This is a genomic window from Bacillus sp. TH25 (assembly GCF_016650935.1).
Classification (GTDB): domain Bacteria; phylum Bacillota; class Bacilli; order Bacillales; family Bacillaceae_G; genus Bacillus_A; species Bacillus_A mycoides.
In genome coordinates this window covers 115,344-173,014 of record NZ_JAEKEU010000008.1, presented here as the reverse complement: position 1 = coordinate 173,014, position 57,671 = coordinate 115,344, and the positions used below count along the sequence as shown (strand labels likewise).

General features: G+C 34.2%; 55 protein-coding genes and 7 pseudogenes (1 of these 62 only partly in view). 15 read left to right on the top strand and 47 right to left on the bottom strand.

The window, feature by feature from the left end:
• Window positions 1-218: 218 nt before the first annotated feature.
• Window positions 219-1,133 (bottom strand): class I SAM-dependent methyltransferase, encoded by a 915-nt coding sequence (locus JFT89_RS03875; RefSeq protein WP_201039470.1) that lies wholly within the window; start codon window positions 1,131-1,133, stop codon window positions 219-221.
• 311 nt (window positions 1,134-1,444) lie between these two features.
• A complete protein-coding gene (locus JFT89_RS03870) occupies window positions 1,445-1,918 on the bottom strand; it encodes a DUF4188 domain-containing protein (protein WP_042889608.1) in 474 nt (157 codons plus the stop codon).
• 610 nt (window positions 1,919-2,528) lie between these two features.
• Here JFT89_RS03870 and JFT89_RS03865 point away from each other — a divergent pair.
• Together JFT89_RS03865 and JFT89_RS03860 are read left to right on the top strand one after the other, a co-directional pair.
• Complete coding sequence (locus JFT89_RS03865) at window positions 2,529-3,617, top strand: LPXTG cell wall anchor domain-containing protein (RefSeq protein WP_016095794.1); 1,089 nt, start codon at window positions 2,529-2,531, stop codon at window positions 3,615-3,617.
• A gap of 533 nt (window positions 3,618-4,150) precedes the next feature.
• The gene (locus tag JFT89_RS03860; RefSeq protein WP_002066197.1) at window positions 4,151-5,500 is read left to right on the top strand and encodes an FAD-binding oxidoreductase; all 1,350 of its coding nucleotides are present in this window, start codon (window positions 4,151-4,153) and stop codon (window positions 5,498-5,500) included.
• A 77-nt stretch (window positions 5,501-5,577) separates the two neighbouring features.
• On the opposite strand, the gene JFT89_RS03855 is transcribed toward JFT89_RS03860, so the two are convergent.
• The gene (locus JFT89_RS03855) at window positions 5,578-6,249 is read right to left on the bottom strand and encodes an ABC transporter ATP-binding protein (RefSeq protein ID WP_016095795.1); all 672 of its coding nucleotides are present in this window, start codon (window positions 6,247-6,249) and stop codon (window positions 5,578-5,580) included.
• Entirely contained in the window at window positions 6,249-7,313 is a 1,065-nt protein-coding gene (locus tag JFT89_RS03850; RefSeq protein WP_016095796.1) for an ABC transporter permease, read from the bottom strand. Before JFT89_RS03850 ends, JFT89_RS03855 begins: the two co-directional genes overlap by 1 nt.
• A gap of 184 nt (window positions 7,314-7,497) precedes the next feature.
• Here JFT89_RS03850 and JFT89_RS03845 point away from each other — a divergent pair, with 184 nt between their 5' ends.
• Window positions 7,498-8,121, top strand: coding sequence for an ArsR/SmtB family transcription factor (locus JFT89_RS03845; protein ID WP_042889643.1), 624 nt, complete (start codon window positions 7,498-7,500; stop codon window positions 8,119-8,121).
• A gap of 69 nt (window positions 8,122-8,190) precedes the next feature.
• A complete protein-coding gene (locus JFT89_RS03840; protein WP_016095798.1) occupies window positions 8,191-9,450 on the top strand; it encodes an MFS transporter in 1,260 nt (419 codons plus the stop codon).
• Window positions 9,451-9,750: 300 nt separating this feature from the next.
• Here JFT89_RS03840 and JFT89_RS03835 read toward each other — a convergent pair whose 3' ends face one another.
• From JFT89_RS03835 to JFT89_RS03820, 4 genes are all read right to left on the bottom strand, one after another.
• Entirely contained in the window at window positions 9,751-10,509 is a 759-nt protein-coding gene (locus tag JFT89_RS03835; RefSeq protein WP_016095799.1) for an alpha/beta fold hydrolase, read from the bottom strand.
• A 661-nt stretch (window positions 10,510-11,170) separates the two neighbouring features.
• Window positions 11,171-12,547: a sensor histidine kinase gene (locus JFT89_RS03830; RefSeq protein WP_016095800.1), complete on the bottom strand. Its 1,377-nt coding sequence runs from the start codon at window positions 12,545-12,547 to the stop codon at window positions 11,171-11,173.
• Between the two features lies 1 nt (window position 12,548).
• Window positions 12,549-13,226: a response regulator transcription factor gene (locus tag JFT89_RS03825; protein WP_201039469.1), complete on the bottom strand. Its 678-nt coding sequence runs from the start codon at window positions 13,224-13,226 to the stop codon at window positions 12,549-12,551.
• Between the two features lie 229 nt (window positions 13,227-13,455).
• Complete coding sequence (locus JFT89_RS03820) at window positions 13,456-14,295, bottom strand: YitT family protein (protein WP_201039468.1); 840 nt, start codon at window positions 14,293-14,295, stop codon at window positions 13,456-13,458.
• A gap of 523 nt (window positions 14,296-14,818) precedes the next feature.
• On the opposite strand from JFT89_RS03820, the gene JFT89_RS03815 reads away from it, so the two are divergent.
• The gene (locus JFT89_RS03815) at window positions 14,819-16,174 is read left to right on the top strand and encodes an RNA-guided endonuclease TnpB family protein (protein ID WP_307838601.1); all 1,356 of its coding nucleotides are present in this window, start codon (window positions 14,819-14,821) and stop codon (window positions 16,172-16,174) included.
• 471 nt (window positions 16,175-16,645) lie between these two features.
• Here the strand turns inward: JFT89_RS03815 and JFT89_RS03810 are convergent, their stop codons facing one another.
• Window positions 16,646-16,915, bottom strand: a complete 270-nt coding sequence (locus JFT89_RS03810; protein WP_002084575.1) for a 2TM domain-containing protein — start codon at window positions 16,913-16,915, stop codon at window positions 16,646-16,648.
• 201 nt (window positions 16,916-17,116) lie between these two features.
• Complete coding sequence (locus JFT89_RS03805) at window positions 17,117-17,758, bottom strand: F0F1 ATP synthase subunit alpha (RefSeq protein WP_016095801.1); 642 nt, start codon at window positions 17,756-17,758, stop codon at window positions 17,117-17,119.
• A 311-nt stretch (window positions 17,759-18,069) separates the two neighbouring features.
• Between JFT89_RS03805 and JFT89_RS03800 the strand changes: the two genes are divergently transcribed.
• Window positions 18,070-19,101, top strand: coding sequence for a S66 family peptidase (locus JFT89_RS03800; protein ID WP_201039467.1), 1,032 nt, complete (start codon window positions 18,070-18,072; stop codon window positions 19,099-19,101).
• 236 nt (window positions 19,102-19,337) lie between these two features.
• Window positions 19,338-19,733: a DUF3224 domain-containing protein gene (locus tag JFT89_RS03795; RefSeq protein ID WP_000454079.1), complete on the top strand. Its 396-nt coding sequence runs from the start codon at window positions 19,338-19,340 to the stop codon at window positions 19,731-19,733.
• Between the two features lie 231 nt (window positions 19,734-19,964).
• On the opposite strand, the gene JFT89_RS03790 is transcribed toward JFT89_RS03795, so the two are convergent.
• The 6 genes from JFT89_RS03790 to JFT89_RS03765 form a co-directional block, all read right to left on the bottom strand.
• Window positions 19,965-20,342 carry a hotdog family protein gene (locus JFT89_RS03790; protein ID WP_201039466.1) on the bottom strand — a complete coding sequence of 126 codons (378 nt, stop codon included), beginning with the start codon at window positions 20,340-20,342 and terminating at the stop codon, window positions 19,965-19,967.
• Between the two features lie 115 nt (window positions 20,343-20,457).
• Window positions 20,458-21,705, bottom strand: a complete 1,248-nt coding sequence (locus JFT89_RS03785) for a DUF1015 domain-containing protein (RefSeq protein ID WP_201039465.1) — start codon at window positions 21,703-21,705, stop codon at window positions 20,458-20,460.
• Window positions 21,706-21,718: 13 nt separating this feature from the next.
• Window positions 21,719-22,891, bottom strand: a complete 1,173-nt coding sequence (locus JFT89_RS03780) for a 3-phosphoglycerate dehydrogenase family protein (protein WP_002066179.1) — start codon at window positions 22,889-22,891, stop codon at window positions 21,719-21,721.
• Window positions 22,892-22,903: 12 nt separating this feature from the next.
• On the bottom strand, window positions 22,904-23,986 hold the full coding sequence (gene serC, locus JFT89_RS03775; RefSeq protein WP_201039464.1) for a 3-phosphoserine/phosphohydroxythreonine transaminase: 1,083 nt from the start codon (window positions 23,984-23,986) through the stop codon (window positions 22,904-22,906).
• 209 nt (window positions 23,987-24,195) lie between these two features.
• Complete coding sequence (locus JFT89_RS03770; RefSeq protein ID WP_016095805.1) at window positions 24,196-24,387, bottom strand: DUF378 domain-containing protein; 192 nt, start codon at window positions 24,385-24,387, stop codon at window positions 24,196-24,198.
• 88 nt (window positions 24,388-24,475) lie between these two features.
• Entirely contained in the window at window positions 24,476-25,543 is a 1,068-nt protein-coding gene (locus tag JFT89_RS03765; RefSeq protein ID WP_201039463.1) for a glycoside hydrolase family 113, read from the bottom strand.
• 571 nt (window positions 25,544-26,114) lie between these two features.
• Here JFT89_RS03765 and JFT89_RS03760 point away from each other — a divergent pair.
• Window positions 26,115-26,228, top strand: a pseudogene (locus tag JFT89_RS03760) (DUF4878 domain-containing protein); the annotation flags it as partial.
• A 36-nt stretch (window positions 26,229-26,264) separates the two neighbouring features.
• Here the strand turns inward: JFT89_RS03760 and JFT89_RS03755 are convergent.
• From JFT89_RS03755 to JFT89_RS03740, 4 genes are all read right to left on the bottom strand, one after another.
• Complete coding sequence (locus tag JFT89_RS03755) at window positions 26,265-26,717, bottom strand: SMI1/KNR4 family protein (RefSeq protein ID WP_061688622.1); 453 nt, start codon at window positions 26,715-26,717, stop codon at window positions 26,265-26,267.
• A gap of 14 nt (window positions 26,718-26,731) precedes the next feature.
• The gene (locus tag JFT89_RS03750; RefSeq protein ID WP_201039462.1) at window positions 26,732-27,964 is read right to left on the bottom strand and encodes a WXG100 family type VII secretion target; all 1,233 of its coding nucleotides are present in this window, start codon (window positions 27,962-27,964) and stop codon (window positions 26,732-26,734) included.
• Between the two features lie 679 nt (window positions 27,965-28,643).
• On the bottom strand, window positions 28,644-28,862 hold the full coding sequence (locus tag JFT89_RS03745; protein WP_063218271.1) for an alpha/beta-type small acid-soluble spore protein: 219 nt from the start codon (window positions 28,860-28,862) through the stop codon (window positions 28,644-28,646).
• Window positions 28,863-29,007: 145 nt separating this feature from the next.
• Entirely contained in the window at window positions 29,008-29,886 is an 879-nt protein-coding gene (locus JFT89_RS03740; RefSeq protein ID WP_201039461.1) for a CPBP family intramembrane glutamic endopeptidase, read from the bottom strand.
• 360 nt (window positions 29,887-30,246) lie between these two features.
• Here JFT89_RS03740 and JFT89_RS03735 point away from each other — a divergent pair, with 360 nt between their 5' ends.
• The 3 genes from JFT89_RS03735 to JFT89_RS03725 all read left to right on the top strand — a co-directional run bounded on the left by JFT89_RS03735 (window position 30,247) and on the right by JFT89_RS03725 (window position 34,267).
• Window positions 30,247-31,584, top strand: a complete 1,338-nt coding sequence (locus JFT89_RS03735) for an erythromycin esterase family protein (RefSeq protein WP_201039460.1) — start codon at window positions 30,247-30,249, stop codon at window positions 31,582-31,584.
• 203 nt (window positions 31,585-31,787) lie between these two features.
• Window positions 31,788-32,366, top strand: a complete 579-nt coding sequence (locus JFT89_RS03730; protein WP_002084562.1) for a sensor domain-containing protein — start codon at window positions 31,788-31,790, stop codon at window positions 32,364-32,366.
• 113 nt (window positions 32,367-32,479) lie between these two features.
• Complete coding sequence (locus JFT89_RS03725) at window positions 32,480-34,267, top strand: helix-turn-helix transcriptional regulator (RefSeq protein ID WP_201039459.1); 1,788 nt, start codon at window positions 32,480-32,482, stop codon at window positions 34,265-34,267.
• A 259-nt stretch (window positions 34,268-34,526) separates the two neighbouring features.
• Here the strand turns inward: JFT89_RS03725 and JFT89_RS03720 are convergent, their stop codons facing one another.
• From JFT89_RS03720 to JFT89_RS03710, 3 genes and pseudogenes are all read right to left on the bottom strand, one after another.
• Window positions 34,527-36,917, bottom strand: a complete 2,391-nt coding sequence (locus JFT89_RS03720) for a penicillin acylase family protein (RefSeq protein WP_201039458.1) — start codon at window positions 36,915-36,917, stop codon at window positions 34,527-34,529.
• Window positions 36,918-36,996: 79 nt separating this feature from the next.
• Window positions 36,997-37,758 carry a DnaD domain-containing protein gene (locus JFT89_RS03715; protein WP_002066170.1) on the bottom strand — a complete coding sequence of 254 codons (762 nt, stop codon included), beginning with the start codon at window positions 37,756-37,758 and terminating at the stop codon, window positions 36,997-36,999.
• 466 nt (window positions 37,759-38,224) lie between these two features.
• A pseudogene (locus JFT89_RS03710) lies at window positions 38,225-38,806 on the bottom strand (TetR/AcrR family transcriptional regulator).
• Between the two features lie 221 nt (window positions 38,807-39,027).
• Between JFT89_RS03710 and JFT89_RS03705 the strand changes: the two are divergent.
• Both JFT89_RS03705 and JFT89_RS03700 read left to right on the top strand, forming a co-directional pair.
• Window positions 39,028-40,259, top strand: a pseudogene (locus tag JFT89_RS03705) (MFS transporter).
• Between the two features lie 131 nt (window positions 40,260-40,390).
• A complete protein-coding gene (locus tag JFT89_RS03700; RefSeq protein ID WP_002168012.1) occupies window positions 40,391-40,564 on the top strand; it encodes a hypothetical protein in 174 nt (57 codons plus the stop codon).
• A 153-nt stretch (window positions 40,565-40,717) separates the two neighbouring features.
• Here JFT89_RS03700 and JFT89_RS30095 read toward each other — a convergent pair.
• Window positions 40,718-40,969: pseudogene (locus JFT89_RS30095) on the bottom strand (IS1595 family transposase); the annotation flags it as partial.
• 90 nt (window positions 40,970-41,059) lie between these two features.
• On the opposite strand from JFT89_RS30095, the pseudogene JFT89_RS03695 reads away from it, so the two are divergent.
• A pseudogene (locus JFT89_RS03695) lies at window positions 41,060-41,337 on the top strand (hypothetical protein); the annotation flags it as partial.
• 68 nt (window positions 41,338-41,405) lie between these two features.
• Here the strand turns inward: JFT89_RS03695 and JFT89_RS03690 are convergent.
• Window positions 41,406-41,732 (bottom strand): DUF3895 domain-containing protein, encoded by a 327-nt coding sequence (locus JFT89_RS03690; RefSeq protein ID WP_002066161.1) that lies wholly within the window; start codon window positions 41,730-41,732, stop codon window positions 41,406-41,408.
• A gap of 331 nt (window positions 41,733-42,063) precedes the next feature.
• On the opposite strand from JFT89_RS03690, the pseudogene JFT89_RS03685 reads away from it, so the two are divergent.
• Window positions 42,064-42,317: pseudogene (locus tag JFT89_RS03685) on the top strand (SunI/YnzG family protein).
• Window positions 42,318-42,595: 278 nt separating this feature from the next.
• Here JFT89_RS03685 and JFT89_RS03680 read toward each other — a convergent pair.
• The 22 genes and pseudogenes from JFT89_RS03680 to JFT89_RS03580 all read right to left on the bottom strand — a co-directional run.
• Window positions 42,596-43,068: pseudogene (locus JFT89_RS03680) on the bottom strand (Imm30 family immunity protein).
• Between the two features lie 14 nt (window positions 43,069-43,082).
• A complete protein-coding gene (locus tag JFT89_RS30705) occupies window positions 43,083-43,160 on the bottom strand; it encodes a hypothetical protein (protein WP_162617079.1) in 78 nt (25 codons plus the stop codon).
• A gap of 67 nt (window positions 43,161-43,227) precedes the next feature.
• Entirely contained in the window at window positions 43,228-43,725 is a 498-nt protein-coding gene (locus JFT89_RS03670; RefSeq protein ID WP_087962562.1) for an ankyrin repeat domain-containing protein, read from the bottom strand.
• Window positions 43,726-43,794: 69 nt separating this feature from the next.
• Entirely contained in the window at window positions 43,795-44,070 is a 276-nt protein-coding gene (locus tag JFT89_RS03665; RefSeq protein ID WP_016095814.1) for a hypothetical protein, read from the bottom strand.
• Window positions 44,071-44,248: 178 nt separating this feature from the next.
• On the bottom strand, window positions 44,249-44,737 hold the full coding sequence (locus JFT89_RS03660; RefSeq protein WP_002066155.1) for an immunity protein YezG family protein: 489 nt from the start codon (window positions 44,735-44,737) through the stop codon (window positions 44,249-44,251).
• A 51-nt stretch (window positions 44,738-44,788) separates the two neighbouring features.
• Entirely contained in the window at window positions 44,789-45,244 is a 456-nt protein-coding gene (locus JFT89_RS03655) for an immunity protein YezG family protein (protein WP_002066154.1), read from the bottom strand.
• Window positions 45,245-45,272: 28 nt separating this feature from the next.
• A complete protein-coding gene (locus tag JFT89_RS03650; RefSeq protein WP_016095815.1) occupies window positions 45,273-45,740 on the bottom strand; it encodes a DUF2004 domain-containing protein in 468 nt (155 codons plus the stop codon).
• A gap of 72 nt (window positions 45,741-45,812) precedes the next feature.
• Window positions 45,813-46,466 (bottom strand): SMI1/KNR4 family protein, encoded by a 654-nt coding sequence (locus tag JFT89_RS03645; protein WP_016095816.1) that lies wholly within the window; start codon window positions 46,464-46,466, stop codon window positions 45,813-45,815.
• 113 nt (window positions 46,467-46,579) lie between these two features.
• Window positions 46,580-47,200, bottom strand: a complete 621-nt coding sequence (locus JFT89_RS03640; protein ID WP_016095817.1) for a hypothetical protein — start codon at window positions 47,198-47,200, stop codon at window positions 46,580-46,582.
• 223 nt (window positions 47,201-47,423) lie between these two features.
• A complete protein-coding gene (locus JFT89_RS03635; RefSeq protein WP_201039457.1) occupies window positions 47,424-48,080 on the bottom strand; it encodes an SMI1/KNR4 family protein in 657 nt (218 codons plus the stop codon).
• Window positions 48,081-48,423: 343 nt separating this feature from the next.
• On the bottom strand, window positions 48,424-49,563 hold the full coding sequence (locus JFT89_RS03630) for a suppressor of fused domain protein (RefSeq protein ID WP_016095818.1): 1,140 nt from the start codon (window positions 49,561-49,563) through the stop codon (window positions 48,424-48,426).
• A 49-nt stretch (window positions 49,564-49,612) separates the two neighbouring features.
• The gene (locus JFT89_RS03625; protein ID WP_002110795.1) at window positions 49,613-50,041 is read right to left on the bottom strand and encodes an SMI1/KNR4 family protein; all 429 of its coding nucleotides are present in this window, start codon (window positions 50,039-50,041) and stop codon (window positions 49,613-49,615) included.
• A gap of 215 nt (window positions 50,042-50,256) precedes the next feature.
• Window positions 50,257-50,652, bottom strand: a complete 396-nt coding sequence (locus tag JFT89_RS03620; RefSeq protein WP_002066146.1) for an immunity 22 family protein — start codon at window positions 50,650-50,652, stop codon at window positions 50,257-50,259.
• Window positions 50,653-51,163: 511 nt separating this feature from the next.
• On the bottom strand, window positions 51,164-51,604 hold the full coding sequence (locus tag JFT89_RS03615) for an SMI1/KNR4 family protein (RefSeq protein WP_201039456.1): 441 nt from the start codon (window positions 51,602-51,604) through the stop codon (window positions 51,164-51,166).
• A 15-nt stretch (window positions 51,605-51,619) separates the two neighbouring features.
• Entirely contained in the window at window positions 51,620-51,943 is a 324-nt protein-coding gene (locus JFT89_RS30090; protein WP_002066144.1) for an HNH endonuclease, read from the bottom strand.
• Between the two features lie 150 nt (window positions 51,944-52,093).
• Window positions 52,094-53,329, bottom strand: coding sequence for an IS110 family RNA-guided transposase (locus JFT89_RS03605; RefSeq protein WP_201039455.1), 1,236 nt, complete (start codon window positions 53,327-53,329; stop codon window positions 52,094-52,096).
• Window positions 53,330-53,485: 156 nt separating this feature from the next.
• On the bottom strand, window positions 53,486-54,271 hold the full coding sequence (locus JFT89_RS03600) for a recombinase family protein (RefSeq protein WP_201039523.1): 786 nt from the start codon (window positions 54,269-54,271) through the stop codon (window positions 53,486-53,488).
• A 203-nt stretch (window positions 54,272-54,474) separates the two neighbouring features.
• Window positions 54,475-54,681, bottom strand: coding sequence for a hypothetical protein (locus JFT89_RS30590; RefSeq protein WP_078185409.1), 207 nt, complete (start codon window positions 54,679-54,681; stop codon window positions 54,475-54,477).
• Window positions 54,682-54,875: 194 nt separating this feature from the next.
• A complete protein-coding gene (locus tag JFT89_RS03595) occupies window positions 54,876-55,367 on the bottom strand; it encodes an SMI1/KNR4 family protein (RefSeq protein ID WP_201039454.1) in 492 nt (163 codons plus the stop codon).
• A complete protein-coding gene (locus JFT89_RS03590; protein WP_207197172.1) occupies window positions 55,364-55,900 on the bottom strand; it encodes an HNH endonuclease in 537 nt (178 codons plus the stop codon). The genes JFT89_RS03595 and JFT89_RS03590 overlap by 4 nt, the downstream gene beginning before the upstream one ends.
• 125 nt (window positions 55,901-56,025) lie before the next feature.
• Window positions 56,026-57,261 carry an IS110 family RNA-guided transposase gene (locus tag JFT89_RS03585; RefSeq protein ID WP_201039453.1) on the bottom strand — a complete coding sequence of 412 codons (1,236 nt, stop codon included), beginning with the start codon at window positions 57,259-57,261 and terminating at the stop codon, window positions 56,026-56,028.
• Window positions 57,262-57,419: 158 nt separating this feature from the next.
• Window positions 57,420-57,671 carry the 3' portion of a recombinase family protein gene (locus JFT89_RS03580; protein WP_098049496.1) on the bottom strand. The gene runs 531 nt beyond the window's last position, so only the last 252 of its 783 coding nucleotides appear in the window; the start codon falls outside the window, past its right edge; its stop codon occupies window positions 57,420-57,422.

Genomic DNA, 57,671 nt, shown 5'->3' with positions numbered 1-57,671 from the left:
CTAAAATATGGTTTATTAAAATCATTATATAACATAATCGCGAATTTTCGTTGAACATTCTGTTTTTTTGACAAATACACCCCACATTCTTCCTTATGTTCATCTAGATGTAGTAACTCATGTAACAATATATCTATCATTATCTTTCTCAATAAATCCCATCCTCTTGTTTTCCACAAAAAAAGACACAGAGATCCCTCCCCATGCCTACTAATTATCTACTTCTTCACCGCATGAACATAATGCACCGTCTCAAAAGCTTCTAAATAATCGTTTCGTCCTTCAAAATATAATGTATGAACATCCTCTGGTGATAAGTGCTCATAAATGAGTAAGCCCGCCTTCTCTAACAGTGCTTCCATTTCGGTATAAGAAAAACAAGATTTCATCGGCTCCCCGCCTATCACAGCCATCTTTATCATATTTTCAACTCGATTGGATAATCCTTTTTCCGTAAATAAGTTTTCATCAGGATAATCGAAAACGATAGAACTTCCTACTGGAACCATTTTGAATAAACATTCTATTAAACTGGAAAGTTCCTCTTTCATTAAATAATACGTAACCCCTAACAAGCTGAAGAAAGTCTTTTTATTTTCAAATCCTTCATTTATTAATTCTTGTTTAGAGAAATCCTTAGTGAAATCCATTGAAACAAAATGAAGATTATTTGGAACTTCAAGTTCTGCTTCTTTTATTCTTTCCTTCTTAAACTGCTGTGTAGAAGGATGATCTACTTCAAATATTTCTATATTATTCTCTAATTCTCGGTGTCTAAAACTGAACGTGTCTAAGCCTGCACCGAGTATGACGTATTGCTTTGCTCCTAATACCATCTCATGTAGCAATACTCTTTCACAATATGCCGCGCGTGCCAAAGGCGTTGGTGATAACTGAACTTGCGTAATCCATTTTAATATTTCCTTTGGATTGTCTTGAAACTGCTGTGCAATGTCTTTATTGAAAAAATGTATCCCTTGAACCATGTTCATTTCAATATTGTTACGCTCTTTTTGTGAAATTAAATCTTTAGCTACATAATCATCAAAGATTGTAGGATTATCAAATTCACTATGATACGCCCTTCCGAAAGCTGATACTAACGACGTTACACTTGCTTCACCTTTGTTCATGCACATACACTCCTTCATTTTCACAACAAAAATAGGGTTCCCCTGGCCAGGAGAACCCTATTATACACGTTATTTTTATATTGGTAAATTATAGCATAAATAAGTTTTTTTGTCAAGTTCCCAGCTCTCTTTAACACTTCAATAAATTGTATGTTTTCAAGAGGAAAATTGAAATTACATACAGAATATTCCTATTTTAATGAACAGGTCCTTTTGAAAATAAAGAAAAAACACTCTAAGATTCCTTTCTCCTACTTCATTTTTCATATCAATAGAGGATTTTTATCGGTTTAAATATTGAATATTCTAAATTATTCATTCATTCTTTTTTGAGCAGTATTAGTATCTTGAGATACTGGTATGTGTTCGGTAGCTCTAGATAAACCTGTTTTTGGCATATTAACATAGATTGCTTCAGAAGCACCTTTTTCTATTTGATAGGTTTCGTGAAAAACACCGACACTCCCATTATCTTTAATCTTATTATTGTATGATTTCCAAGCATATGAATGGTTTTCTCCGTGAGCATAGTTTACTAATTCGTCGAATCCCTTCCAGTATTGAATTAAAATTACTTTTCTCCAACTAAATAAGAATTCTGTATGTAAGAAACCCCATTGTGGATTTTGATACAATTCTTTAATCATAGGTCCCATAGCATTAAAAACTGGTATCCACTTCCAAAATTTAAATAAGTTATTAATACGCATACCAATAATAAAAACAACAAATTCTTTATCCTTGCAATTGGCTATATGCCTGCCGTTGAAAATTTTAACTCCCACTTTAATCCCCCTTTTTTACTGAACATAAATAATGTGCAGCTCCCAAATAAACCATAACACTTCCCCATGAAATTTCCAATTACTTTAACATAGATTATGAAAGGCTGTACTTAGCAATAAAAGGTATATGTTTCCCTCCTCTTTTGTTATTAACAGCTATCACTAATATTTGCCTTAGATCTCCTTTTCGCCAGGAACATTTCCATACTTTAGGGCTTTTTTTGAGCTTCAAATAATTGTTCCTTATGCTTCACCTCGAGAGGAGTAAACGAAATTAAAATTCCTTCTGTATATCTATTTCAATAATCATAATGTTGCTATCTCCTTTCTAACAGTATATTATTTAGTTCGTTTGAGTTAAGACAACATCACAACACACTCCTTCACATCTTTTGCAAGACTAGCGTTCAAACTTGCAGGAACAACAAAAAGCTAATCAACTCCCCTACTCTATAAAGTAAATAAGAAATTTTTAAAATTACATATTCTTAGATTAATATGCAAATACTTCCTCTAAGCGCCGAACATGGTATATAATGATAAAATAATCTACTTCTATATGCTCAATTTTACACAATAGAGTTCACTCATAGGAAAGAGGTACAAAAATATGAAAACAAAACAAACAATCGCTGCTTCTACACTAGCTTTAGCAATGATTGCGGGATCTACCCCTACTCATGCAGAAGTAAATGAAGCTACTCCCCAGCAAAGTACAGGAGATCGATTAGCTGAAATTAAGCAACATAAACAAGAGTTAGATGCGAAATTGCAGCAGCACAAAGAAAATGTGGATCAAACGTTAAATGAACTTAACCAAGTTAAGCAAACTGTCGATGAAAAAGCGAATGAACTACATCAGCATAAACAAGAATTAGATGCAAAACTTCAGCAAGACAAACAAATCGCTGATGAGAAAATCGCTGAAATTAAAGAGCATAAAAAGCATGTAGATGAAAAAGTTGCTGAAATTAAAGAGCATAAGCAAACTGTTGATGAAAAGGTTAATGAGATTAAAGAACATAAACAAACTGTCGATGAAAAAGTGAATGAAATTAAGCAGCATAAAGAGAACATCGATCAGAAGGTTAATGAACTTAAGGAAGTTAAAAAACAAGTAGATGAAAAATTGGCTGAGTTAAAGAAAGCGAAACAAACTGCTGAGGATAGACTTGCTGAAATTAAAGAAAATAAGCCGAATACTGGTAACACGTTAGAAGAACTGAAGAAAATTAAAGGAAATTTAGATAGCCTTTCATCTAACTTAGAACTAGCTAAACAAGATGTAAAAAATAAATTAGCTGAGTTACAAGAGGCTAGACAGAACTTAGAAAACAAATTGAACGAATTAAAACAATCGAAACAAACTGTTTCAGACGATTTAACAAAGAAAAAACAAGACTTAGATATTAAAATAAACGATTTTAAACATACTGAGAAGAAAATCGATGACAAATTAGCTGAGTTACATACAACACAGCAAAATGTAGATAACAAGATTACTGAAGTATCACAACCTAAACAAACGACAGCGAATAATAACAATACTACTGTTCCAGCGAAAAATAATGCTAGAGAGCTCCCTAACGCTGGTAGTGAGCAATCAAGTAATATGGCTTTAGGAATGTTATCTGTCTTAGGTGGCGTTCTATTACTTACGCGTAATAAAATTAAAAAAGTTTTTATAAAGCAATTATAATTTATATTATATAATCTACTGTCTCTTCTTTAAGACCATTGCATCGGCTTCTTAAAGAAGAGACCAATTATAGGTACGTTTATGAACTAGCTATTCCTCTAAATTTAGATTCTCTCTCTATCCACATATCATTTGTTGTAAAGGGAAACCTTTTCATTTTTGCATTATGATAATCCCCTGAAAGCAAATATATATCAATTATTTTTATCCCATTTCAAACTTATATTAATTCCTTATGCTTTAACAAAACAAGAAAACCTTCACTCATACTGTAATTCCCCTAAGTCATACTGATAGGAAAATGTACAATTCTTTAACAAAGTTCACTCTCAATTCATACACTACTAATAGAACTTGTGTAGCAATAAAATTTTCCAAATCATCTAGACTGCCACACATTCAACCTCTACTAGTGCCTACAGGATATTTTCATCCTCCCTCTCATAAAGTCTTTATTCTTCTAATTACTACATGACCATGTTCCATTGCTACATTCGAACGACATCTATAAATATTTATAAGGAGTGAAATACATGGGTTCAACAAAACTCACAGGACGGGTAATTTACAAAGGAGATCCAGGCTATTTAGAAGCTATTAAGAATTGGAATCCTTACGTTGATGTCTTCCCCCTCGTCTTTGTTTTTGCACAAAGTTCATACGATGTCAGTAACGCCATTAAATGGGCTCGCGAAAATCATGTTCCCTTACGTGTCAGAAGCGGTCGACATGCGCTAGATAAAAATCTTTCTGTTGTAAATGGCGGTATTGTTATCGATGTAAGTGATATGAATAAAGTTAGTTTAGATAAAAAGAATGGTATAGCAACCGTTCAAACTGGAATTCACGTCGGCCCACTTGTAAAAGGACTAGCTAGAGAAGGTTTTATGTCACCATTTGGAGATAGTCCAACAGTTGGAATCGGTGGCATTACAATGGGCGGTGGATTTGGAGTAGTCTCACGAACAATCGGTCTAATAAGTGATAATCTTATTGCTTTGGAAACAGTAGATGCAACAGGCCGAATCATTCAAGCAGATCTATGTTGCAATAAAGATTTATTATGGGCTTCTAGAGGTGGTGGTGGTGGAAATTTCGGATACAATACTGAATATACATTGAAGCTTCACCGTGCCCCTAATACTGCCACAGTCTTCAATATCATTTGGCCATGGGATCAGTTAGAAACTGTTTTCAAAGTCTGGCAAGAATGGGCTCCTTTTGTAGACTCACGATTAGGATGCCTACTTGAAATTTACAGCAAAATAAATGGACTTTGTCATGCAGAAGGTATTTTTTTAGGTTCAAAAAACGAGCTTATAAACTTACTAGAACCTTTAACAAGTGCTGGAACTCCAACACAAATTGTTATAGAAGAATTACCTTACCCAGCCGCTATAGATTTCTTAGATCCTGATGAGCCAATCCCTGGTCGATCTGATCAGAGCGTTAAGTTTTCTTCGGCTTGGGCACTTAACCTTTGGCCGGAAGAACCTATTTCAATTATGAAACAATTTTTAGAAGAAGCTACTGGAACAGAAGCTAATTTCTTTTTTATTAATTGGGGTGGCGCTATAAGTAAAGTACCTAGTAATAAAACAGCTTTCTTTTGGCGTAGCCCATTATTTTATACGGAATGGACTGCTAGTTGGAAAGACAAATCCGAAGAAGCTGCAAATCTAGCATCAGTTGAAAGAGTACGCCAATTAATAAAACCTTATGTAACTGGTTCTTATGTTAATGTTCCAGATCAAAACATCGAAAATTTCGGACAAGAATATTACGGATCGAACTTTGCTAAGCTTCGAAAAATAAAAGCAAAATATGACCCCGAAAATCTTTTCCGTTTCCCACAAAGTATACCTCCCTCTTCCTCTTGTTAATGCGTGACAAAATAAATAAAAACTCTTTACTTTAAACAGAAAAAGGAACTCTTACAATCGTAAGAGTTCCTTTTTTATCATACTAATTTCCCATCTCGAAGCGTCAATATACGATCACATACATCAAGCATTCTTTCATCATGTGTAATCATAATTGCTGCTTTTTGACTTTCTTTCACTTCACGTTTCATCATTTCCACAACTTCACGTGCGCGTTTTGAGTCTAAGCTTGCAGTTGGTTCATCAGCTAATATTAAATCTGGGTTGTTCATGAAAGCACGAGTGATTGCTACCCTTTGTTTTTCCCCACCAGATAGTTGATTGGGATAATGATTTTTTCTTTCTCCTAATCCAAATGCCGCTAATAAGTGATCCGCACGTTTTTCAGATTCTTGTTTGTTGTCTTTTTTTAGCTTTGCAATGTAAAGCAGTTGTTCTTTTACATTTAAATATGGAACAAGATTTGCGAACTGGAAAATGAAGCCGATTTTTTTCAAACGAATGTCTGTCATTTCCTTTTCTGATAACTTCGTAATATTTTGCTCACGAATGTAAATATCCCCTTTTGACGGTGATAGTAAAGCACCCGCGATTGATAATAACGTACTTTTCCCTGATCCAGAAGGACCAACGATTCCAATAAACTCTCCAGCTTTCACATCAAGCGACATCGGATGAAGGGCTGTTACTTCTGTATTCCCTTCTCCGTACACTTTACTTACTTTGTCTAATTTTAATAATGAAGTCATTACATCCCGCCTCCAATTGCTTCTAATGCATCAACTTTTAATACTTGATATAATGAAATAAGTGTTCCTAAAATACTAATGACGATAAAGATTGCGGCATATTGTGCAATCATCGGTGTTGTTAATAAGAACGGCATACCCGCTGGTAAAATTTGTTCTAATCCTTGTACAAGAACAATACTGATTATCATCGCAACGACTGATAAGAATAACGCCTGTACGACTAAGCTATTTGCTAAATAAGAATTTTTCGTACCGATTGCTTTTAGTACACCTAATTGCTGTGTTTTTTGCAACGTAATTACGTAGAAGAATACACCGATTAGTAACGCAGCGATAACAAGTAAGAACGCAATGATCATCGTTAATGTTCCTTGCTCTTCTTTAAATCCTGGAATACTTTGTAATACTTCTTTTTTGTCGATAACATGTGCATTTTTAATTTCTTTATCTGTATTAAGCGCAATTGCACTATAATCTTTTTGGTTTGGTTGTGAGATAGCGCCCCATACGTCTTCATTTACATAAACGACTGGTGTATGGCTAAACATTTGATCTTTCGTAAATCCTACGATTTTAAATTCTTTCTTTGAAACAGGATCGATAATTGTATCCCCAATATCGATTCCTTTTTCTTTAATTGATTCATCAGCAACCATTTCGTTGTTTGCTGTACCCAATTTCTCACCTTTTACAATTTTCGGTTCTAAAAACGAATCACGTTCACTTGAGAAAATAGCGACATCAACTTTTTTCGAACTATCTTTCTTTTCATAAGTTGAAATCTTCACACGAAACGGAACTGCCTCTTTCTCGCCGGCTTGATTTACTACGTTATCTACATCATCTTTCTTAATTTGTGAACGAAGTAATTTATTTTCCGCATCATCCGCTAAAACGAACTTATTTGCCTCCATATTTTGAATCGATGAAGCATTATCATATGATAATCCATTTGCTAATCCTGAAATTACAAGGACTAAAAATGATAATAACACCATAATAAGTCCGATTAATCCATATCTTAATTTTGATTGTTTTAATTCACGCAGAGCTAAAAACATTTCGCTCGCTCCTTCCTATTACTTTCTATGCACTTATCATAAAAAAGAAATATGAACGGAATATGAACGGAAGATTACAGCTAAAAAAATAAATTTTCTGAAAGTATTGAAAATAAATAGAATCCTTGATACAATTCAGTCAAATAATATTGACCGAGTAATTTAATTTGAGGAGTTGATTATGTTGAAGCCCGTGTTAACACTAACTACTTATAGCCAACTAAAAGCATTAAGCGATCCACTACGTGCCGAAATGATGATACGTCTATGCGAACGTCCGTATACTGGACAATTACTGTCTGAGAAATTCGGCATTTCAAGGGCGAAAATTCATTATCATTTAAAAGAATTAGAAAAGAATGGGCTTATAGAGATCGTTTACACCGAAGAAAAGAATGGCATCGTTCAAAAGTTTTATCAATCTGTTGCTAAAGGCTTCACTCCTGCCGCAGATCTATTACCTCATTTAGAAATATTAAGCGAATCAGGTCGCCAAATCTTTTTACAAATGATAGAAAGAACAAAAAGCCAAATTCTCGCTGCACCAGAAGAAGCTTTTACATTACGAAATGCAAGTGAAGATCCAGCTGAGTGGAATTACGTTTCATCCTGCTGGGAATTTGATGCTACGCCAGAACAATTTCAATTGTGGGTAAAAAAGTTTCATGAATTAATGGCTGAATTAAACGAAATCACAAAAGGTGCAGATAAAAATCCAAATAGTAAACCTTATTATATTTCTACTACTGCACTTCAAATCGCTGAGAGAACAATGCAGCAATTTGTTAAAGAAGAAGAAAAATCGTAATACGATTTTTTTTACCGAGACGGTCAAATTTATTTTACCGAATAAATTTATTATAAAGGAGTAGATAAAATGGACGTATTAAAAAACCGGAATTTCCTCTTATTATTTTTAGGGAGAATTTTTACAAACATAGGAGATAGCTTGTATTATGTAGCAGCGATGTGGCTCGTATATAAGCTGAGTGGTAATCCTTTTTATTCTGGATTAGCAGGTTTTCTTACATTATTACCTTCTGCACTTCAATTTCTTACTGGTCCATTCGTTGATAGATGGTCGATAAAAAACACCCTCGTAATCACACAAGTCCTGCAATGCATTCTTATATTAATCATTCCTATTACACACTACTTCGACCTATTAACCGTTCAACTACTACTCATCATTATGCCTATCGTAGCCTTTATCGAACAATTCGCCTATCCAGCACAATCAAAAGCTTTACCACTTCTACTGCATAAAACACAATTATTAAAAGGGAACTCACTCTTCTCATTTGCGTATCAAGGCATCGATTTAATTTGTACGACTCTTTCTGGAATATTAGTAGCACTACTTGGCGCAATTACTTTATATGTGGTCGACTCCTTAACATTCGCGATTACTGCCCTCTTGTTCTTTTCATTGAAAATGCCAAAGCAAGCTGAAACAAACACATCACTGTCAACCAAGCAATATTTCTCTGATTTAAAAGAAGGCTTTTCCATCGTCTTTCGTTCATTAATGGGCGTCTTCTTAATCGGTTCAGTTGTCGCTAATTTTTCAATCGGTATGATGATGGCAATACTCCCTTCTTTCACTGATTCTTTAGGAGGGGTGAAATTATATGGTTTCTTTTTAGCCGCTATATCCGCCGGTAGTTTAATTGGAGCACTATTCAGTTCATGGGTTGGTAAACATAACGTTGGCCGTGTCTCCATTATTAGCTTTGCGACTAGCGCTTTCTTTTGGTTTCTCTCTACGCTTGTACCGTTTCAATGGTTATCCATTTTTTTATTCGGCTTAGCTTGGATACCAATTGGTGCGACCAACATATTATTTGCGACAATTGGTCAAATTGTAATTCCAAACCAGTATCTTGGGCGCATCAACTCAGTCACACGAAGCATAGGTACAATCGCTATGCCGCTTGGTTCTTTAATTGGCGGATACACTGCGAATGTATTTAGTAGCCAACTCATTTTCGCGCTCGCTAGCATCGGTATTTTATTTATTTCTCTCGTATGGCTACTTCATCCGAAATTACGGGCTTTGCCGAAAGCTGATGAAATTACAGCGGATACTTTTGAGCTTCGGTTTAAGGAAGAACGTGGGAAAGGTGCGGCTTTATAGCAGAAAGAAAATATTATCTAATCTAATGTGTAGAGATAAAATTATTTAATTTTAAAAGCTCAAACAAGCATAACCCCGTTCCAAATTTAGAACGGGGTTATGCTTGTTTAATTTTGTATGTAAGATACTTCACTATAATAAAAATATAACAATACGGTCGTTTAAAAATCTAAGTTTTATTCAAAAAATAGCGCCCGATTGCTGCATAAGAAAAAATTCTGCGATAGCTCACCTTCACGAAGTTGGTAATGCTCCTCCTCAATTCTTTGCAAATCCATCATGAATTTCAATCTATATCGCTCATTTTCCCATTTCCTTCAACATTAACATAATCTCCTCTATAACAATTTCTGGCTCATCATGATGAATATAATGTCCACTTCCACTAGCAATCCGGTACTTGCTTGACGTTGACAGCCGCTGGAATTCTGCTTGGAGTCTTTGTTCAATTTCCAATATTTCTTGAGATGGCCATTCCTCTTCACCATTGTCAGGTAAACCTCTTGTAATAATTGTGAGAGGAATGTTACTTTGCTTTGAATGATCAACGATTTGCTTATAACTTTGTATTTTATCAATCTTCTCACTATTCAACATAGGATTCTCGTAATATTCCCTATTTCCTGCAAGCAGATTTTCGGGTAGAACCTTTTCATAGGCAAGTTCTTTATATTCCGGTGCAGAGTCAACCAAAACCATACCGCAGATGTTCAGTGGATAAAGGCTGGCATATAATCTAGCGACCAAACCACCAAAAGAATGGCCAACCAATATATAGGGCTTTCGCACTTCAAGAGCTAGCAACAATTCGTTGAGCTCCTCGACTAGATCATAGCAAGTCGTCGGGACGGATGCGACTTGACTCCTGCCAATACCCGACCTGTTATAGGAAAAAGTTGATGTTTTTTGCGATATTCGGTCTTGGACTTTTTTCCATGTCTCATAGCTATCTCCTAACCCTGCTATGAAGATTACGCTTGGAATACTGTTACTTGAATGTTTATTGAATAGTCTGCGGTCATCATAGATATCAATTATCTTTTTATTTTGTATAGTCACTTTTAATCACCCAATTCAATTATAAGCTTCACACCATTAATACTTCCATAATAATTTGAACATTGTATATTTTTATGAATTTTTACGTTTTAATTTTGTAACTTTAGCTTAAACCACTCCAAAATAAATCTGTAGAATACCAATCGATAATTTGCTTACTTCCAAGTTTTTTGTCGTTATTCTGGAAACACTTGATCTAAAATAGTGTGAAACTACAGCTTAGCTTCCACATACATATTCGTCACAATCTCCTGTTGTCTAGAAAGGTTCCTAATATTTAACAGTTTAATTCCCATCTTATTTATAAATATGAAAAATGCGACCTCCATTTCTGAAGAATCGAGCCTTTAAGCATTGTTGAAACGAGCAACCACCTCTATTGAAATGGTATCGCAAATGTCCGGTTACACCACGACTGTCTGCCTGACTAGTTTTTTCGTTCTGGAAAACAAAACAGTGCAACTTTTTTATAAACGGTTCGACTTTATTTCAAAGCTACAAATGGGTAATATTTTTCAAACAACTTTATAGTAAATTAAACAACTTTTTGTCACTTTACTCGTAAGTGACAATATATCAGCGATTTTCCGATTATATCGACTTACCGACGAAAAACGACAAAAGAGAAGAGGCCGTTTCCAAACAGCCTCTTCTCCTAAACTTATTTAGGAAGCTCCACCCGAACAGTGGTCCCTTCCCCTTTCGTACTATATACCGAAACGGTTCCATTATGCAGTTCAACAATTTTCTGTACGATAGATAATCCTAAACCGCTACCTTCTACGTTTCTTGCCCTTGCTGTGTCTACTTTGTAAAAACGATCAAATATACGATCCATTTCTTCTTTTTCCATACCAATTCCGTTATCTGATATAGAAATGACAATACTGGATTCTAATTCTTCTACAACAAATTCAACGGTCCCGCCATCGTTTGAAAACTTAATGCTATTCGTAAAAATATTACTCCATACTTGATGAAGTAAGTTTTCATCACCTTGTATAGTGATATTAGGTACATCAAATTCAACGGCGATATCTTTTTCACGCCATTTCCATTCAAGCATAAAAATGACGTCTTTAATTTGCTTTTGTAAGTGAAACTCTTTAATTTGTAGAACTTTCTCTTCTTTATCTAATGAAGCGAGCGTAAGTAACTGTTTACATAAACTAGACATCCGCTTACTTTCTCCCTCAATAATTTTCAAGTAACGTTTTCTTTCCTCTTCACTCATATTCTCCGATTGTAATGTTTTCGAAAAACCTTGTATCGAAGAAAGCGGTGATTGAAATTCATGAGAAACGTTAGAAACGAACTCTTGTCTCATTTGATCTAATTCTTTAATACTCTTTGTCATCTTTTGAAAATTAGTCGCTAGTGTACCAATTTCATCTTTTCGATTTTCATCTAATTCAATATCATATTCACCACTTGCAATCTTTTTGGTAGCTTTCGTAAATGTTCGAATAGGACGCACAATATACCCTGCTGCAATCGCTATAAAAATGATACTTAATACAACGATGAAACCAAGTAACACCGCTAGAAAAATTCTCATCTCACCAAATTGTTGCTGAATGTCAGGACGAATGAATAAAGCGTATTGTTTATCACCATGTTTTAACGGGACACCTACACTATTAATTAATTCATTATCGAAAAATCCTGTAATAAACAGGCGGGTTGGATATGTGGAAACACCATTATACGTTTCACCTTGCAGTACTTTATGAACTGTAGCATCACTAATTGTTATCTTACGAAACGCATTCCCGATGCGCTTTCCATTCTTTTGGTCATCTACAATATAAATTTCATATCCTAATTTCGCAATTGACTGTAAGTATGCCTCTTTATTTTCTTCACTTTGTTTTTCGTATAATGATTTTACTTCCTCAGCATACATTAAAATCTTTTCACTATTGTACGGTTTTAACTTCACTTGATAGTACACATTTGTTAATAAAAAACCAATAATACTACTAAGTAGCATAATCCCGACCGTCATAAAAACAAATCTAGAATACAATGATTTCATCTTATTTCAACTCCAACTTATAACCGAGTCCACGTACTGTTGTAATTTGAAAATCACCTGTTCGTTTTGAAAAACGATCTCTCAGTCGCTTCACATGAACATCGACTGTTCGTTCATCCCCTTCAAAATCCATTCCCCATACTAATTCAATTAATTCTTCTCTCGAGAATGTTCTTCCAGGATAACTAGCAAGTTGTGATAATAATTCAAATTCCTTTAATGGAAGCAAAATCGTCTGACCGTTACACTTCACTTCAAACCCTTTTCGGTCAATTGTCGTACCGTGCAGCGTAATAATATCAGCACTCAGCATTTGATAACGACGCAGTAATGCTTTCATACGGAAAATGACTTCAGCTGGCTCAAATGGTTTTACAATATAATCGTCCGTACCAGAAATGAATCCTTTTTCTTTATCGACTAGCTGATCTTTTGCAGTTAATAAAATAACAGGTATATCATGATACTTCCGGATTTCTTCGCATAACGTATAGCCATCAACAAACGGCATCATAATGTCTACTATCGCAAGATGAATATTTTCTTTCTCTAAAACGCCTTGCGCTACCTTTCCATCTTCCGCTTCAAAAACTTTAAAGCCCTCTTTTTGTAAATGGTAATGCAATAACTCTCTAATATGTTTATCATCATCAGCTAATAAAATATGTATCATCTTCATTAAACCCTCTCTTGTTCATCCTTCTACATTCTTACATTAAGAAACAATTGTACTTTTTGCAAGAAAAACAAACTGCTATTAGTTTTTTTGAATAAGAGTTGATACATAATACGCTACAAGCCAACATTTTAAGATAAATAAAAAGAATCTATTTTGAAAAAAATTATTCAAAATAGATTCTTTCGTTTTAGTATTAAGATTATTTTAATAAAAATAATTTCTACTCTTACTAAGCCTTAGAAATATCAACAAATCCTTCTCCGAACACATCACGAACATCGTGTATAGCGATGAACGCAGCCGGATCCGTAGTTTGAACAATCCGTTTTAGCTTCACTACTTCTTGCTTATTAATAACAATATAAAGAATTTCCTTCGGCGTTTTCGTGTAATAGCCATGACCTAAGTATACAGTAACCCCTCTGCCCATTAAGGTAGTTACCTTCCCGGCAATTTCATTCGGGTTATCAGAAATAATCGTAATGGCTTTCTTCGGATTTAAACCTTCAATTACAAACTCCATCACTTTCGTTGCTACATATAGCATAATAATTGTTATCATCAGTTTTTCTGCACCAATGATGAAATAAGATGAAAACGCAACAATTAAATCGAAGAACAGTAAACCATAGCTAATGCTCCATCCTAAATATTTATGCGTCATCCTTGCTAAGATAGTAGTACCTGCTGTTGTTCCGCCAACACGAATAATAAGACCAATCCCGCACCCAATAAATATTCCTCCGAAAATGGCATTTACAAGCATTTCATCCGAAGCAATCGTCCAACCTTCTGTCAAATGAAGGAATAGCGAGTTCGTAACTACAGCGATAATCGTATAAATTGTTGTAATCTTATTTAAAAATTTATAACCAGCTATTAACAAAATCGCATTTAAAATTAAGTTAACTAAGCCTGGCGACCATTCAAATAAATAGTACGTAATAATCGTGATACCAGTTACTCCGCCTTCTCCAAACTCGTTCGGAATAACAAATAAATTGACACCTAACGCAAAAAGAAATGCACCAATAATAATAAAAATAATGTCTGTCGTTCTTTTTTTCATACAGTACCTCACTTCTTATGTAAATATTTATTCTGTCATAAACTCTCACCATTATATCGTGGAATATTCAAATCGAACAGTGGTTTATTTTTATTTTAATATAGGGTAATAAATCAACTTCATCCTATATCCACATGTAATTTAAAAAGGGTAACAACTTTATTTATCCTTTTCGGCAAGAAGACTCCACCTGAATTGTGCTAGGGGTGAAACCCAACAATTCAGGTGGTGATGAATTGCCGTCAGAAGGTAGACTGAACTCTTTTGTTTCCTTCATAACAATTTTTTGCGGACGAATATTTGTTTCTTTTTGTCTTACGATATGTCGTAGATAAAGAGGGAATATATCGTAAGACAACGAAATTGGATAATAATAATCATTCGGTCACTTGAGCCAAAAGGAATTACTGTAGAAGAATGGAATTACGCTGAAGAACATGTTCATATTTTGTTCCGTTTCGTTCCAAATATTGATTTGTCAAAAATATTTTTAATGAACTCTCTAAGAAAGGTGGTGAAAACGATAGTTAAAAAGAAAGCAGTGAAAGTATTACGTAAACAAAAGAAAAGAGAAAACATACAACGATTCACGCAGAAACAGAATATCGGACGGGCTTGCCTCACAGCTAAAGAATTTCGTTTACTGCAACGCATGTCAGATAGTTCAAAAGCATTGCGAAATGTTGGATTGTACACGATTAAACAAAGTTATTTGAACCATAATAAAATGGCTACTGTAAAAGAAGTGGACAATGCCATGCAGGCTGATATGAACTACTGGGGCATTCAATCAAACTCTGTTCAAGCGATTCGTAGAGCCTTATTTACAGAAGTGAAGAGCTTTTTTAAAGCATGGGAACAGTGGAAGAAAAATCCTGAAACCTTCACAGGTCGTCCTAAGTTTCCAAATTATTCTCGTTCAACGGACAAACGAATTATTGAAATCTATCAAGTTCCAAAAGTGGATGATAACGGGTATTGGATGATCCCGATGAATGTTGCATTCAGGAAAAAATTCGGTTCCATTAAAATACGTATGCCAAAGAACTTAAGAAATAAAAAAATCTCCTACATTGAGATTGTACCGAAGCAAAAAGGTCGGTTCTTTGAGGTGCATTACACATATGAAATGCACGTTTCTCAAATGAAACAACAATCTACGACTACTAGTAACGCTTTGAGTTGCGATTTAGGTGTAGATAGATTATTAAGTTGCGTAACAAATACAGGTGATACATTCTTAATTGATGGAAAAAAATTAAAATCCATTAACCAATACTTCAACAAAAAGATACGTAATTTGCAGCAGAAAAATATAGAAAATGGAATTTCAAAACGCGTTGTAACGAATAGAATGGCCGCACTTTGGCATAAACGAGAAAGACAAGTAAACGGTTATATTTCACAAACTGTAGGCTTGTTGTTCAAAAAAGTGAAAGCATTCGATATAGATACTATTGTCGTAGGGTATAACACGGGTTGGAAACAAAAATCTGATATGGGAAAAAAGAATAATCAAAAGTTTGTTCAAATTCCATTTCATAAACTGATTGCAGCGATTGAGAATAAATGTATAAAAGAAGGCATCCGTTTTTTGAAACAAGAAGAAAGCTATACTTCAAAAGCTAGTTTTCTGGATAAAGATCCGATTCCAGTTTGGTCTAAGGATGATAGGGCGCATTATCGCTTTAGTGGCAGACGAATCACTCGTGGCCTGTACCAAAGTAAAGCAGGAACATGTATCCATGCTGATATTAATGGTGCGTTGAATACATTGGAAAAATCAAGAGTTGTAGAATTGGATGACAACCTCAAAGTGAAAACGCCGATTCTATTAGAAGTGCAAAAACGTAAGGCTGTTGCTTCGCGCATAGCTTAGTGGGTGCGTCAACCATCCATGTGTACTCGACTTGTCGGGGCTTGTAGCACACGCCGGAGTCATCTGAGTGGTGGCTTCTTCCATAAGGAAGAACTGCTCTTTTTCAAAAGGGTGGTGCAAGTGGGGAAACGATTGTTCGTTTCTAGTACCAACCAAAAACTTACTTGGGGTGTTACCGTAAGGTGGCATGAATGTTAGAGCGTCAACTGTCTAGCGATAGACGACAAGACCTAGCGTTCTAACTCAAGCCCCCACTGAAACGCTTCATCTCAGTGGGGGTAGTTGACTATGTACTACAAATAAAGTTTTGATTTCACATGCAATTGTTGCTAAAAAAATGAATATGAATACTTACTCGCACAAACTTCGAATAAAAAACAAATAGGCGAAGCTATAGAATAGGCTTCGCTTCAAGCATGTGATCACAGAGATTTATATGAAATTTTATATTCATACATTCCAGAAATAAATTTACTTATCTTTCTCCATATATTCTTTAATCTTTCGTTCTTCCCACTCTTTTCCGAATATCCCAAATGGAAAAGTTGTCAAACCGTGTATAACGATACCGATTCCCCAACCTCCAAGTGGATATAAAAACCATAATTTACTTGAATCAGAGCTTACATTTATAAAAAAAAGCATCAAATTAACTAGTATATAGACCGTTAAATGAATGTAAAACGCTTTTAAATTCTCCATCCTTTTTTTAGCTCGTAAATAAACCTCATCTCGCTCCACCCTTAAACACCTCTTTCATTATTGTATTTTTTAAACTCGCTCCGATTTAAACATCATATTCTAATCGAAAATCCCTTATTCTCAAAAAACACAAAATAAAAAATACCCATCAAATTGTCATACACATGATAATTTGATGGGTACTGCATGATACATTTATGGTTTGGAGTAAATTGCAAATAACGACTTATACTCGCCTTATTAAGACCAGATCCATACATCCTCATTATTTTCAACGTTGCTCTTTACTTCATGAACTTTTTCGATATGATCCGTTGTGTTGTAGTTAATAGAAATTCCGCCCCAGCCTACATACTTCATATCAATTTTTACTTTCTCACCCGTATTAAATACTTGTCCTTTAGTTAAGTACACTTCAATAATAGCTTTCTTCCCATTTACTGATGGATACTGCACTACAACATATTTAGTAGAACCGTTCCCCTCATCTTCCATCGTTCCTATTTTTGATACTTCCCCAATTACATAATCAGGAGAACCGTCTTCTTTCATGTGCATACCTAATTTATTTGACGTATTTTCAACTGTATTTGCAATCATATATTCAGTAAAATTACGCATCATAGATCCAGTAGCTTTAACCTCATCCCCTACTTTCACATTTGAAAGGGAATCTATATACACACTAACAGGTTCCTCATATTGCTTAGATTTTACAACAATTACACCGTTATCTACTTCTACTACTCGCCCTTCTAACGTCGAGAAATTTGATTCAATAGAAGCGGCACTCGCTTTTGACAGTTCTAATCCTGGTAAATTCGTTCCTGATAATGCTGCGATCCCTAAAGCACCTGCTAAAATTAATTTTTTCATACCCATATGTAACCTCTCCATTCATGATGATCTTATTTTTTGATTGGATACGACCAACCTGTAACCATTATAGTTACAAGTTGTAGAAAATAGCAACCATCTTTCTCATGCAATGATGCATACTGTGATTTTTAAATATAAAGTTTGATAAAAAGATTTATTGTATCTTATCCATATATTCAGCAATAGTGTTAGGTTCATAAATAACAGCAGGTGTATTTGTTAATTGTGGCGAAATTAAATGTCATGTACTATGTTCTTCAACTCTACGGTTTGTATAGTCGTAGTTAATTACATTATGTAGGAGCGGAATTAATATGTTAATGAAACCAAAAAGATTACAGCCAGGAGATATTGTGGCGACAGTAAGTTCTTCATGGGGAGGTGCTGGTGATTCTAAGCTAAGATGGCGATATGAGCAAGGAGTAAAAAGATTAGAAGACGTCTTCGGTCTTAAGGTTGTCCCAATGCCAAATAGTTTAAAAGGTAGCGAATACCTTTATAACAATCCAGGGGCTCGTGCGGAAGATTTAATGACAGCATTTAAAGATACGCGTGTTAAAGCAATTATTACGAATATTGGTGGCGAAGATAGTATCCGTTTACTACCTTATATTGATTTTAATGTGATACGTGAAAATCCGAAAATCTTTATGGGGTACTCTGACGATACCGTTTCACACTTATTTTGTCATAAAGCAGGAATTTCCTCTTTTTACGGTCCAGCAATCTTAACCGATTTTGCTGAAAATATAGAGATGGATTCATATACGATTGAAACAGTGAATCAAACTCTCTTTTCAAATGAGATTATTGGTGAAATTCAACCAGCTAACGAATGGACGAGTGAGCGTTTAGAATGGATAGAAATAAATAAGGATACAAGACGTACGATGCAGCAAAACAACGGATATGAGGTCCTTCAAGGATCTAGGACTGTACAAGGACGTTTAATTGGTGGTTGTATTGAAGTATTGGAATTCGTAAAAGGAACGGAACTTTGGCCTGAGAAAAAGCATTGGGAGAATAGTATTCTATTCTTTGAAACATCTGAAGAACATCCAGAACCAAATTATATAAAGTATTGGTTGCGAAATTATGCAGCGCAAGGCATTCTGCAAAAAGCAAATGGCATCATTTTTGGTAAACCGAAAGACGAAAAATATTATGAAGAATATAAACATGAAATACTAAAAGTTATGAAAGAACATAACTTAGAAGATTTGCCGATTCTTTATAATTTAAATTTTGGCCATACCGAACCGAAGTTTATTTTACCTTACGGTGCGATGGCAGAAATTGATTGTGAAAATGTATCTTTCTCTATTTTAGAGAGTGGCGTGGAATAAAGAGAAACTTTTAATAAGTATAGCCATAAGTTTTATAATTATGTTTTCCTGATCCTACAGGAAGAATAGCGTATTTTTTCATTTTTGGGAGTATTTTTTTGTTAGCTTGATAGCGATATGGCAGGACCCCAATAAATACAAACACTCCTATGAGATATGACTGTGCATTGATACTTTTAAAAAGTATATAATTTAAGGGAGAGTACTTATCTAATGATAAAGGGGGATTTACGTGTATGGAAGTAACATTTACAGTAAGTAAATGGGATGAAAAACTAATTGATGATACTAGAAAAGATTTTCCAATTAATATTGCCCATGTTGAATATGATATTGATGGTGAATTAAAAGGAAAAGCTTTTGTTGAATACTTATTATATTATTTAGACTCAAATATAAATGATGGTCACTTGGCTACTGCTAAAATTTCTGGGTTTTTACACTTTGAAGGAATTTATAAGGGGCAACAAGGGACATTTACAGCTATAGAGCAAGGAATATTTGATAAAGGAAATCTAGATTCCCCAGGAACAATTATTAAAGCTACTGGTAACTTAGAAAATCTGAGAGGGTCCTATAATTATCAGTTTACAGGTCAAACTAGTAAACTGATTTTAGAGTTTGAATTTTAGCAAAATACCCTATAATATAGTGGAAAGGACATTTCTTGTAATACTAGGAATGTCCTTTTTGTTGACGAGCTTATTCAACTATTCTTCTATTAGTTAAGAAAAGAACAGAGTATATTACATAACGTCTTATTATCAGTATTCAGCAATGCATAAAATTTTCGTTATGGTGGAATTAAAAATCTAAGCCCGAGAGGCATGTACCCCCCATCTATTCATTACTTTTCCTACTAACTAAAGAATAATCCCCGAAAAACTCCCCTTCATAACTTCTTTTTCAAGTTGATTTCTACATATAAACATCGCAATAATTTTTGTGCGATGTTTTTCATCGGGTTCAAATTGTTCAATAGTTACGTCACAACGAATTGTATCACCGCTAAAAACAGGACGTAAAAATTCAAAATCCATCTTGCGAGCTAGTACGTTATAGTCACCGCCAATTTTTGTAGGCAGCGTTGATGTTAACAGCCCTTGTACAACAAATTTCCCTTGTTCATCTGGTGTAACATGATGAACACCTTCATCTTTAGATACTTCTGTAAATAAAACAACATCTTCTTTTGTAAAAGTTCGCTCAAAGGTGATTTTTTCGCCTACTTGCAATTTCATCGATACCCCTCCTCAAAAACAGTCCACAATTAATTAAACTGACGTTCCATTTGTTACAAAAGAAAAACCGAAATTAAAAATCATTTCGGTTTTTCCAAACTGTAGAAGTCTATATTTACTTTAGCGAATGAACAAACAACCCACTGCGCAGTTTCGGTTCAAACCACGTTGATTTTGGCGGCATAACTTCCCCTGCGTCTGCGATTGATAATAAAGCTTCCATTGATGTCGGATATAATGAAAACGCTGCTTTATATTCACCGCTATTTACAAGGCGTTCTAATTCTTCTAATCCGCGGATTCCTCCGACAAAATCAATGCGTGAATCAGATCGTGGATCATGTATTTCAAGTACTTGGCTTAATAAATGATCTTGCAGAATAGATACATCTAAACCTTTAACGAGATCATTCGCATCAAACGTTTCCTCTTTCACAGTGAGCTTATACCACTTCTCGTTTACATACATTCCAAATGATTTTGGCTCATTTGGTTTATACGGTGAAACCCCTGCTTCTTCCACATAAAAATATTGCGCAACTTGCTTTAAAAATTGCTCTACTGATAAGCCATTTAAATCTTTCACAACACGGTTATAGTCCCAAATTGATAATTCATCATGAGGGAATAAAACAGATAGGAAGAAATTGAATTCCTCTTCTCCTGTGTAATTCGGATATTGCTCTCTTCGCATTAGCCCTACTTTTGCAGCTGATGCAGAGCGGTGATGTCCATCTGCAATGTACAAGTTAGGAATATCTTCAAATGCGTTTACTAAAGTGGCAATTACTTCTTCATCTGCAATCTTCCACGCAACATGCCTAACGCCATCTTCTGCTGTAAATGTAAAGATTGGCGCATGTTCTTCTTTCCAGTTTGCAATGAAACGTTTCACTTCTTCTTTTGTACGATACGTTAAAAAGATTGGCCCCGTATTTGCGTCACACACATCTACGTGGCGAATACGATCAAGTTCTTTTTCATGACGCGTTCTTTCATGTTTTTTAATTGTATCATCTTCATACTCGTCAATCGATGTACAAACGACAAGGCCTGACTGCGTTCTTCCTTGCATCGTCAGTTCATAAATGTAAAGCGCTGGCTCCTCATCTTGAACGAACACTTCTTCTTGTATAAATTGCTTTAAATTTTCACCCGCTTTTTCATATACGCGATCATCGTACGGTGAAAGTGCCGGGTCTAAATCAATTTCGGCTTTATCAACGTGTAAGAAAGAATATGGATTCCCTTTTACAACTTCTCTTGCCTCTTCACTATTTAATACGTCATACGGTAAAGCTGCTACTTGTGCTGCTTTTCCTTCTACTGGACGAATAGCACGAAACGGTCGGATTTTTGCCAAGTTTCTCTCTCCTTTACACAATCATTCGAACGGCTACAACACCTGTGATTTTGCTTATATTTTCCACAATATTCTCTTTCATTATATCATCAATTCCGTTATCAATATCAATCATTGTGTACGCCCAAGAATGTTTACTACGATTAATCATATCCGCAATATTAATATGATGTTCTGCTAAGCATCCTGTAATTTGTCCTACCATGTTCGGAACGTTTTGATGCATAATTGTAATTCGTTTTTTTCCAATGTACGGAAGTTCTACGTTTGGATAGTTTACTGAATTACGAATATTACCTGTCTCTAAATATTCACGTAATTGACGTGCAGCCATTACTGCACAATTTTCTTCAGATTCAGACGTAGATGCACCGAGGTGAGGAGTTGCTGTTACATTTTTCATCTTTATCACATTTTCATTCGGGAAATCCGTTACGTAATGTGTAATAATATCTTCTTCTAACGCTTTTTGAAGAGCATTTTCATCTACAAGTTCTCCTCTTGAGAAATTGAATAGACGCATTCCTTTTTTCATCGTCTCTATAGCGTGTTCACCAATAATCCCCTTCGTTTGGTTCGTAAGAGGAATATGAAGTGTAATATAATCACACGTTGCAAAGATTTCATCTAGGCTAAACGCTCTTTGTACTTGCGTAGAAAGACGCCATGCTGTTTCAACAGATATATATGGGTCGTAGCCAACAACGTCCATCCCTAAAGATAACGCATCGTTCGCAACTAAAGCACCGATTGCGCCAAGACCGATAACACCTAAACGTTTCCCCGCAATTTCTGATCCAACGAATTGCTTTTTCCCTGCTTCAACAAGCTGTGGTACTTCTTCTCCATCCAACTCTTTCGTCCAGCTCACTCCATTTATAATATTACGGGAAGACATAATAAGGCTTGCGATAATAAGTTCCTTCACTGCATTCGCATTAGCCCCTGGCGTATTAAATACTACAATCCCTTTTTCCGTACAACGCTCAACAGGAATATTATTTACACCGGCACCAGCTCTTGCAATCGCCTTTAAATCTTCTGAAAACTCTTCTTCATGTAAAGAATAGCTGCGAAGTAAAATACCATCTGGATGACCTACTTTGTCTCCAATTTCATAGCGATTCCCATCAAAAATTTGCAAACCCTTTTCGGCAATTTGATTTAACGTCTGAACACGAAACATATCCCCATCTCCCTATCTATTTTCAAGCTCAAATTCCTTCATATAGTCTACTAATTCTTGTACACCTTGGGTTGGCATCGCATTGTAAACACTAGCGCGCATACCGCCGACTGAACGATGTCCCTTTAGCGTAACGAAACCGCGCTCTTTCGATTTTTGTAAAAACTGATTGTTAAGCTCTTCTGACGGTGTTGTAAACGGAATATTCATAAGTGACCGATACGTGGGATCAACTGGTGAAGTAAACAATTTAGATTCATCTAAAAAATTGTAAAGAAGTGAAGATTTCATTCTATTTTGTTCTTCCATCGCAGATACCCCGCCTTGTTCTTTCAACCACTCTAGTACAAGTTTTGCTACGTAAATACTAAAGGTGGGCGGTGTATTATATAGGGAGTTATTTTTACTGTAAGTTTCATAGTTTAACATCGTAGGACAAGCACTATTTGCACTGCCAATTAAATCTCTTTTTATAATTACAATCGTTAAACCCGCTGGCCCTAAATTCTTTTGCGCACCCGCATATATGAGACCAAACTTCGTAACATCATATTGTTCTGATAAAATATTTGAGGACATATCCGCAACGAGCGGCACTCTTTCTAAATGTGGAATATCCACATATTTTGTCCCCTCAATTGTATTGTTCGTTGTAATATGTACATAATCTAGTTCTTCATCATTTGGTAAATCATCCATTTTAGGAATCGTAGTAAACTTCTCTTTTTCAGAAGAAGCAATCACTTGTACTTCTCCTACTTTTCCGGCTTCTTGCAGCGCCTTTTTAGACCATGAACCTGTCAGTACGTACCCAGCTTTTTTATACGTACTCATTAAATTTAACGGTATCATAGAAAATTGTAATGACGCACCGCCCTGTAAAAATAAAACTTCATACTCATCAGGAATGTTCATTAATTCACGAAGTAAGCTACTTGCTTCATCAATAATACTTTGGAAATAAGAAGATCTATGGCTCATTTCCATAACAGACATGCCTGTCCCGTTATAATTTACAAGCTCCTTTTGCACTTTCTCTAAAACTGGCAAAGGGAGTATAGATGGTCCTGCTGAAAAATTATACACTCTCTCCATCACCCAGATAACCTCCCTATTTCTCATTTTTATTATTTTTTAAACTTTCTGAATTATAACCTATATACAATACACGGTCAATTTGTTTTCCGTCATTACGGTGCAAGACGCAATGGAATCGCTTGCATGTGCACCCTGCTTTTTATAAACATACAAAAAAGTGTTAAGTACATAATCGTACTTAACACTCTAGTAATTAAGTATAATAGCTACTTACTCGTAAAGAACCGATCGAAAATTTGATAAATAGCTGAAAGACCAAAGAGCCAATAAATAGTATCCACAAACGCCGGCATAGAACCAAACCATTTCTCAACTACATTATAATCTAACGCTACAAACAACCAATTCAAACCGCCAAGAATCACCAAAATTACTGTAAGGTATGACAAAAATTTCATTATGATTGCCCCCTAGGTGATAAGATGGTGAAAGGCCTTTCACTAAAATATATGTAGCCGATTCTAAAACTTACCTACTTTATAAAAATTATTTTTTATACCAGCCATTAATAACTGTCTCTGCTTCTTTACTATGTATTTGATATGAATGATTACTATCATTAGATCCGATAAACCAAATTGAAAAACCTTTAAAATACGGCTTCGATTCTAATACATCTCGGTAAGCACGCCACCCGTTAAATTGTACATCTTTTGAAAACACATTCGTAACATCTGGGTTCCACGGGTTTTGTAGTCCAATTTCACGCGCCGGTACGTTAAATCCACCAAAGTACACTGGCTTTCCTGTTGCTTTATGTAATTGTTCCAGTTGCTGAACAACATTTTGGCCACGATTATATACTGTCGTCGCAAATAAACTTTGTTTTACTTCTTCGTATGATGGATTTCTTTTCCCTGAAACTTCAAACCAACTATCAATACTTATAATGTCCACCTTTTTTAAATACGGACGATTTATTTTCTCTTTAAATTTCGCCTCAAAAGAAGGATCAAAGCTTGCAGTTAACCACCAATTCATTTGATACAAAACATTTCCTTTATACTGCTGGCGAACAAAATTAATCGTATCATTCCAATATCCTTCTGCATATTCCATATTAACGAAATTAGAAGCGATTTTCAGCCCATACACATTGTACTTACTTGTAATAGAATTAAAAATATCTTGTAAAACAACCGTTTTCCAATTCCAGAAGAAATCGTTAATATTACTCGGGTTCCACTCTGTTTCTCCAATATTTCCTTGCTGAATAAATGGGAACGGTTCCACTATAACTTGTATATTACGCTTTAATAATTCTTGAATTAAAATAATAGCTTGTTTCTTTTGCGCCTGATTAATTACCATATTAGCAGAATTCACATTCGGAATATCAACTTGGACCGGTACATTCACCGTATTTAAATTCAAGCGCTCTACATCAGCTAACACTTTCTCTACATTGCCTACTTCCCATACCGTTACGTTTCCTGATTTTATTTTTCCGGATTGAACAGTATTTACATCTGCCTGTACATTTCCCTGGAAACAAAAAGAAAACAACATGATACACACTCCTAAAAAACTTATTAAACTCTTATTTTTTTTCACAACTTCCCCCCATAATTTTTGACTTTCTTGATTATTTTATACAACATTTCACATATATTCCAGAAAAAAATAAATACATTTCCATTAATAAAAGTCTTATCCATATAATTCCCCTAAAAATAGTAAGATAAATAAAAAAGGAGCGTATTTCCGCTCCTTTTCTATCTTTTCACAATGGAAGTTATTGAATATTTTTTGATAACCTAACCACATCTATTTTTTGTATAAATAAATTTTTATCTATATTCGCTTTTTGTTTGTATTACTTTTATTTACTTCATTATTTACCTTTGCAGTTAAGAATTCCTTTGTTCTTTTTTCAAAAATCACACCATCATACAAATAAATTCTTAACTGTGTACAAAGTAATAATTACTTCATGAATATTATAGCTATAATTAATTCTTTTAGTTAAAAAATTAAGAAGGGAGAGAGATACGTATATTATTCAAGTGTTCATTAAATCGGAATTTAACGAACACTTGAAAGAAGGGAAGTTAACCTCCCTCCTTATTACAGATATTGATTTTCTTGGATCCATGTTGTTTCCATATCCCCAGTAATCTTGTTCAAAGCTCGTTCAGCTACAGTAACTGTTTATGCTTTATATAAGGATAATCCTAAAAAAGTAATCGTAATTGAATTAGAGAAAACGGATGATGGTTGGAAAATTAGTAAATTATAAAAAACGGTCTAGAATTGTAGGCCGTTTTTTGTTTCCTCAATCTTCTTCTTCAAAATCACGTAGACTAGCAAGCAATTCTGAAAATGTTGAGCAAACAGGATATATTGCTTCCTCTATGTCTTCTTCCTCATGATCCCAGAATACGATTATTGGTGAATCAGTGTTGTTTCGATAATCAAAGCATAGAAGATTGCCGAATGGATCTCTAGCAAAAGGATATATTTTGTCAGGTAATCTATCTTTCGTACTATTATATGTTTCTAGAATTGAATATTTTCTATCAGAATCTAAGGTTAAAAGATTATTAAGTGAATTTTCATCTTGATTTGGAATGTTAAATGTATCTGGCGTTGGATATCCACCATCATATTTTTGTACACAATCAATAAAATCATTAGGAAATTTAATATTTAAGTATTGTTCTAATTGTTTAATTTGGTCATCTGTTACTCTTTTTTCATTTACATTAATCCATGTAATGTGACTCATGGCTAAGTACCTCCCTATTTATCGCTATCTTTTCCCCAAATTTTATATCCACCTGTATGACCAGTATCATGATGAGTCTGATAATCTACAAGTTGCATCCTTCCAGTGTCTTGATGATGATGCCATGTATAATGCTCTGGAGTTTTTCCCATTTTAAATAATTGAATTTCTTCATACGTAAATTTTAAAGCTAATTCAGGATTTTCCATTATTTGTTCATATAATGCCTTACTACACTTTCTAGACTGTGTTGTTCTAGACTTTTTGAAATCTGCCTCTTTTAACATTACCTCGCCTTTTGATTCAAAAATAGGAAATCCTTCAGCATCATACGGAATACCTGTAACAGGGTGCTTATCTCCTGCTAAGTCTCCTTTACGCAAACGAATCGTTTTTGGTCCATTTGCACCTTCATAAGTATACGTAGCTGCTTTCTGTAAATATTGTTGTGTACTACCGACACCTGCATATGAAAGATGATTACCAGCTTTAAATTCATAGTTATTTAATATGTGTAATGCATTTCTGTATGCCGGAGAATTAGTCACAAGTGATTTCCCTTTAGTAAACCCTGTAATAGCAGCCACCTTACCTGCTTGTCCTACTTTATCTAGACCTTTGCTACCAAAAAAGCCTGTGAGTAGCGTAGTGACTGCGTAAGCTGCATAATGTTCTCTGCTTTCCAGATTTCCATTCCAAAAATTATTCATAAATGTATCTGATACAGTGTTCCATGCAGCAGGAATAGTCTCCCTATAATTTACAATCGCATTTCGCATATTTAACCAAGTTTCTTTATCTCCTAAAGCTACGAATCCTTCCCATGCATCTACAACACCATTTATAAAGCCAGTAGAAATACCAGTCCATGCTGCATTTAAATCCTTTTTATTCAAAAATGACTCTTCTGATTTTGGTGGGAGTTTTCCACACATGGCTCCTTCTTCAATATCAGAGTCAACTAAATTTCCGTCATACGATTCATCCGCTTCTCGGAATTTAACAGCTGCACGTTCTAATTCTACTGCGATTTTATCTAATTCTTGCAAAATGTTAAACATCATTGGTTTTGCTTCATTAAACATCTGATAGAAACGATCACTGCTTGCTCCGCTCCACTGAGAAGCTATATATTCAATTTGAGAGTATAAATCTTTATGTATATATTCTAATGATGATCTCGTATTTCTTACGGTTTTAGCAGCTTGTTCTAATTGTTCCGGTGTTACCTTTATTTGTGTGCTCATTCCATCCCTTATTTGCATATATATTATGAAAATTATAACATATCATTATTTCATTAATGGTTATCATTTGAAAATATCCGTTCCTAAAAGTGAAAGTATATCCCATCATAAATACAGCTCCAATTCCTCATTAGAAAAATGAACTGACTTCGTACAATAACCCACAACTTTAAAATAACCCCGGTTGTCATAAAAGACATCACGTTTTTATACTGATAGTATTATAAAATAAGTGGTTTATTAATTTTGCAATGAAATTCATTTTATAGACCCCTCTCTTTGTCAATAATTTATCTACTTAATACAATTATATATTCGAATAGATAACTAATAAAAACAACAAATTTCCGAAAAATATATTTCGTTTATTAATAATATAATTTTTGGTATTCGATTGATGGTCGTAAGAAAAACATAATAGGATAACGCCACATGCTCGTCAAGCGAAGTTAAAATTATATCCTCAAAATAAAAAAACGCTATACTTATGGTAAAAATCTCCAACTGGAGTACCGATGAAATCAGAAGGATTGAACCAATGCTTTAATTCAGTATCCGTTGTATTTCTTCCAGAAATCCTTACTCCTCTTTTTACACAAAAACAGACTGTGGAGAAGATTTTCTCCACAGTCTGAAAAGAATCCATATATATATGGATTCTTTTATTTATCACCTTAACTTACTGTAACCTATATTGTCCTGTTAATTGTTCCTCTGCCATTCGAACTAAGCGTTTTGTAATTTCTCCACCGACAGAACCATTTGCACGTGCTGATGTATCCGGTCCTAATGTGACTCCTAATTCACGAGCAATCTCGTACTTCATCTGCTCAATAGCACTTGCAGCTGCAGAAATAAGAATTTCATTTGTATTACTTTCATGTCTTTGAATATTCATAATTGTACCTCCATTATATTTGCATATAACATGTGATTAATTATGATATTTATACATGGGTTAACTATATTTTTCTAATATTTCTAGGAGCATCTTATTTCGCCTTGTCATATTTCACTAATTGAATTTAAAACACATCCGTATGCTATTTAGTAACATTTACTATTCGAGACGTAATTATTGCAGTAATCAAGATAATAAGAGCAGTTATCAAGCCAGATTCTCCAATCCAAATCTCAGTTTGATATCCTGTACTTGCACGTGCGAAAGGTCCTTGAATAATGGCATTCCAAGTAGTATGGATGATAACCGAAGGCCAAACGCTACCTGTGATAAGTCGTAAATAAGCTGTAATATAACTGAATGGTACAATACAAAAATAGATGCCAAGTACTGAAAGAAGGACAGATGTTCCCTCTACATATAGACCAGCAATAACAATTGGAACATGCCACGTTGCCCAAATCAATCCACTAATAAGGATGGGCCGTGAAAACTCTGCATCGACTAGCCTTGTGAGCATATAACCTCGCCAACCCATTTCTTCTCCCAAAACTGGGATTAAGTTAAGCAAACTTCCTAAAATGCCGCTCAATACTACTAGATAAATGAAACTGAATGGTGCCGTTAGATACTGAAGCCCAAGTATATTGTAGATTGGTTCTAACATACCACCTTCGGGATGCTGAAACCCCGCAATCCCGCTCAACCAGGCGATAGAATAAGTAATTCCACAAATAATCATAGGTATTAGCAGAGCAAAACCAATCCCCTTCCATATCTTTAAGTTACCGAGACTAAAAGATACATCTTTAAACCCTTCTTTCAGTATTATGCGAGTCAAAATAGAAGAAAATGCTGGGGTAAACATATATACCACAATAAGCGGCATACTTTTAGTAATTATTACTACTACATTTAGGATAATAGAAGTAATGATTAAGATACTCAGAAAGAGTTGCAGTCCTATTTTAGCACGTTGGATTTTATCTTTATTGTGGAACGATTTTGCGTGTAATATCATTGTAATCCGCCCTTCCCCTTTAATTCACTTGTTTATCGAATTTACTTCTTGTCATTTCCACAGACACAACTTAGAATAAAAACATTTTGGCATACAGATTAATTCATCTTTAAAATCCCTCCCAAATTTATAATCTAGTCTTACTTGCGACTCATCAATGTAATTATTATTTATAAGTTGTCATAGCCGATAGTACAAAAGTGTAATGATTAGTCTATGACCTGTGTCAATTAACCTTATGACAATATGTAACTAGAAAATATGATATGGGATAGATAACAATTGAATTAAGGCAATTGATTCGTGCAAGTACATGAATCAATCTCGCTTTTAAAAACAATTCAATTGAGGTGGAAAAAAATGAATAAGAAAAGAATAATTGCAATGGTTAGTACAGCTTTATTAGTCACAGGATGTGGAGAAGTAGGAAACGCTCAAACAGTAGCAGTCGAAAATTCAGGTCAATCAATCCAAAAAAATATAGTTAAATCAATACAATCACAGGCTTACCCATTAAAAACGATAGAACCGTCAAAATCATTTGAGGATTTAAAACCACTTAAGAAAATGATTGGGAGTGCACAATATGTAGGATTAGGAGAGAATACTCATGGAAGCTCTGAAATTTTCACTATGAAGTTTCGACTTGTGAAATATTTAGTTACTGAGATGGGTTTTACAAATTTCACAATGGAAGAAGATTGGGGAAACGGCTTAAATCTAAATGAATATATCCAAACAGGAAAAGGAAACCCTAGGGAATTTTTAAACTTGTTATATCCTACTGATGAAATTATAGCCATGATTGAGTGGATGAAAGATTATAATGCCGATCCATCCAATAAAAAAAAGATCCAATTTATTGGGCTCGACTTAAAGGAGTTGGACCAAGGTTGCTTTAATAAAGTAATTGATTATGTAAGGCTGCATCGACCAGATTTGCTGGCAGAAGTAGAAGAAAATTATAAAGAATTGTCGGCTTTTAATGGAAGTACACAGGAATATATGGACCTTGCTCCTGAAATAAAAGAAAAGTTCAAAGCAAACGCTGAGAGAGTAGCTCGATTACTAAAAGATGAGAATAAACAAACCAACACAGAAATAGTTTCACCCGAGTACATCTGGGCGAAAGCAACGGCAAGTGCAATAGAGAAATTTACCACAATGCTAATTCCTAACGACTATCCAAGTATGTTAAAGCTACATGAGCAATACTTGGCCGATCATGCAATGTGGGCACAAGAGACATTGGGTGGTAAAACGATGGTATGGGGACACAATATTCATATTGCTAAAGGAATTATCGATGAGAAATTATACCCTTATGTTGCCGGGCAATTTTTGAAGGAACGTTTAGACACTAATTATGTCACAATTGGTAGTACAACTACGGAGGGGAATTTCACCTTATACAGCGAATATGATCCTTCTACTGGAGGTAAGATTACAACGGGTACGATTCCACAAAATGTAAATAGTTTTAACTATACCCTCGGAAAAGTACCATATAACATGTTTTTATTGGATACCCGTCACCTTAAAGGACAAGCAGAGAAATGGGTTAAAACAAAAAGACCATTACTAAGTATAGGGGGACAAATATTCCCAAACGAATCGGCATACTTTGATAAATCATTGCTTGAGCAATTTGATATTATTTTTCACATTCGAAAAACAAGTCCATCTCATATTAAATAAAAGTACAAAACAATCCCGTTCTTGCATCTGCAAGAACGGGATTGTTTTATGGAGATTAATATAAGCATCTTTTTTAACCAGAAGTAGGTTACTCTCCCCTTTTTAGCATCATTTAGAGATGTCATATGACACTTTTACACTAGTGAGAATGACAAAAAAAGCAATATAATTCGTTTATTACATAGATAGGAGCGATGAGCTTTATGAAATCAAGATTCATCCAGAATGGTTATTTTTTATTACTAACTTTCATTACAGGTTTGTTTTATTTTTGTTTTTATCTAATAGCTCTGCTATTCAGTTTCACCCTTTCATTTACGGTAGTTGGGATTCCATTAGTTATACGCGTACTACAAACTACCACACCCTTTATCCAATTCGAGCGCATACAAACGAAAATTTATACTGATATTTCGACAGAATCTTACGATAGAAGTGTAACGACGGATACATCGGACTGGGCGCAAGTAAAATTAGGACTTACGGATCGCCACACCTGGTCTGCTGTCTTTTGGTTAATGCAGAAATTTGTGATTGGCATTTTCAGTCTCATTAGTGCAATCATTTTTTATGTAATGCCACTTATGTTCCTGTTAGCACCACTATTGTATCGATACATCGATATGAATATTATTTTCATACAGATAGATACTTTTCCCAAGTCACTCCTTGTAATGTCTATCGGTATAGTGTTTACCGCCATAAGTATTAAAATAGTAGATGGTTTAACGAAAAAATTTGGAGGTTATACACGCAGTATGATTCAGCAACTAAATCGATAGAAGTTTGTAGTCTACGAATAGTAGGCAGTTTAAACTTAAAAATATAACAATGTAAGAAGGATTATTCTATAATATAGGAAATGAGAAAGAAGGCTACTTAGGGGGTAAATAAATTGTTTGATATGGTTAAATATTGGTTTTGGTATGATTGGATTATGTTAGGAATCCGTCTACTTGTTAGTGTGTCTACCCTCCTAGCAACATTAAATTTCCAGGATGGTTTAACATTACCACTTTGGATTATTATTATTTGGGAAATTATTGCCTTCTCTATTCCATGGGTAGCCTTACTATTCAATTATAAATATTACTTATTCACAGAAATATTGCTATATGGTGGACTATGTATATTCTTAACCTCTTTATTTCCAGAAGCTTACAATATCTTTCTTATATCGGTATTTCTTATCGCAGCAAATAGTAAGCATTTGTCCTATTATTGGACAGCTCCAACAACAGTTTTTATAACAACTGGAATTTTCTATGCGGTTGCGCCAAGTAATAGCTATTGGGTTATGGTCACCTATTATGGATTCGCTTATGTAATGGGATTCGCCTTTCATTTATTAATCGTCAATCATAAGCAAAATGAAGCAATTCGTAAACAAAACGCAGTACTTGAGCAATATATGTCTCAGATTGAACGCATAACACTGGCAGAGGAACGAAACAGGCTATCGGGTGAGCTTCATGATACAGTTGGTCACGCTTATACTTCTATTATTATGGGGATGGAAACGTTGCGTACCGAACTTGCTACTGAGATGGGTATACAGAGGCTAGATTCTCTGCTTGAAATGGGACGTAAAAGTATTGAGGACGTGAGAGGTTACCTACATCAAATGGATTCTCCGTGTCAATCCCCTTCCTTGATTCAATCTCTACAAAATCTTGGAGCCGAATTTCAGGAGCACGCTCAGGTAAATGTAAGTTTTAGGACATTCGGAGAGGAATATCAACTATCTCGGCAAGCGAAGATAGCGTTCATTCGTTGCTTACAAGAATCTCTTACAAATGCAGTACGTCATGGTCAGGGGACTGAAATTATAGTTTCATTGCAGTTTGAACAACAATATACGAGGTTAGAAGTTCAAGATAACGGAAAAGGAAATGTAGAATGGCAGGAAGGCTTCGGTATGAATGCGATGAAAGAACGGGCAATGAATTTGCAAGGTCAATTGTCTGTATATACAAAGCCAGAGGAAGGAATGCTTGTTACATGTACCATACCGCGACAAACTGAAATAAAAGATGGACTTATTCGTTTGTTAATTGTAGACGACCAGCCATTTATTCGGGAAAGTTTGAGGACACTACTCGATAGATATGAAGATTTAAATGTAGTCGGTTTGGCTGAGGATGGCAATCAAGCCATCGATTTGTGTGGGCGCCTTCAACCCCACGTTATACTTATGGATTTAGATATGCAGCACATGGATGGAGTCGAAGCAACCAAAAAAATTAAGCAACAATGGCCACATATCCGCGTATTGATTTTTACAACTTTTCAGGATACCGAACAGGCGTTGGAATCACTTCGCAACGGTGCGGATGGTTTTTTACTCAAATCTATTGAAACATTGGAGCTAGCTAATACGATCCGACTTATTCACAAAGGTGGGACACTGATTGATCAGGGAATGTCTCACAAAATATTTGAGAAGTTTGATGAGCAAATCGAGACACCACAATCAAAAGCAACTGCTTATGAGCTAACAGCTAGAGAGATAGAAATATTGCAGCTAGTAGCAAAAGGACTTCGATACACTACCATAGCATCAAGGTTATATTTATCGAATGGTACGGTCAGAAACTATGCTTCCACAGCTTATACAAAGTTAGGAGTCCGTAACAAAGAAGAAGCTGTTCAAAAGGCTCTAGAAATTGGAATTATTGAATAACAAAATGTTTTGCGGTATATACCAATGAATAACAAAAAAACAGAACGCTTTGTGTGGTTTCTTTTGTAACAGAGTAAATAAGGCCCGTTATCGTATAAGTAAATGTTAAAACACTTACTGTTTTGTCATAATAAAATCATTGAATCTTATTCTCTAAAATACAAAAGCCTACTATCAATTTAACTGATAGTAGGCTTTTAAAATGATTTAAGAACTGGGTTATGTTCTAATTTAACAGTTTTCATCAGTGGAAATATTATCACTTCGGCTCTAAAGTTAACACCTTCCCCTCTATTCCATCCATATTCAATGTAGTCGTATGATACTCACCGTTCACCCAATCATCTATTTGATCATGATACCAATCGCTTCTAAAATGTCCTGATTGTCCCGGCCCCACTATATGATAACCGTTTGACATATCTTTCGTATCAATAACGAATCGCCAAGAAGCTCCGTGATTGACAATACCGTTATCTCCGTAACTTGCTGCTTGAACGGTAACTTGGCTTCCGCCAATTGGAACTGGTTTCTCACGATTAAATGCAAGTAATGCTAACATACTAGATGATCTCGAAATCGGATGTGTAAAAGCAAGTTGATGGTAATCGCCCCACTTCCACTCTGCAACATTCGGTCCATATTCCTTCTGTAATTTTTTCATTACATTCTCGTACGATGTATGCACAACTTTCGTGAACCCTCCGTACTTCGTAAACCAAGCGCTATTTTCTCCTGCTACTTCTTTTCGAATCAATTCATCAACAACTTGTGACTTCCCTTCAAATAACTCCATCACATCTTTCGGTATTTCTTTTGAAAATAACGTATTCGAAATCTCTTTCATTAACAAATGGAATATTAATGGTGCAGCTTCATCTTTACTATCGTAAAAATTCCACTTTGTTAATTGTTTTACGCCTTCTTTCTCTACTTCATTTAAAGATGCTTTATTTAACTCTTTTAAAAATATAGGAGCAAATTCTTTCCCGTATAAATTTTTTTGATCCATCTGTAACTCTTCTAAATCTTTTACCGTATACTTATCCTTCTCTTGCAAAAACTCTTGAATACGCATTTGCCTATATGGCTGCGCCCACGTATTACTAATATGGTACGGATAATTATCATCAACAATTTTATTATTTGCAGTTGAAATAAACCCTTGTTTTGGATTTATTACTTTCGGTAGCTGATCAAACGGAATATACCCTTCCCATTCATATTCGTCTGTCCATCCTGGCACTGGCAAACTACCATCACCTTTTTTACGCACTGGTATATTTCCATTCGCTTTGTAAGCAATGGTTCCGTCATTTGATGCAAACACAAAGTTTTGAGTTGGTGTATGAAAATCTTGAAGAGCAGTTTCAAACTCATTCCAGTCTTTCGCTTTATTCATATTTAATACAGCCTTTAATTCAGCTGATGGCTCTAAAGCAGTCCATTTCAAAGCGAATACTGTTTTCGTTTTCTCTTTCCCTTTATCTGCAAACTCTGAAATTACTGGACCATGCCTCGTAACCGTCACGTTATACGGAATTGTTTTCCCGCCTTTTACTTTAATAGATTCATCAACAACCGTAGCTTTTTCCCACTTATCGTTATACAAAAATTCATTTTCATTATTAGGATTTCGCTTCTCAATATATAAATCTTGCACATCAGGACCAGTATTCGTAACGCCCCATGCTATTTTGTCATTGTGACCTAATATAACACCTGGTACTCCTGCGAAAATAACGCCACTCACATTTAAATCTTTCATTTCAAGTTGCGATTGATACCAAATAGAAGGCGTCGCAAGAGATAAATGAGGATCATCTGCTAAAATTGGCTTACCAGACGCACTCTTCTCACCGCTTATGACCCAGTTATTACTACCGTTAAACTCAGGCGGAATGATCGTTTTTGCAAAACTTTGTGCTACGTCCACATTTGTATTTTTCAGTTCAGCTAGCAATCTAGGCGCATCTTTCGGATATGTAGGAAATAGCTCATTTGCTTGCTCTTTCGGTAAATTTTTCAGCGCCCAATATCGAAATGCCTGTCCGTGCCAATGTCCGCCTAAATCAAACGCCATATACTTTCCAATCGTTAAAGAATCCACGATTGACCATTCAGCAGGTTCATAACCTAATAGAGTAAACTCCACTGGCAATTTCTTTTCGGCCTTCGCTTCACGTATAAAGGTATTCACCCCATCAGCAAATGACTGCAGGGCATATTTCGCTTCTCCATCATATTGACTAACAGATGCTTCTGCCGCTCGCCGTAAACCGAGCGTTCGAAACAATTTATCTCGATCAACAGCTGCTTCCCCTACAACTTCACTTAACATACCAGAAGCTTGTCTTCTACTTAAATCCATTTGAAACAAACGATCTTGCGCTTGTACGTATCCTTGCGAAAAATATAAATCATGCGCATTTTCCGCTTTAATATGTGGTACACCTTTACTATCTCGTTTCACCGCAACAGCATGTTGTAAATCCTCAAGTTTTATCGTTCCATCTATCTTTGGCATAGAACTAAGCGTATATATGTTCAAAAAAATCGCTGTACAAATAACTAATAAAAGAACGATACTACTAGACCAAATAAAAATTCTTTTTCCCCTATTTCGTTTCTTTTTTATGACGACTTCCATACAATCCCTCCTCTCTCAATCTATTCGCTTCTATTGTGAAAGAACCTTTTAGAAAAGAAGAAATCATTACTTGCTCATGCTATGGATCATACAAACTGAATACTTCTCTCTTACGCACTATTTCCTTTCCTTTATTGAAGCTTACTCGTCCTTTCTTACACCAATTCTTCAAAATCCCCTTTACATAAGCGAACGTCCCCTTATTATTTTCAAACGCAATTTTAAGTGCCTCTAGTACTTTATCTCCTGAAACTCTTTGCATCCATCCCTTTAATTCCTTCACTATATATGGAGATAAACTACTAATATTTTGTTCGTAAAACTTGTAAACTTCACTATGCGGAGTGACCTCCTCTACTCTTTCTACCTCTTCCTTCTCTTGAATAATTACTTGTTGTGAATTACTATCAATCTCTTCCTCTGGCATACCAAAATACTGAAGTAATAACGGAATCTTGCATTCTTCTTCAAGACATTTACGCAAAAACTTATGTAGGAACTCTTTACTTTTCACCATTTTCAGCTCACGTAATACACATTTCTCTATGTTCGTATTAAAAATAGGATTATAGTGTAACCAATTTATAATGAATAACTCTTTCGTTTCCGCATCATATAAAATCTTCCCGTATTCCACAAACCGGTTCAATAACTTCTCAACAGTTTCCATACTGTAACCAGTTTCAAGCTCTGCCAAACGTTTTGGCAATATGTAAATACCACATTGCTTCGTTTTCGTACCAGTTAACAAATATATGTAAAAATAACGCTCTTCTGGCGTTAAATCTAATATGAATTCATCTTGCCAAAAGTTCACCTGCACATTACGGTACACCGCCATCAGTTTTCCTCCCGCTCTTTACTAGTAAAAAGGAAAATTCCAATCCTTCAATATAAATATAGGAATGAGGTAACGGTTTTGGCATTCAAGTTCCAAATTTTTTTACTACTACTACGCCGGTTTTATTTTTTCGCGCTTGTTTTGTTCTTGTAGTTGTTTTTGTTTTTGTTTTTGTTTTTGTTTTGTTTTGTTTTTTCTTAGTGATTTATTACTTGGTAGGTGCTTATAAGGGGCTTTGAAGGGGCTTATATAGTGTTTTCATTCCTCTCTTATCCGATGCCTAATTACAAATGTCTCCAACAATCTTCATATGTTGCAGACAACCATTATGATTCACCTGCTCATATTTACACGAAAATAAAAAGCACTTGTTGCCTTCGTAGACAATTCAGTGCTTAAAGTTAAAAGTTTATAAATAAAAGTGTCTATAATCGACATAGTTGATTGAAATACGATTCTGTTACATTTATTTTAGTAACGATAATATGATACATACCGAATTATCTACAACTGAACGTTCTGGACGAGATTTCATTAACACTGTTAATCCAATTAATGAAGTGACTAGCGTTTGTGCCAATGCTTTAGCATTCACATCACTTTGCAGTTCTCCTGACTGAATACCTTTGGCGATTAATTCTTGAAATATAACTGAAAGATACATTTGATGTTCTCTAGTCAACACTTCAAATTTTTCATTATGAGGAGCAAGCTCCACCATTGTGTTAATACAATAACAGCCTTTATTTGATTCTCTTTTATATTCATCTTCCACCATATTTTCAAAAAATGTACGAATGGCCTTTTTTACAGATTGTTCTTTTTGAAGTTTTGTTCGAATGCTAGCCGCATGTATATTTGTGTATCTCCGTAGTGCAGCTTCAAACAGCCCTTCTTTATCACCAAATGCTGCATATTAACTCGGTCTTTGTATTTCCATTTTAGCAGTTAGATCACTTAATGAAGCAGTAGCGTATCCTTTCTCCCAAAAAAGTTGCATAGCAGCATCCAAAGCTTTTTCTTTATCAAATTCACGTAGTCGGGCCATTTAATCCCTCCTCTTTTTTCACCTGTTTTCTAAATTATAAATCACGTTTTTATGTACTAATCAGTATATTATATATCGTATTAAATTATAAATGATATGTCAAAAGAAACTGAATTTATTTTACAATTCACTTGACATAGCAACTTATCCCTGATTATATTTGACTCACGAAATAACATACCGTTCGGTACATTATTTTAAAAACAAAAGGAGATGATATTATGGATACTAAAGAAAAAATGACAACTGCTCTTACACAGAATAATGATCAGTTCCAATCACCTATCAATACAATCATGCCCCGCTATATAACTCTATTATTTTCAATAGCTTGTGGGATGCTGTGGCGAATATATACTTCGCTCATCCTCTACTTGATTCTTTATCAAATGCGTTTAAGATCAACCATTCAACTATTGGTGTCGTTATTACGATTACTCAAGTTTGTTATGCACTCGGATTACTTTTATTAGTTCCACTTGGTGATTTGTTAAATCAAAAAAGACTTATCATTGTTCAAATGCTTTTATCCGTTTTCGCTTTAATTGTGGTCGGAGTCGCTCCTTCAAGTACCGTACTTTTTATAGGTATGGCCTTAGTCGGAATTCTTGCGACTGTTACGCAGACACTCGTCGCATACGCATCCATTTTAGCTAACCCAAAAGACCGTGGGCGAATAGTAGGTTTCGTCACGAGCGGTGTCGTAATAGGAATTCTACTTGCACGTACATTTGCTGGAACATTAACAGATTTAGCGGGATGGCGTTCCGTTTATCTTACCTCTGCTGTACTTATGCTCTTCGTAATTGGTTTGTTATACCGTAATTTACCTAATCTTGAACATAAAAAAACAGCTATGACCTATCGTAAATTATTACGTTCTGTTCTCTTATTATTTGTAGAAGAAAGGATCTTACGTATTCGTGGAATATTAGCATTGCTTATTTTTACTTCCTTCAGTATTTTATGGACTTCATTAGTTTTACCTCTAAGTGCTGCACCATATAATCTATCACATACAGCTATCGGAGCATTTGGTCTTGCTGGAGTTGCTGGTGCATTAGCTGCCACTAAGGCCGGACAACTCGCTGATCGCGGATTCGGAGAAAGAACTACTGGCATAGCCTTATCCTTATTATTACTTTCATGGCTCCTAATTAAATTAATGAACCATTCTCTATTCCTACTAGTTATCGGCGTTATCCTTTTAGATTTAGCTGTGCAAGCTGTACATGTCACGAACCAAAGTATACTTTTCACAGTGCGTCCTGAAGCGCGAAGTCGGCTCACTGCTAGTTATATGATTTTTTATTCTATCGGCAGTGCTACAGGTGCAATTTTTTCCACAAACATTTATGCAAGCTACGGATGGAACGGAGTTTGTATATTAGGTGCATCTGTTAGTGCTTGTGCTCTTTTATTCTGGGCAATGACCTTACGGCGATCATCATAAATAAAGGCTGTTTTCTCAAAGATTGTTACTGCTAAAACTAAAAGGCAGATTTAATCTACAAAACGTGTAGAATACTTTGCTATAATCAACCCAGGATATATAATTATGGTTAATCGAAAGGAGGGATAATAATGAAACAAGTAGCTCTCCATCAATTGCACAAAGAGCATAATAAACGAATAGCAGAATTTCATAAAAAACACGAAATTGAAATTCAACGTGGTGAAAATGGGAACGGTTTGTTAGCTAAATGGGAAAGATTTTTTTATAACAAGGTAATTTCCCCTCTAAAGAATGTGAAATAATACCTACCTATTAAATGAATTGTCATCCTTGTACAGTTCATTTTTGTATCGCATTTTAAGTCAAATACGCATTACTCTTTTTTTCTTATTCAACTAAACTACTCCATTAGTTAAATAACAATAAACCACTGAATCTACCTAAAAAGCATCTGATTAATGATGCTTTTTATCTTTTCTTAATGCTTCAACTGTGAAATATTTAGATTTTTGGCAAGCTGAAATAAGTATTTGCTCTATCCAATTTTCAAATGCTAAGTTTTTATGTAACTCAAGCCAACGATATCAGTAGAGGTGACTATCCAAATAATACGTACAAACGCCTTGAAATCGTTCCATCCATCTTTTCAAGCGGCGATGAAAGTTATTAACGTGTTGTATGTGGAATATCCCTTTTTTTACTCGTTGATAGAGAGCAACAATCTATACGAAAACAGCCTAAATAAAAGGAGAATAATTTATTAGTGCATTTTTTAATATACTTTTTTTCAAAACTATAAAATTGTGAAAAATACGATTCAGGATTCTCCAGAACGAACAAAATCCGCTATGAATAAGCTTCTAAACACTGTGGGGATTTCATATGCGCCACTACATGAAAAGGCAGTCGAGACTGCAAAAGAAGTTGGTATAGTTGAAGTAAAACGTAACAAGAAAAAAGCAGTTTTCTAAATGCTTACGAAAATATGCATTTAGAACTTGATAGAGAAAGACTCGGTTTCAAACGTAAATATGTAAGATGTAAAAAAACAAAAAGGGGTATCAATCATTCTTGATTGATACCCCTTTTTACTTTGGTTACTGAACTAGCTCCGTAGAAAACATTCATTTAATTCTGGACAACTTATATGTTGAAAATTTCTTCATTCAATTTATAAACCCTATCTCTTTTCTCATCATTTTTGATAAAAGTAAGCTTTCCTTCTGTAACAAACCCTTCTAATATTAAGCATACTTGTCCAAAGGCTTTCGGCTTATTCGTAGTGAATCTTTCATCGGGTATTTTACCAGATCGTATTAATCGTTCGCATAGCTCAAGTGCACTTATTTCTTCAGAATTAAGTAATTCCAAAATAGCTTCTTGCAATGGCGATAACGGTACGGGTATCTCGGCTACCTCCACCTTTTCTTTTTCTTCTTCAAATAAATCTTCAAATGAAATTTGATTCATTACATCTTTTCCTTTCTAACAACTGATTTGTATAACATGAACTGAATCCTATAGGTACGAGAACTTTAAATATTAGTTATTGTTATGTAGTACTTACCTTATTACATGAATTTCAAACTCATGTACATCATTTCATATAGTATGTTTTGATTATACCAAATATACGTTCTGTCTTCTATTGTAGAATTCGTTATAATAAGAATGAAAGTAATTATGAACATTTATCTCGTTGTTATTTGTATAATTCCTGTAAAAAAATAGAAATAAAATCTGTAAATTTGTATAATAAAATTGAAAGAGTAAAATCTTAATATAGAAAGGTCTTGGTAACATGTTAGGTATTAATGTTGAAAAAACAAAAGACGAACTAATTATTTCATGGCAATTCTCTAAAATTCATATTCCATTATGTGAAATCACTGAGGTAACTGAAGATAATACATATGCTGGTGTTGAAGAAAAAGCGCAATCCGAATTGGAACAGCATATGGTACAACTGATCGTATTTTAATTAAGACAGTAAAGCAAAATTATTTATTATTCACTACTAATAGAGTATCCATTTTAAATAAAATAAAAGCTTAATTGTTTTTCTTCATATATTTAAATGTTAAACACCTACATTCTATTATAGTAAACGCGACAAAGGATTCGTTGATTACTCCTGCTCCTAATTCGGAAGCATATGGTGAAACTATATAATACAAACACCCTAGCTCTTCGCTAGGGTGTTCTCAGTTTTATCCATAATACAAATGGTCGCTACAGTTATCTTATATTTGTAAATATATATCATTCACATTGCCTTTCCACTGTTTCTACAATTCTCATTTATTTTTCATCTATGTACTCATTTCTCACTTTTATTTATTTTTATTAACTCCCTGTAATTGACTAAGAACCTCATTGGCAGTGCTCTCAAATCTTTTAGGGTCATCAGCAATAATTTCATTAAGTAAATCAATTACCGTTAGTTGTATATCATGATTCATTCCTACAAGCACTTTAGCATACTCACTTCTACATAAATCACTATTTAAAATTCTTATGTTTAGTAGAATTGCCCACTCTTTTGCACTCTCAACCATTTTTGGTAAAGCTTTAGGCATCTCTGTTAGATATTTTTCCATTTCAAAACTTTCAATAAAATGAACTAAACCAAACATAACTTCTTCCGCTTGTGTTTCATCCTCAAATACTATACACAACTCTTTAATAAGCTTCTCATCAGTACAATCTGCTAAGTTTTCTAATATATTATCAAACTCTTCACATTCCGATTGATTTTTAAAAATCTACAACTATATAATCTCTTAACCTCAGATTGAGAGTCCATATAAATTTCTCCTTTTAAATGAATTGGGTAATTAAATTAATATGATCATTAGTTTTCAACTTTTCTAATCCGCCTAATCCAAGAAAAGGCACAAACCCGAAACATTCATTATATGTGGTGTTCCATACTTTTCTATTAAATCAATATATGGCTTCCACCTTAAGTATAAATTTTTAAATATTCAGCAATTTCTGTTTGTCCTCTTTCAATAGCAAATTCATAAGCTCCCATATCTTTCATAGTCTTCTCTGTATACTTGATATTTATATCCAGACCATTTTTAATGAGAAACTTTACAATATCAAGGTGTCCGCCATAAATAGCTGCAAATAGTGGATTTCTATTTGGGTCACTAACATCTAATATTGCACCATTATCAAATAAGTACTCTACAATACCAATTTCACCTTCACTAGCTGCATGTGCAATAGGCGCTGACTTTGGTACACCTTCATTAAGGTTAATATCCAGACCAGATTCAACAAGAAATTTTATCATATCCAGTTCACCAGCTCTAGCCGAAACATGTAGCCACGTTCCATAAGGCGTTACAAAATCAAGCAAACTTTTATCAGTAATAATTATCTCTTTCGCTTGTTCTATATCACCATTTTTAATGAAATCATAGATTTTTATCGCTTTTTCCTCACTTTCCATAGAGTCCCCCTGCATTATTTTTATCTAGTTTAAAAAGTTAGCTTTCCTCTTCATACTTTTCCTCTATCACTATCTGTTAATTAATTCTTTAATTATCGTTTCAGCCTTATGTAATTCTTCTAATAGCGCATGTGGATAGTCATTGTAACTGTCCATATACGCACGCACACCACCCACAATGGTTATTCCCTTAATATCCTCGTTATTCTCTAATATTTCTAATGCCTTCTTATATCTTTTATATATTAATTGTAAAATGCCACTATTAATATCTTTAACATAGTCTTTCTCCAACTTATGTATCACGACTTTTACTTGTTGAAGTAACTGCCTTTTCTTGTTCACTATGTCCTCCTATTTACTCGTTACGAATTATAATTGTCCATTTTAATATCCTTGCATGCTCCCCAATCTAATTTATCTCTTTTATAACATAATATTTTCCACTTCTTTTTTCTGTTTTTTCTATAGTCTTACCTCTTTGTATCTGGTCAACTGAGTATTTCTATCCTGCTCTATTTAACTAAATTGGATTATCTGGATACTCATCTAAATATCTGCTAATTAAATCTTTACTTTCACTATCATCTGGTTCTGTTCCTAAGTATTTATACTCCCAAATAACTAACTGGTCACCAAAACTATAATCAGTATCGAACCAATTGGTATAATCATAATGCACCTTCAGCTTTCCATTGCTATCAAGAGATAGTGTAAAAGAGTACCACAGTTCTTGTTGATTATCATTAAAAACCTTCCTTAGTTTATTACTTAACTCAAATAAAGTTCTACCCTTCAGTTTATAGTACTCTTTATCAATGTCGTATTCATAAGCAATTTCTAAACTATACTTATAGTTCTGTTCATCCTGGGGTGTGTTATAGAAAAAGTAAGTTCCTCCACCTGTCTCAGATATTTGAGCATAAAAATAGAATTTTCCCCATTCTTCCGGAATCATTTCATTAACTGTCTCGGCTATTTCTCTATACAACTTATTCATTCCTTTTTCCATATTAATTAACCTCCTGTTCGATATTTTGTTCTGAAATTACTGTAACCCCTTTTAAAGCTTATTATTTTTCACTTCTTCAAACCACTCATCAGCAATATGATCGGCCGTTTTAATCTCGTCATGAGTATATATTAAATCATACTTGTATTCAGCTTTAAACCTTCCACTCTCAGTATCATAAATTAACTTCATCTCTGTTGGCATATCTCTTTCATATTCTTTACATAATTCTTCGATTTTTTCGATATCTTCACATAGTATTCGAAGTACCATAAACATTCTTTTTGGAGACACATCATATTTTCCGTCTCCATCTTCCAATGCATCATTCACTTTATGACACTCTACATACTTATTATTAATCAAATAAAAGAAGCTGCTTGAAATAACGTCTTCTTCACATGAAGCATACACATATACTTTATCGGCCCTGTCTTCAACATATTCCATACATATAGATATCATATCCGATTGCAATTCACTAAACTTTTCCTCAAATTCTTTCATACTACTTTTTCACTCCTTAGATTAAAAGTTAAATGGCAACGTCTTGATACCCCACTTCAGTTACTTTTTCATTTAATAGACGTAGCCCAAGTCCATTCTCTGTATCCCATGTACAATCGAAAGTTATCCCAATATCTCGCTCTTTATTAATATCTCCATATGGGACTACAATTCCAACTAAAGTGATCCTATTAAGTAACTGATCAATTGTTTCAATATGCGGATAATTTTCATTAAATCCAATATCATATCCTAATTGTTGACGCTCTTGCTTGTAATAGTCTAAAATCGCTTGTAAAAAAACTTGCTGCAATTGTTCCCAATTTTGCAATAATGAATTATAAGCAATATATTGTTCTTCATCAAACTTACCGTCTTTTTCACCTTTAACTATCAATGCTATTTCAACTTCTTTTCCACAAAATTCAACGGTAATGTCCTTAACCCATCCATATGTATATTCAATCTCACCAAAAACCACATCATTTATGATCATGTTTAACTCTCCCTGTTTACTCTCTTGGATCCATATCGATTTCTCTAATCATATGAAAGTTACCCTCTAATATTAACTGTTTTTTCCAGCCACTTCTATACTCAGTATAGTACTATCAATTGCTAATTTTCCAATGAGTTTTTTCGCCTTACCGTATGGAAATCTCTCTACTAATACATAAGGAAGATTTTTTGAACCCTTTAGCAAATCTACCGCGGCAATCTCAAGCCCTAATACGCTCTTTATTCTTATTAAATCTTTCAAACCTTCACTAGGAGTTTTCACTAACACTATATTACAAATATCAGACGAATTATTTATCGTTTTCTGTTCTATTTCACTTACACAACCACTATTTACCCATTTTTTAAAATCAGCGGTAATTACAGTAGCATGGCTTGGATTCATATCCCCAGAACCAATTACTAACACCCCTTTTTCCTCTGCATGCTGAGCCATTAAAAATACATTACCGCCACCGTCATCACCAATTGAGACATACCCCATCGCATACTCATTTACTTCCCAAACCTCGTTCCTTTCTGCAATATGCTCCGTACCATAAATAAGTAACCCACCACCGATTGAAAAGCCATTTGCACATCTCAATAAACCCTTATATACATTTGGTAATGTAACATTCATGCGATTTTCTACTGCTTGAATTTCAATATCACTCGCTGCTGAATTTTCTATCAAATCTGGAATATTAAATAGATTAATCATTTAATAATCCCTCCTAAACTATCAATATATTTAAACATATCGCCTGTCATCTCTCTATAATCGTTTCGCAATAGAGTTCATTAAATTCATAAAGTATGTCGGTATGTAAGTCTTCATTTTTCATTTGGTAAGTAGACAATCATTTTCCCTTTCATGTACTCACCGTTCCATCCACAAGGCCATCCTCCCATTTTATACACCTTAAATACCTTTTCATAAAAATTATCCACTTTTCCATTTACTAAACGATTTAGTGCACACATCTCAAGATCTCTTTCTACTTCTTCAAGAATATTTATATGATCAATAGAAATAAACTCCTGATAATAATTATAGTTATCAGCAAAAACTTCATATAACATATCTTTTTTTGATTCCATATTAGGGTTATAAGTTCCTTCTAATAATTTTGCACTTTCATCCGATTTCATATCATCCCAAACGATTTGGGTAACATCCAAATCTTGAGACCAAGCCAATTCCTGTGCTTTATCAAAATCATGAATCATTTCAATGTCATGTAATAATTGATGTAACTTTATATCATCCCTATCAAATAAGCTTCTTTTTTGTATATACTCGATAACTTCCTCAACTAACTTAGTATTTTCACCATACTTCATCCCTGTAGCCACCTTTCTCGTCCGTCGTCCTTCATTCCCCTTCTCCACACTGTATTCACTTATGGATATTCTTTTGAATTTCATTGATTTTTTGTAAGTATCTTTACTCATGCAGAGCTGCCTCGAAGCCCCAATGCCCTAAAGTCTAATCAAAAACAACTCTTAATCCTAAGTTTTACCATAAATAAAAAGAATCCATTTTGAAAAAAGATTGATCAAAATAGATTCTTCTTCAGCAGATTTTTTGTTTCGGCTTTATAAAAATTCGAGCATTTTCTGGCTGTATCGCTCCATCATCGTGCCTGATTATTCTCTTAAAATTGAAGAGTTGCTATTAAACTTTCTTAATATACTCATACACTTCTTTAGGTTTTATATTAAGCATGTGGGCAATTTCCGTTATTTTCTTTCCTTCTTCCTTCATCTTTTTTACTTTTATCTCCATTGTTTGCTCATATTCTTCTGCAATATCAAATAATGGACTTAATAAAGAGTGCCATATTTCAAAATCAGTAAATTTATTTCTTTCCAAAAACTCATTTAGCAATATTTCTAATTCTTTAGTTTGTATCATTCTTTTACCTTCTAACACTTGTTTCTCAGTAAGAAAATCACCTATATCTTTCATAAAATTAATAAATGAGTCCATGGAATCTGCAAGAAAATCGCCACCACTCCAACTGTCCATTCCGTGCATGATTGAAGATATAGGATATCCTTCCTCATTTAAATCAATAATAATTGGATCTCCACACATAGTTTCATATGCAATAACAATCCAATTTGCATCCCAAGTATCTTCCTCATCGGTTACAAGGGAGTTTCCATCGGTGTCAATGCTGTATCCTACTTGAAATTCATCTAATTGCTCAAAAGAACATACATCAAAATTTACATACTCTCTAATTTTTTTATGTTCTAAGTTAATAAGTTCTAAATTTCTCTTTATCTCTCCTTTTTGATGATAAGAATTAAATTGTATCATTGTCATTTTTACTACATCCCTATTCATACTTTATATGTATTCTTTTGTATCTGGTTGTTTACCAACCAACTAAGCCAAGAATATTAATAATAGATATTGTTATTTTTTCTTTACCTCACATAAATATATCTTTGCTGTATTCCCTATAGCTATTAGAAAACAAATTACAATAATGCCCTATACTTTACTTAATAAATTCGATGTTATTATTGTAAAATCCTTTTGCACCGAAACTGCTCCTTAGTTTAATAAAAAAACCCTGTAAAACAGGATCTAAACAAACTTTAGAACATCGTAACATTCTTTAAAACGTCACGACTTTATTTCAAATTGGCATCTACAACTCTTTCTATAAACCAACATTTATCCTGTTTATATCTAAAACATCTGTAATACCATGTTCACTCATTTTATTAAGCAGGTACTCATGCCCCTTTTTTAACACAAGAGTTCTTTCCTCTTCATAAATAGGAACGAGGGTATAAATATTTATACGTCCCTCTTTACCTTGGATTGTATGTAGTCCCAATTCTTGAGAACGACATACCATTATACATGATAACTTTGTATTCGCCGCAAATGGTTGTGGAGGTTCCCCATTTGGAAGAATTACCCCTTCATCGAGCCACCCGCCATATACATGTGGAATATGAGCTAATTTTCTTAACCATGCAAAGGGCCAATAGTTGTTTTGATCCTTCATATTCTCTTTCCCAATTATCCAACTTGAAGGTAATTTCAATAATAATTCTGCATATTTAAATTCACTGTCTTCACTTGAGTAACCCATAGGCTCATCACTCATACCTGTCGTTACAAGAGTTACAAAATCTTGATTCATTGAAGCAGGAATAACATGAATATTGACTGACACTCTACTCCCAGGAACAATCTCACTGATTGTATTTTGAATCGCACCAAATTGTTTAGTAACTTGCTCTAAAATTTCATTATGATAATCTTGGTTACTATCACTTGTTTCAGTTATAGTAGAAGTCCATTCTTCTATTACCTTAACAATCTCCACTTGTCCTTGTTCTCTTGCAAAAGCTAATGCATCCATACCCTTAATTGACTCACCGCTATATTTAACATCAACATCTATTCCGCTTTCGATTAAAAGTTTTGCGATATCAGGATTTCCATTACTTATTGCTCCAAACAATGGATTTTTTATTGGATCACTTATATCCAATTCCGCCCCACAAGCCAACAAATATTTTACTACGCTAATATGTCCTTTGGAAGCAGCTACATTTAACGCTCCACCACCATATACGCCACCTAACGCATTTACATTTAAACCAAGCTCTATTAATTTTTTTACTATATTTAATTCCCCTCTAGAAGCAGCAACGTGAAGCCACGTTCCAAAAGGGGTTATCATATGTAACACTTCTATATTAGAGCCAATTAATTCAACGACTTTTTCAAGATTACCGCTTTTTATAGCTGAACGAATCTCTTTTGAAATTTGTATTGTACTCATACTTTCTTTCCCCTTCTTTGAACTATAACGCCAAAGTCTCTACATGTTTTCAAATGTCTAATAAGATATTCACACCAACATTATTTACTAATAACTCGGTTAGAGATGGTGCAATTTTAACCGCATCCTCCATGTCCAAATTTCCAAAACTGTTATAATATATACCAAAACCATCTTTACCTTGTAGATAAATTAATCCACCCCCACCTTCATCATCACCAATTGCGAGTGAATGAAGAAGGTAATTCTGCACTTTATAAGCTTCATTCATTTCTATGCAATCCGAAGCTCCCCATATCCTAATATACATTTGGCCGTTAACATTAATTTCAACATTTGAAGCTAGCTGAATCATTTCTATATATTCTGTAGGCACATCTATTACTGAGAAATGCTGAAGCGCTTTAATTTCTTCTTTCGAAGGAGGTTCTTTATTATCAATTGTATACATATCACTGATGTTATGTAGTATGTTCATTAATAATCGCCCCTTTCATACTTAGCATATAACTCTCCGTATATACAGTAAAAATAAAGTAATTCATATCCGAATATGTATTTGCAGGACTACTATGTCGAAGGTATAAATACATTGTTTATAAGATCTGTGAAACCTCCTTTAATATTTCATCTTCCTAACTTAGAAACTCCCGATATCATTTTAAAGTCCTTCAATACCATTACATTAAATTTCTAATCTTCATAAATTACCGATCCTATATACTTAAAGTTCCTACCATCCAGTTTTGCTTCTTCAACAAGTTCTTCATACTCAAAATCATATAACCTAATGACAGTATTGTATTGTTCTTCTAAACTTTCACCATAAAAGTCTATAAGTTCACTTATAATTGATTCAGAATACGAAGCATTCTGTAGTAATTCAGACAAAGAAGATGTAACATGTTCATTATATGTACATTCTAATAAGTCTTGGTTATACTCAATGAAATCTATTTGAAAATCAGTCATAAAACGCGAAGGAATCCTGTTCCCTTCATTATCATATTTTATTTCTACATACTTTCTTAACACCATTTTGCTAGTACAATTTCCAAACCAAAGAGAAACAGCTCCTGGACTTTCCATATTAATCCTCCTTTCCAATTTTTCTATGTTCTAATAGTAATAAATCAGGCTCACTTTTTAAGATATATTGTAATCAGGTTCTTAAATTCTTTTTAGATGTTTCAATTATTTACCAGTTAAATTATTAATAAATCTTATTTTTTCATTTTCAATTTGTACGAGTTCGTTAGTTTAGTATACATTCCATGTGTTTATATTTATCGCTCGGTAAAATGTCATCTCGCCTAAGCTCGTACTTTGTTTTCTATTCTATCATTGCACATTGTACCCTATGATGGTCCAACCATCATGAAGTACGTACTTTCTAACAGCCTATTCTTTTTCTTTCCACTGCAAATATACTTTATTTTTTACTCATCTACATATATGCTTGTTATCTTTAACCACGCACCACAACTTTTGACATTCTCATGTGTAAAGTATAGTTTTAGTATTTATAAAGTCACTGTAATTCATTTCGTATATTTGCTTAACCTCTTAATTATTAATTACAATATACAAAAGTTAATGATTAAGGATTCTTCAATCCATTAATAAAATCCTTAAAGCTATCAGCTATTTTATACGTATTTTCTTCTTCACTAGATTGCGGGAAATAAAAAGAGTGATCCCAATAATACACACCATAGTTTTCAGAATCTGTAATAAGTACAATTAATCCTGAACCCGGATCATCTCCTATTATTAAACTGTTCGGTAACATATCTTCTTCAAACTCTTCATAGCCTTCACTTAAATCCAAAGTTCTTGTTACACCTATACCATACAAAACATCTAAAGGAATTTCATGATTTAATTCTTTAACAAAAAATTTACTATATCTAACTTTCGAAGTACCTCCGTTATATTTACTTAAAAATTCTTTATAATCTTCCGGAAGTAAAAATCCTAAAAACTCTTCTAATTCTTCAATCGATTCTTCTGCTGCTTTACCAAAAGCATTTAAATTCATTTATTTCACTCCCATTTAATCTTTTAACTTCTTAGCTAATGACATTCCACCCATATGTCGAAATCTTCTGTGCATCTCTTTATTAACTTCTTGCATTGTTGTTAAATCTTCATGATGGTGCCATGTGTTTTCATCTAATTTCGGTCCGTTTGGAGCTAATTCATCAGCCTTAGCAAAGTCAATATCATATCTATTAAATTCACCTATCGGAACTTCTTGTCTTACCAACCCAGCAGATTTAAAGTCCGGAAAACCTCCAGGATAAGAAACTTGATTTGGAGGGATCTCCCAATCAATATAAGTCCATATTCCTTCCTCGTTAATTTCCGATTTTCCCACCTTTTTTCTGCCATTTTTCAGGATCTCTAGAATATAGAGGTTTCGTAGATAATTGTTCCTCTGTAAACTTCACTATTTCTGGATTTTTACCCGTACCCTATGTTGTAATCTTAAACCCTCACAATAAAAAAACAAACCATGTAAACCTTATTAAACTACTTCTTTTTCTTCTACTACCGGCAATTCATAAGCTGTTTTATATTTCATCATGCCATATACAATGTTTACAAGCCTTCTCATAATACATACCAATGCTTGTCCTTTTGTTTTCCCCTCTTTAAGTTTCTTTTGATAATATGCATGAAACACTGGGTTTCTAGGTAACTTACTTCCTCTCGCTACTTGCACTTGTTGTACAGCTAAATTATAAAATAAAGCGTGTAACGCCCTGTTTCCTTGTTTGCTTTTATGTCCCTTACCTTTCCCACCAGAACCAAAGTAAACAGGTGCAATCCCCGCAAATCGTGCTAATTTATTGGCATTTAGAAATCGTCTTACATCCCCAATTTCTGCAATTAATGCTGATGCAGTCACAAGTTCTATTCCCGGCATCGTCTCTAATTGATAATCTAGTAGATTTATTAGCTGTTTTAATTCTCTTTCGATGTATTTCATTTCCTTCTTTTTAAACTCAATCTCCCGTACAATACTTCTTACTAAAAAGTTTCGCATTTCTTGATACTCTTTCATTGTTTGTCCATCTTCTTTCACAAGCCTTAATATTTCACTTGCTTTCTTTACTGAACATGTATTGTTGCTAACATCTAATAAAAAAGCTGTTAATTGCTTTATATTCGTCCCCTCTAAACAAGAGGGTGACGGATATTGCTCCCAAAATGCTAATGCTGTTTTTCCATCTAACTCTGAGAAAAACTTTTTATAACTTGGATAATGGTGGTTTAATTGAATATGTAATTGGTTCTTTAATGCACTTTGTGCTTTTACTAATGCATTCCTTCTTGACACTAGTTGTTGTATCGACCAAAATAAATCGTTTGGCTTTGCATCTGGTAATTGATTTAACTTATTTATTAGTATACGGGCTACGCATTCCGCATCCCAACTATCATTTTTTTGTATCATCACTTGGCTCTTTCGTTCTAAAAATGATAAAGCTGGATTTACTTCTTTCACTACTTGTTCATGATCTACTAAATATTTCGCTAATGCTCTTCCATAACCGCCAACATCCTCTAAACCAAATACAACTGATAAACCATCACTCACATATGTCTCTACTTCTAATAAAAACTTCGAAAATGCAGATGGTTTATTCTCAAATTGTATTTCTCCTAATTTCTCTTGCCAACAATTAATAATAACAGCCGTATGATGCTCCTTATGTAAATCTACTCCTACATACAAATAGTTCTGTCTATTATGCATAACTCATCCCTCTATTCAATGATTTAGTCATATATAAAAATGTCGGCAACCTTAGTTCGAGCGTTCATCTTCCGATGCGCATAGGTACGCAAGCCTATCCATTTTTCATCACTCTAGTAGTATGTATAGTAAAATGAGCTAATTTTTTAAGTGAATTTATAAAATAATTGCTGCATGTTGTCCTTTTGTTTGTATTTTTCCGTATTTATACATGCCACGATAAAAATTCTCTCTATCTAACATGCGTTTCACTTGTACTTTCGTAAATTGTTTACCTTTCGCTGTGCAGTAGCCTTCCACATTCAATTGTTCTGCCAATTGCGTAAGTGACCAATGTTTAAAAAAGTGTCGTAATTCAAATAGTCTACGTACAACTACTGCTTTCTCACCATCTACTTCTAACACCTTTTGTCCTTTTGTTGCCTTGTAGCCAAACAATACACCACCACCTGCATATCCACCTTGTTCAGCCTTCTTCTTTCTACCTCTACTTAGCTTCAATGCAATTTCAAGTCGTTGGTATTGGTCTAATAGCTCTAACATGCCATTCACCAAAAAGTCATTTGGCTCATGTATGTAAATACTATAGCTTGATTGTTCAATTGCCTTCACATCTACTTCATGTTTCTTTAGTTCTCGTTGTATTAATACTTTCACCATATCAGAGCGCCACAATCGTGATGTATTCAACACAACAACATAGCTTACTTGTTTATACGCCATATCCGACAATAGCTCTTGTAGTCCATCACGTTCAACTGTTAATCCCTCTTCATCAACAGTCGCTCCGCTTAATCCTCTATCTTCATACACACGAAGTAGTTCTAAATTATTTTCGTTACAGTAACGTTCAATCTCTTCTACTTGATACGCTAAACTATACCCATCACGTACTTGTCCTTCCGTTGAAACTCGTATGTAACCAACTACTTTCTTTCCCATCATAAATTCCCTCCCGTTACAGTAATTTGAGTCCCTGTAACGTTAACCCGTTTTTTTGCGGATAACGTGTTCGTAACGTAAATCCGTTAAAACGTACTTTACGATGACTTCAAAACATAATACAACCCTTTATTTTTTCTTCTACTCTCGTTATACACTGTACAAAGCCATTACAATCTATAAAAATTTAATACTTCGTGCACTTATAAAATTATAATGTGTCTACCTATTTCTATCCTAAAACGCAAAAAAGCACTTGTTGCCTTTAGTTGACAATCAAGTGCTTTAAGTTCATATATTTTTAAGTAGCGTAAATTTGTAAGTTTTGTAGTAACAGTATGACACCTTTTGTACATCATGACAAATACTATATTAAAACTTACGAGTTTGTACGAGTTCGTTAGTTTAATATACATTCCATGTGTTTATATTTATCACCCGGTAAAATGTCATCTCGCCTAAGCTCGTACTTTATTTTCTATTCTATCATTGCACATAACACTCTATGATGGTACAACCATCATGGAGTATCTATTTTCAAACACCCTATTATTTTTTCTATCCACTTCACATAAACTTTATTTTTCATTCATCATTATATTTTTCAATCGTGTAATTCACTTAAAAAATCAGTAAATGTATCAGCAATGTAAAATACATTTTCTCTTGCCAGTTCTTCTACTTGCGCTTCTATTAGACCTTCTTGACGCATTAACATTTCTTTTTCGCCAGCATTCTCATGCTCCCAAAAAACTACAATTGGGTTTTCTGTATTATTTTTATAATCTAAACATATTAAATTTCCAGCTGGATCAATTGCAATAGGGAAAATCTTTTGCGGAAGCGTAGGTTTGTATATTTCATACTTTTTAATAATGTACTCACTACTTTCCTCATCAAAACTAAATAAACTACCAAAGCAACGCTCTACATTGCCTACATTAAATTCTTCTGGTAATACACTCGCACCTCCATTTATTTTTACACAATCAATATAATCTTGAGGTAACTGGAAGCCTAATTGTAATCCAATTTCTTTAATCTTAGTTTCTGATACTTCTGCATCAGCATATTCCCACTCTAAATCTTTTCTCATCTAATACCCTCTCCCCATAATTTATTTCCACCAAGATGGTTAACCCCATGAATATCTGTTAATACTAATTGCATCTTTCCAGGAACCTGATGATGGTGCCAAGTAAGCCCCTTTATTCTTGCTCTCCCCTTTTCAATCTGATTAAGCTGTTGTGGAGTAAAAAGTTCCCTTGGTACTTTACCTTCTTCAATTGCCTTTTTTAATATCCTTGTACACTCTTTAAACTGATCTGTATCTTTCATAACATAATATTCTTCCTTTAATTTTAACGTAAATTTTAAGTTATCTCCTTTAAAAATAGGAAAACCTAACACATCATAGTCTACACCCTGCACATGTGTTCCTCCTGCCAATCCTTTATTAATTATATTATTTTTAGGTGAAGCGTTTAAAAAGTCATCAACATATCCTACCACTGATTTAAATTCTTCAACACTATCATACCCAAATTCTTTGATGGTAGTATCATCTACTTGTTTTAAGAAATCTTCAACACTATCATATCCCTTAGGAACAATTGATCTATTAATCAAGTTTCCGTCTTTATCGTAATTATTTTTAATTACTTCGTCAATTTCAGATCTATGAACAGCGTTACCCGTACCCTATGTTGTAATCTTAAACCCTCACAATAAAAAAACAAACCATGTAAACCTTATTAAACTACTTCTTTTTCTTCCACTACCGGCAATTCATAAGCTGTTTTATATTTCATCATGCCATATACAATGTTTACAAGTCTTCTCATAATACATACCAATGCTTGTCCTTTGGTTTTGCCCTCTTTAAGCTTCTTTTGATAGTATGCATGAAACACTGGGTTTCTAGGTAACTTACTTCCTTTCGCTACTTGCACTTGCTGTACAGCTAAATTATAAAATAAAGCGTGTAACGCCCTGTTTCCTTGTTTGCTTTTATGTGTCTTACCTTTCCCACCAGAACCAAAGTAAACAGGCGCAATCCCCGCAAATCGTGCTAATTTATTGGCATTTAGAAATCGTCTTATATCTCCTATCTCAGCTATTAATGCTGATGCCGTCACAAGTTCTATTCCCGGCATCGTCTCTAATTGATAATCTAGTAGATTTACTAGCTGTTTTAATTCTCTTTCGATGTATTTCATTTCCTTCTTTTTAAACTCAATCTCCCGTACAATACTTCTTACTAAAAAGTTTCGCATTTCTTGATACTCTTTCATTGTTTGTCCATCTTCTTTTACAAGTTTTAATATGTCGCTTGCTTTCTTTACTGAACATGTATTGTTGCTAACATCTAATAAAAAAGCTGTTAATTGCTTTATATTCGCCCCCTCTAAACAAGAGGGTGACGGATATTGCTGCCAAAACGCTAATGCTGTTTTCCCATCTAATTCTGAGAAAAACTTTTTATAACTTGGATAATGATGGTTTAATTGAATATGTAGTTGGTTCTTTAACGCACTTTGTGCTTTTACTAATGCATTCCTTCTTGATACTAGTTGTTGTATCGACCAAAATAAATCGTTTGGCTTTGCATCTGGCAATTGATTAAATTTGTTTACCAGTATGCGTGCTACACATTCCGCATCCCAACTATCATTTTTTTGTATCATCACTTGGCTTTTTCGTTCTAAAAATGATAAAGCCGGATTTACTTCTTTCACTATTTGTTCATGATCTACTAAATATTTCGCTAACGCTCTTCCATAACCACCAACATCCTCTAAACCAAATACAACAGTTATCCCATCACACACATATGTCTCTACTTCTAATAAAAACTTCGAAAATGCAGATGGTTTATTATCAAATTTTATTTCTCCTAATTTCTCTTGCCAACAATTAATAATAACAGCCGTATGATGCTCCTTATGTAAATCTACTCCTACATACAAATAGTTCTGCCTATTATGCATAACTCATCCCTCTATTCAATGATTTAGTCATATATAAAAATGTCGGCAACCTTAGTTCGAGCGTTCATCTTCCGATGCGCATAGGTACGCAAGCCTATCCATTTTCATAATTTCATAAGTACATATAGTAAAATGAGCGATTTTTTTAAGTAAGACTGTTATATAATTGCTGGATGTTTCCCATTTGTTTGTATTTGCCCGTATGTATATACCCCTCGATAAAAGTTCTCTCGGTCTAACATGCGTTTCACTTGTACTTTCGTAAACCGCTTCCCTTTCTGTGTACAATAGCCTTCCATATTCAGTCTTTCTGCCAATTGAGTAAGTGACCAATGCTTAAAAAAGTGTCGTAGCTCAAATAGTCTACGTACAACGATTGCTTTATTAGTATCCACTTCTAACACTTTTTG

What these genes read in the sequence shown, in the direction of transcription:
- JFT89_RS03875 (WP_201039470.1), bottom strand. Translation starts at nt 1,133, where the DNA reads ATGAACAAAGGTGAAGCAAGTGTAACGTCGTTAGTATCAGCTTTCGGA.
- JFT89_RS03865 (WP_016095794.1), top strand. Translation starts at nt 2,529, where the DNA reads ATGAAAACAAAACAAACAATCGCTGCTTCTACACTAGCTTTAGCAATG.
- JFT89_RS03860 (WP_002066197.1), top strand. Translation starts at nt 4,151, where the DNA reads ATGGGTTCAACAAAACTCACAGGACGGGTAATTTACAAAGGAGATCCA.
- JFT89_RS03855 (WP_016095795.1), bottom strand. Translation starts at nt 6,249, where the DNA reads ATGACTTCATTATTAAAATTAGACAAAGTAAGTAAAGTGTACGGAGAA.
- JFT89_RS03850 (WP_016095796.1), bottom strand. Translation starts at nt 7,313, where the DNA reads ATGTTTTTAGCTCTGCGTGAATTAAAACAATCAAAATTAAGATATGGA.
- JFT89_RS03840 (WP_016095798.1), top strand. Translation starts at nt 8,191, where the DNA reads ATGGACGTATTAAAAAACCGGAATTTCCTCTTATTATTTTTAGGGAGA.
- JFT89_RS03830 (WP_016095800.1), bottom strand. Translation starts at nt 12,547, where the DNA reads ATGAAATCATTGTATTCTAGATTTGTTTTTATGACGGTCGGGATTATG.
- JFT89_RS03825 (WP_201039469.1), bottom strand. Translation starts at nt 13,226, where the DNA reads ATGAAGATGATACATATTTTATTAGCTGATGATGATAAACATATTAGA.
- JFT89_RS03820 (WP_201039468.1), bottom strand. Translation starts at nt 14,295, where the DNA reads ATGAAAAAAAGAACGACAGACATTATTTTTATTATTATTGGTGCATTT.
- JFT89_RS03805 (WP_016095801.1), bottom strand. Translation starts at nt 17,758, where the DNA reads ATGGGTATGAAAAAATTAATTTTAGCAGGTGCTTTAGGGATCGCAGCA.
- JFT89_RS03800 (WP_201039467.1), top strand. Translation starts at nt 18,070, where the DNA reads ATGTTAATGAAACCAAAAAGATTACAGCCAGGAGATATTGTGGCGACA.
- JFT89_RS03795 (WP_000454079.1), top strand. Translation starts at nt 19,338, where the DNA reads ATGGAAGTAACATTTACAGTAAGTAAATGGGATGAAAAACTAATTGAT.
- JFT89_RS03790 (WP_201039466.1), bottom strand. Translation starts at nt 20,342, where the DNA reads ATGAAATTGCAAGTAGGCGAAAAAATCACCTTTGAGCGAACTTTTACA.
- JFT89_RS03780 (WP_002066179.1), bottom strand. Translation starts at nt 22,891, where the DNA reads ATGTTTCGTGTTCAGACGTTAAATCAAATTGCCGAAAAGGGTTTGCAA.
- serC (WP_201039464.1), bottom strand. Translation starts at nt 23,986, where the DNA reads ATGGAGAGAGTGTATAATTTTTCAGCAGGACCATCTATACTCCCTTTG.
- JFT89_RS03770 (WP_016095805.1), bottom strand. Translation starts at nt 24,387, where the DNA reads ATGAAATTTTTGTCATACCTTACAGTAATTTTGGTGATTCTTGGCGGT.
- JFT89_RS03755 (WP_061688622.1), bottom strand. Translation starts at nt 26,717, where the DNA reads ATGAGTCACATTACATGGATTAATGTAAATGAAAAAAGAGTAACAGAT.
- JFT89_RS03750 (WP_201039462.1), bottom strand. Translation starts at nt 27,964, where the DNA reads ATGAGCACACAAATAAAGGTAACACCGGAACAATTAGAACAAGCTGCT.
- JFT89_RS03745 (WP_063218271.1), bottom strand. Translation starts at nt 28,862, where the DNA reads ATGAATATTCAAAGACATGAAAGTAATACAAATGAAATTCTTATTTCT.
- JFT89_RS03740 (WP_201039461.1), bottom strand. Translation starts at nt 29,886, where the DNA reads ATGATATTACACGCAAAATCGTTCCACAATAAAGATAAAATCCAACGT.
- JFT89_RS03735 (WP_201039460.1), top strand. Translation starts at nt 30,247, where the DNA reads ATGAATAAGAAAAGAATAATTGCAATGGTTAGTACAGCTTTATTAGTC.
- JFT89_RS03730 (WP_002084562.1), top strand. Translation starts at nt 31,788, where the DNA reads ATGAAATCAAGATTCATCCAGAATGGTTATTTTTTATTACTAACTTTC.
- JFT89_RS03720 (WP_201039458.1), bottom strand. Translation starts at nt 36,917, where the DNA reads ATGGAAGTCGTCATAAAAAAGAAACGAAATAGGGGAAAAAGAATTTTT.
- JFT89_RS03715 (WP_002066170.1), bottom strand. Translation starts at nt 37,758, where the DNA reads ATGGCGGTGTACCGTAATGTGCAGGTGAACTTTTGGCAAGATGAATTC.
- JFT89_RS03700 (WP_002168012.1), top strand. Translation starts at nt 40,391, where the DNA reads ATGAAACAAGTAGCTCTCCATCAATTGCACAAAGAGCATAATAAACGA.
- JFT89_RS03690 (WP_002066161.1), bottom strand. Translation starts at nt 41,732, where the DNA reads ATGAATCAAATTTCATTTGAAGATTTATTTGAAGAAGAAAAAGAAAAG.
- JFT89_RS03670 (WP_087962562.1), bottom strand. Translation starts at nt 43,725, where the DNA reads ATGGAAAGTGAGGAAAAAGCGATAAAAATCTATGATTTCATTAAAAAT.
- JFT89_RS03660 (WP_002066155.1), bottom strand. Translation starts at nt 44,737, where the DNA reads ATGGAAAAAGGAATGAATAAGTTGTATAGAGAAATAGCCGAGACAGTT.
- JFT89_RS03655 (WP_002066154.1), bottom strand. Translation starts at nt 45,244, where the DNA reads ATGAAAGAATTTGAGGAAAAGTTTAGTGAATTGCAATCGGATATGATA.
- JFT89_RS03650 (WP_016095815.1), bottom strand. Translation starts at nt 45,740, where the DNA reads ATGATCATAAATGATGTGGTTTTTGGTGAGATTGAATATACATATGGA.
- JFT89_RS03645 (WP_016095816.1), bottom strand. Translation starts at nt 46,466, where the DNA reads ATGATTAATCTATTTAATATTCCAGATTTGATAGAAAATTCAGCAGCG.
- JFT89_RS03640 (WP_016095817.1), bottom strand. Translation starts at nt 47,200, where the DNA reads ATGAGTAAAGATACTTACAAAAAATCAATGAAATTCAAAAGAATATCC.
- JFT89_RS03635 (WP_201039457.1), bottom strand. Translation starts at nt 48,080, where the DNA reads ATGACAATGATACAATTTAATTCTTATCATCAAAAAGGAGAGATAAAG.
- JFT89_RS03630 (WP_016095818.1), bottom strand. Translation starts at nt 49,563, where the DNA reads ATGAGTACAATACAAATTTCAAAAGAGATTCGTTCAGCTATAAAAAGC.
- JFT89_RS03625 (WP_002110795.1), bottom strand. Translation starts at nt 50,041, where the DNA reads ATGAACATACTACATAACATCAGTGATATGTATACAATTGATAATAAA.
- JFT89_RS03620 (WP_002066146.1), bottom strand. Translation starts at nt 50,652, where the DNA reads ATGGAAAGTCCAGGAGCTGTTTCTCTTTGGTTTGGAAATTGTACTAGC.
- JFT89_RS03615 (WP_201039456.1), bottom strand. Translation starts at nt 51,604, where the DNA reads ATGAATTTAAATGCTTTTGGTAAAGCAGCAGAAGAATCGATTGAAGAA.
- JFT89_RS03605 (WP_201039455.1), bottom strand. Translation starts at nt 53,329, where the DNA reads ATGCATAATAGACAGAACTATTTGTATGTAGGAGTAGATTTACATAAG.
- JFT89_RS03600 (WP_201039523.1), bottom strand. Translation starts at nt 54,271, where the DNA reads ATGGGAAAGAAAGTAGTTGGTTACATACGAGTTTCAACGGAAGGACAA.
- JFT89_RS03595 (WP_201039454.1), bottom strand. Translation starts at nt 55,367, where the DNA reads ATGAGAAAAGATTTAGAGTGGGAATATGCTGATGCAGAAGTATCAGAA.
- JFT89_RS03585 (WP_201039453.1), bottom strand. Translation starts at nt 57,261, where the DNA reads ATGCATAATAGGCAGAACTATTTGTATGTAGGAGTAGATTTACATAAG.